This window comes from Agromyces mediolanus, from assembly GCF_044917495.1.
GTDB classification, from domain to species: domain Bacteria; phylum Actinomycetota; class Actinomycetes; order Actinomycetales; family Microbacteriaceae; genus Agromyces; species Agromyces mediolanus_B.
In genome coordinates, this window is sequence record NZ_JAVSSI010000001.1 from 506,760 (window position 1) to 564,430 (window position 57,671).

The 57,671-nt window shown below is 71.6% G+C and carries 48 protein-coding genes and 1 tRNA gene (1 of these 49 only partly in view); 41 read left to right on the forward strand and 8 right to left on the reverse strand.

The window, feature by feature from the left end; genetic code table 11:
- From carB to ROT00_RS02545, 25 genes are all read left to right on the forward strand, one after another.
- Nucleotides 1-977: the 3' end of a carbamoyl-phosphate synthase large subunit gene (gene carB / locus ROT00_RS02425; RefSeq protein WP_404772052.1), read on the forward strand. It extends 2,314 nt beyond the left edge of the window; the window shows 977 of its 3,291 coding nt (coding positions 2,315-3,291); the start codon falls outside the window, past its left edge; its stop codon occupies nucleotides 975-977.
- Nucleotides 978-979: 2 nt separating this feature from the next.
- Nucleotides 980-1,852, forward strand: a complete 873-nt coding sequence (pyrF, locus tag ROT00_RS02430) for an orotidine-5'-phosphate decarboxylase (protein ID WP_404772148.1) — start codon at nucleotides 980-982, stop codon at nucleotides 1,850-1,852.
- Complete coding sequence (gene gmk / locus ROT00_RS02435) at nucleotides 1,845-2,759, forward strand: guanylate kinase (RefSeq protein WP_404772053.1); 915 nt, start codon at nucleotides 1,845-1,847, stop codon at nucleotides 2,757-2,759. Before pyrF ends, gmk begins: the two co-directional genes overlap by 8 nt.
- A gap of 78 nt (nucleotides 2,760-2,837) precedes the next feature.
- On the forward strand, nucleotides 2,838-3,095 hold the full coding sequence (rpoZ, locus tag ROT00_RS02440; RefSeq protein ID WP_189084914.1) for a DNA-directed RNA polymerase subunit omega: 258 nt from the start codon (nucleotides 2,838-2,840) through the stop codon (nucleotides 3,093-3,095).
- Between the two features lie 30 nt (nucleotides 3,096-3,125).
- Nucleotides 3,126-4,370: a bifunctional phosphopantothenoylcysteine decarboxylase/phosphopantothenate--cysteine ligase CoaBC gene (gene coaBC / locus ROT00_RS02445; protein ID WP_404772150.1), complete on the forward strand. Its 1,245-nt coding sequence runs from the start codon at nucleotides 3,126-3,128 to the stop codon at nucleotides 4,368-4,370.
- A 2-nt stretch (nucleotides 4,371-4,372) separates the two neighbouring features.
- Nucleotides 4,373-5,566 (forward strand): methionine adenosyltransferase, encoded by a 1,194-nt coding sequence (gene metK / locus ROT00_RS02450; RefSeq protein WP_404772054.1) that lies wholly within the window; start codon nucleotides 4,373-4,375, stop codon nucleotides 5,564-5,566.
- Between the two features lies 1 nt (nucleotide 5,567).
- Nucleotides 5,568-7,523, forward strand: a complete 1,956-nt coding sequence (locus ROT00_RS02455) for a primosomal protein N' family DNA-binding protein (protein WP_404772055.1) — start codon at nucleotides 5,568-5,570, stop codon at nucleotides 7,521-7,523.
- Nucleotides 7,524-7,643: 120 nt separating this feature from the next.
- Complete coding sequence (gene fmt / locus ROT00_RS02460) at nucleotides 7,644-8,579, forward strand: methionyl-tRNA formyltransferase (RefSeq protein WP_404772057.1); 936 nt, start codon at nucleotides 7,644-7,646, stop codon at nucleotides 8,577-8,579.
- Nucleotides 8,580-8,676: 97 nt separating this feature from the next.
- Entirely contained in the window at nucleotides 8,677-10,047 is a 1,371-nt protein-coding gene (locus ROT00_RS02465) for a transcription antitermination factor NusB (protein ID WP_404772151.1), read from the forward strand.
- Between the two features lie 38 nt (nucleotides 10,048-10,085).
- Nucleotides 10,086-10,754, forward strand: a complete 669-nt coding sequence (gene rpe / locus ROT00_RS02470; protein WP_404772058.1) for a ribulose-phosphate 3-epimerase — start codon at nucleotides 10,086-10,088, stop codon at nucleotides 10,752-10,754.
- Between the two features lie 9 nt (nucleotides 10,755-10,763).
- Complete coding sequence (locus tag ROT00_RS02475; protein ID WP_404772060.1) at nucleotides 10,764-11,027, forward strand: phosphoribosyl-ATP diphosphatase; 264 nt, start codon at nucleotides 10,764-10,766, stop codon at nucleotides 11,025-11,027.
- Between the two features lie 44 nt (nucleotides 11,028-11,071).
- Nucleotides 11,072-11,911: an ATP phosphoribosyltransferase gene (gene hisG / locus ROT00_RS02480; protein WP_404772152.1), complete on the forward strand. Its 840-nt coding sequence runs from the start codon at nucleotides 11,072-11,074 to the stop codon at nucleotides 11,909-11,911.
- Nucleotides 11,912-11,921: 10 nt separating this feature from the next.
- A complete protein-coding gene (hisF, locus tag ROT00_RS02485) occupies nucleotides 11,922-12,683 on the forward strand; it encodes an imidazole glycerol phosphate synthase subunit HisF (protein ID WP_404772061.1) in 762 nt (253 codons plus the stop codon).
- Nucleotides 12,680-13,063, forward strand: a complete 384-nt coding sequence (gene hisI, locus ROT00_RS02490; RefSeq protein WP_404772063.1) for a phosphoribosyl-AMP cyclohydrolase — start codon at nucleotides 12,680-12,682, stop codon at nucleotides 13,061-13,063. Before hisF ends, hisI begins: the two co-directional genes overlap by 4 nt.
- Complete coding sequence (locus ROT00_RS02495) at nucleotides 13,060-14,589, forward strand: anthranilate synthase component I (RefSeq protein ID WP_404772064.1); 1,530 nt, start codon at nucleotides 13,060-13,062, stop codon at nucleotides 14,587-14,589. Before hisI ends, ROT00_RS02495 begins: the two co-directional genes overlap by 4 nt.
- 11 nt (nucleotides 14,590-14,600) lie before the next feature.
- Nucleotides 14,601-15,215 carry a Trp biosynthesis-associated membrane protein gene (locus ROT00_RS02500; RefSeq protein WP_404772065.1) on the forward strand — a complete coding sequence of 205 codons (615 nt, stop codon included), beginning with the start codon at nucleotides 14,601-14,603 and terminating at the stop codon, nucleotides 15,213-15,215.
- 31 nt (nucleotides 15,216-15,246) lie between these two features.
- Nucleotides 15,247-15,477, forward strand: coding sequence for a DUF6704 family protein (locus ROT00_RS02505; protein WP_404772066.1), 231 nt, complete (start codon nucleotides 15,247-15,249; stop codon nucleotides 15,475-15,477).
- A 2-nt stretch (nucleotides 15,478-15,479) separates the two neighbouring features.
- A complete protein-coding gene (gene trpC / locus ROT00_RS02510) occupies nucleotides 15,480-16,250 on the forward strand; it encodes an indole-3-glycerol phosphate synthase TrpC (protein ID WP_404772068.1) in 771 nt (256 codons plus the stop codon).
- 1 nt (nucleotide 16,251) lies between these two features.
- On the forward strand, nucleotides 16,252-17,457 hold the full coding sequence (gene trpB / locus ROT00_RS02515) for a tryptophan synthase subunit beta (protein WP_404772069.1): 1,206 nt from the start codon (nucleotides 16,252-16,254) through the stop codon (nucleotides 17,455-17,457).
- Nucleotides 17,457-18,242, forward strand: a complete 786-nt coding sequence (trpA, locus tag ROT00_RS02520) for a tryptophan synthase subunit alpha (RefSeq protein ID WP_404772070.1) — start codon at nucleotides 17,457-17,459, stop codon at nucleotides 18,240-18,242. The genes trpB and trpA overlap by 1 nt, the downstream gene beginning before the upstream one ends.
- 59 nt (nucleotides 18,243-18,301) lie before the next feature.
- Complete coding sequence (lgt, locus tag ROT00_RS02525) at nucleotides 18,302-19,288, forward strand: prolipoprotein diacylglyceryl transferase (protein ID WP_404772072.1); 987 nt, start codon at nucleotides 18,302-18,304, stop codon at nucleotides 19,286-19,288.
- 109 nt (nucleotides 19,289-19,397) lie between these two features.
- Nucleotides 19,398-23,972 (forward strand): glutamate synthase large subunit, encoded by a 4,575-nt coding sequence (gene gltB, locus ROT00_RS02530; protein ID WP_404772074.1) that lies wholly within the window; start codon nucleotides 19,398-19,400, stop codon nucleotides 23,970-23,972.
- Nucleotides 23,973-24,022: 50 nt separating this feature from the next.
- Complete coding sequence (locus ROT00_RS02535) at nucleotides 24,023-25,480, forward strand: glutamate synthase subunit beta (protein WP_404772075.1); 1,458 nt, start codon at nucleotides 24,023-24,025, stop codon at nucleotides 25,478-25,480.
- A 67-nt stretch (nucleotides 25,481-25,547) separates the two neighbouring features.
- Nucleotides 25,548-26,963: a pyruvate kinase gene (pyk, locus tag ROT00_RS02540; RefSeq protein WP_404772076.1), complete on the forward strand. Its 1,416-nt coding sequence runs from the start codon at nucleotides 25,548-25,550 to the stop codon at nucleotides 26,961-26,963.
- A gap of 101 nt (nucleotides 26,964-27,064) precedes the next feature.
- Nucleotides 27,065-27,532 carry an SRPBCC family protein gene (locus ROT00_RS02545; RefSeq protein WP_404772078.1) on the forward strand — a complete coding sequence of 156 codons (468 nt, stop codon included), beginning with the start codon at nucleotides 27,065-27,067 and terminating at the stop codon, nucleotides 27,530-27,532.
- A 38-nt stretch (nucleotides 27,533-27,570) separates the two neighbouring features.
- Here ROT00_RS02545 and ROT00_RS02550 read toward each other — a convergent pair.
- Nucleotides 27,571-27,656: transfer RNA gene (locus ROT00_RS02550), tRNA-Leu, on the reverse strand.
- A 36-nt stretch (nucleotides 27,657-27,692) separates the two neighbouring features.
- On the opposite strand from ROT00_RS02550, the gene ROT00_RS02555 reads away from it, so the two are divergent.
- From ROT00_RS02555 to rpsA, 4 genes are all read left to right on the forward strand, one after another.
- Complete coding sequence (locus tag ROT00_RS02555; RefSeq protein WP_189084931.1) at nucleotides 27,693-28,298, forward strand: ANTAR domain-containing response regulator; 606 nt, start codon at nucleotides 27,693-27,695, stop codon at nucleotides 28,296-28,298.
- Between the two features lie 153 nt (nucleotides 28,299-28,451).
- Nucleotides 28,452-31,133: a DNA polymerase I gene (polA, locus tag ROT00_RS02560; protein WP_404772080.1), complete on the forward strand. Its 2,682-nt coding sequence runs from the start codon at nucleotides 28,452-28,454 to the stop codon at nucleotides 31,131-31,133.
- A 74-nt stretch (nucleotides 31,134-31,207) separates the two neighbouring features.
- Nucleotides 31,208-32,875, forward strand: a complete 1,668-nt coding sequence (locus tag ROT00_RS02565; protein ID WP_404772082.1) for a DUF885 domain-containing protein — start codon at nucleotides 31,208-31,210, stop codon at nucleotides 32,873-32,875.
- 215 nt (nucleotides 32,876-33,090) lie between these two features.
- Nucleotides 33,091-34,542, forward strand: a complete 1,452-nt coding sequence (gene rpsA / locus ROT00_RS02570; RefSeq protein ID WP_404772083.1) for a 30S ribosomal protein S1 — start codon at nucleotides 33,091-33,093, stop codon at nucleotides 34,540-34,542.
- Here rpsA and ROT00_RS02575 read toward each other — a convergent pair.
- Nucleotides 34,539-35,162 carry a DUF4126 domain-containing protein gene (locus ROT00_RS02575; protein ID WP_404772084.1) on the reverse strand — a complete coding sequence of 208 codons (624 nt, stop codon included), beginning with the start codon at nucleotides 35,160-35,162 and terminating at the stop codon, nucleotides 34,539-34,541. The two genes, rpsA and ROT00_RS02575, sit on opposite strands and share 4 nt — an antisense overlap.
- A gap of 47 nt (nucleotides 35,163-35,209) precedes the next feature.
- Between ROT00_RS02575 and coaE the strand changes: the two genes are divergently transcribed.
- From coaE to ROT00_RS02635, 12 genes are all read left to right on the forward strand, one after another.
- The gene (gene coaE, locus ROT00_RS02580; protein WP_404772085.1) at nucleotides 35,210-35,821 is read left to right on the forward strand and encodes a dephospho-CoA kinase; all 612 of its coding nucleotides are present in this window, start codon (nucleotides 35,210-35,212) and stop codon (nucleotides 35,819-35,821) included.
- A 68-nt stretch (nucleotides 35,822-35,889) separates the two neighbouring features.
- On the forward strand, nucleotides 35,890-37,956 hold the full coding sequence (uvrB, locus tag ROT00_RS02585; protein WP_404772087.1) for an excinuclease ABC subunit UvrB: 2,067 nt from the start codon (nucleotides 35,890-35,892) through the stop codon (nucleotides 37,954-37,956).
- A gap of 102 nt (nucleotides 37,957-38,058) precedes the next feature.
- A complete protein-coding gene (gene uvrA, locus ROT00_RS02590; RefSeq protein ID WP_404772088.1) occupies nucleotides 38,059-40,956 on the forward strand; it encodes an excinuclease ABC subunit UvrA in 2,898 nt (965 codons plus the stop codon).
- A gap of 2 nt (nucleotides 40,957-40,958) precedes the next feature.
- Complete coding sequence (uvrC, locus tag ROT00_RS02595) at nucleotides 40,959-42,956, forward strand: excinuclease ABC subunit UvrC (RefSeq protein ID WP_404772090.1); 1,998 nt, start codon at nucleotides 40,959-40,961, stop codon at nucleotides 42,954-42,956.
- A 35-nt stretch (nucleotides 42,957-42,991) separates the two neighbouring features.
- Nucleotides 42,992-43,867: an RNase adapter RapZ gene (gene rapZ / locus ROT00_RS02600; RefSeq protein WP_404772092.1), complete on the forward strand. Its 876-nt coding sequence runs from the start codon at nucleotides 42,992-42,994 to the stop codon at nucleotides 43,865-43,867.
- A gap of 42 nt (nucleotides 43,868-43,909) precedes the next feature.
- Nucleotides 43,910-44,890: a DNA-binding protein WhiA gene (gene whiA / locus ROT00_RS02605; protein WP_404772093.1), complete on the forward strand. Its 981-nt coding sequence runs from the start codon at nucleotides 43,910-43,912 to the stop codon at nucleotides 44,888-44,890.
- Between the two features lie 103 nt (nucleotides 44,891-44,993).
- On the forward strand, nucleotides 44,994-45,620 hold the full coding sequence (locus ROT00_RS02610; protein ID WP_404772094.1) for a superoxide dismutase: 627 nt from the start codon (nucleotides 44,994-44,996) through the stop codon (nucleotides 45,618-45,620).
- Between the two features lie 99 nt (nucleotides 45,621-45,719).
- Nucleotides 45,720-46,724, forward strand: a complete 1,005-nt coding sequence (gene gap, locus ROT00_RS02615; protein WP_404772096.1) for a type I glyceraldehyde-3-phosphate dehydrogenase — start codon at nucleotides 45,720-45,722, stop codon at nucleotides 46,722-46,724.
- Between the two features lie 34 nt (nucleotides 46,725-46,758).
- Nucleotides 46,759-47,973 (forward strand): phosphoglycerate kinase, encoded by a 1,215-nt coding sequence (locus tag ROT00_RS02620; protein ID WP_404772097.1) that lies wholly within the window; start codon nucleotides 46,759-46,761, stop codon nucleotides 47,971-47,973.
- Nucleotides 47,964-48,752, forward strand: a complete 789-nt coding sequence (gene tpiA, locus ROT00_RS02625) for a triose-phosphate isomerase (RefSeq protein WP_404772099.1) — start codon at nucleotides 47,964-47,966, stop codon at nucleotides 48,750-48,752. Before ROT00_RS02620 ends, tpiA begins: the two co-directional genes overlap by 10 nt.
- 99 nt (nucleotides 48,753-48,851) lie before the next feature.
- Nucleotides 48,852-49,103 (forward strand): preprotein translocase subunit SecG, encoded by a 252-nt coding sequence (gene secG / locus ROT00_RS02630; RefSeq protein WP_189084947.1) that lies wholly within the window; start codon nucleotides 48,852-48,854, stop codon nucleotides 49,101-49,103.
- Nucleotides 49,103-49,468 carry an RNA polymerase-binding protein RbpA gene (locus ROT00_RS02635; RefSeq protein WP_404772101.1) on the forward strand — a complete coding sequence of 122 codons (366 nt, stop codon included), beginning with the start codon at nucleotides 49,103-49,105 and terminating at the stop codon, nucleotides 49,466-49,468. The genes secG and ROT00_RS02635 overlap by 1 nt, the downstream gene beginning before the upstream one ends.
- A gap of 86 nt (nucleotides 49,469-49,554) precedes the next feature.
- Here ROT00_RS02635 and pgl read toward each other — a convergent pair whose 3' ends face one another.
- Genes pgl through tkt form a run of 6 tightly spaced genes read right to left on the reverse strand, consistent with a single transcriptional unit; the run spans nucleotide 49,555 to nucleotide 57,663 of the window.
- Nucleotides 49,555-50,325 (reverse strand): 6-phosphogluconolactonase, encoded by a 771-nt coding sequence (pgl, locus tag ROT00_RS02640; protein ID WP_404772103.1) that lies wholly within the window; start codon nucleotides 50,323-50,325, stop codon nucleotides 49,555-49,557.
- Nucleotides 50,322-51,281, reverse strand: a complete 960-nt coding sequence (locus ROT00_RS02645) for a glucose-6-phosphate dehydrogenase assembly protein OpcA (protein ID WP_404772104.1) — start codon at nucleotides 51,279-51,281, stop codon at nucleotides 50,322-50,324. The genes pgl and ROT00_RS02645 overlap by 4 nt, the downstream gene beginning before the upstream one ends.
- Nucleotides 51,278-52,819, reverse strand: coding sequence for a glucose-6-phosphate dehydrogenase (gene zwf, locus ROT00_RS02650; protein ID WP_404772106.1), 1,542 nt, complete (start codon nucleotides 52,817-52,819; stop codon nucleotides 51,278-51,280). Before zwf ends, ROT00_RS02645 begins: the two co-directional genes overlap by 4 nt.
- A 17-nt stretch (nucleotides 52,820-52,836) precedes the next feature.
- Complete coding sequence (locus tag ROT00_RS02655; protein WP_404772108.1) at nucleotides 52,837-54,441, reverse strand: glucose-6-phosphate isomerase; 1,605 nt, start codon at nucleotides 54,439-54,441, stop codon at nucleotides 52,837-52,839.
- Nucleotides 54,438-55,547 (reverse strand): transaldolase, encoded by a 1,110-nt coding sequence (gene tal / locus ROT00_RS02660; RefSeq protein ID WP_404772110.1) that lies wholly within the window; start codon nucleotides 55,545-55,547, stop codon nucleotides 54,438-54,440. Before tal ends, ROT00_RS02655 begins: the two co-directional genes overlap by 4 nt.
- A 25-nt stretch (nucleotides 55,548-55,572) precedes the next feature.
- Nucleotides 55,573-57,663, reverse strand: coding sequence for a transketolase (gene tkt, locus ROT00_RS02665; RefSeq protein WP_404772111.1), 2,091 nt, complete (start codon nucleotides 57,661-57,663; stop codon nucleotides 55,573-55,575).
- Between the last annotated feature and the right edge of the window lie 8 nt (nucleotides 57,664-57,671).

Below are 57,671 nucleotides of genomic sequence, written 5' to 3' on the forward strand. Positions count from 1 at the left end.
CCGAGCTGTACATCGGCGGCGTCATGGAGCACATCGAGGAGGCCGGCATCCACTCCGGCGACTCGAGCTGCACCCTCCCGCCCGTGACCCTCGGCCGCGCCGAGGTCGACCGGGTGCGCGAGGCGACGCGCGCGATCGCCGAGGGCATCGGGGTGCAGGGCCTGCTGAACGTGCAGTTCGCGATCGGCGCCGGCGTCCTCTACGTGCTCGAGGCGAACCCCCGCGCGAGCCGCACGGTGCCGTTCGTGTCGAAGGCGCTCGGCATCCCGCTCGCGAAGGCGGCGAGCCGGATCATGGTCGGGGCGACCGTCCGCGAGCTCGTCGACGAGGGGATGCTCCCCGCGGACGACGGCTCCCGGGTGCCCCTCGACGCCCCGGTCGCGGTGAAGGAGGCCGTGCTGCCGTTCCACCGCTTCCGCACGCGCGAGGGCGGCATGGTCGATTCGGTGCTCGGCCCGGAGATGCGCTCGACCGGCGAGGTCATGGGCATCGACCGCGACTTCCCGACGGCGTTCGCGAAGAGCCAGCTGGCCGCGTACGGCGGCGTTCCGGCATCCGGCACCGTCTTCGTCTCGGTCTCCGACCGCGACAAGCGCGCCGCGATCCTGCCGGTGCTCCGGCTGCAGCAGCTCGGCTACGAGATCGCCGCCACCGAGGGCACGGCGGAGGTGCTGCGCCGCAACGGCATCCGCGCGAGCGAGGTGCTGAAGTTCCACGACAAGCCCGACGCCGAGGCGACGAGCGTCGTGGAGCTCATCCACCGCGGCGAGGTCGACGTGGTCGTGAACACGCCGAGCGGCCGCTCCGCGCGTGCCGACGGCTACGAGATCCGCGCGGCCGCGGTGGCGGCGGGCATCCCGCTCTTCACGACGATCGCCGAGCTCTCGGCGGCCGTCGCGTCGCTCGACGTGGTCGGCACGGGCTTCGAGGTGACGAGCCTGCAGGAGTACGGCCGCCGCCGGGAGGGTGCCGCGTGAGCGTGACCGTCGCATTCGGGGACCGGCTGGCGGCGGCGTTCGCCGCCTACGGCCGGCTCTGCGTCGGCATCGATCCGCACGCCGAGCTCCTCGAGAGCTGGGGGCTGCCCGACTCGGGCACGGGCGTCCGCGAGTTCGGCCTCCGGGTCGTCGACGCGGCCGCGGGCCAGATCGGCATCGTGAAGCCGCAGGTGTCGTTCTACGAACGGCACGGCGCGGCCGGCTACGCGGCGCTGGAGCGGGTGCTCGCCGAGGCGCGCGACGCTGGGCTGCTCGTGATCGCCGACGCGAAGCGCGGCGACATCGGCTCGACGCTCGCCGGCTACGCGGATGCCTGGCTGCGCCCGGGCTCGCCGCTCGAGGCGGACGCCCTCACGCTGAACCCGTACCAAGGGCTCGCCACGCTCGCGCCGGTGATGGAGCGGGCGGCGGCCGTCGGCAAGGGCGTCTTCGTCCTCGCCGCCACGTCCAACCCGGAGTCGGGGCCCGTGCAGACCGCCGAGCTGCGCCAGTCGAGCCGCGCCGGCCGCACCATCGCCTCCGCGATGGTCGACGGCGTCGACGCCTGGAACCGCGCGCAGCCGGATGCCGCGGGCCGCACCCTCGGCGATGCCGGCGTCGTGATCGGCGCCACCGTCGATCTCCGCGCGGTCGGCATCGACCCGGACGCGTACGGCGAGGCCCCAGGGCTGCCGGTGCTCGCACCGGGCTTCGGGCACCAGGGCGGCGACGCCTCGCAGCTCGGCGATCTGTTCGGGCGGCTCGCCGCCGGCACGATCGTGAACGAGTCGCGATCGGTGCTCGCAGCGGGGCCGGACGAGATCGGCGAGGCGGTCCGACGCCGCGCCGGCGAGGTAGGATCGCTCGGTGCCTGATCGGACCACCCCCACCCCGCCAGAGGTCGACCGAGTCGCCGCCTCCCGCGCCGCGGTCGCCGCGCGCCGAGCGCGTGCGATCGTGAAGCAGGAGGTCGCCGAGGGGCGCCGCAGCCCGCTCGACGTGCTCCGCGTCGCGTTCGACGACCCCGAGGGCGTCGAGGGCCGGCTCCGGGTGACCGAGTTCCTCGGCGCGATCCCGGCGATCGGGCGCACGAAGACCGAGCGCATCATGGAGGAGCTGCAGATCTCGCCCGCGAAGCGCCTCGGCGGGCTCGGCCGGCTGCAGCGCCGCCGGCTCCGCGGCTTCGTCGCCGAGTGGGTCGCCGCGCACGGCGGGACGGGGGACCGGCTCGTCGTGCTCGCCGGCCCGACCGCCGTCGGCAAGGGCACGGTCGCCGGGTACATCCGCGACCACCACCCCGAGGTCAAGCTCTCGGTGTCGGCCACGACGCGCGCGCCGCGACCGGGCGAGATCGACGGCGAGCACTACTTCTTCGTCGACGACGCCGAGTTCGACCGGATGATCGAGACGGGCGAGCTCCTCGAGTGGGCCACCGTGCACAACGCCTCGCGCTACGGCACCCCCCGGGGACCCGTCGAGCGGGCGATCGCCGCCGGCGACAGCGTGCTGCTCGAGATCGACATCCAGGGCGCCCGCGCCGTCCGCCGGGCGATGCCCGAGGCGACGCTCGTCTTCCTGCAGCCGCCGAGCTGGGACGAACTCGTCCGCCGACTCGTCGGCCGCGGCACCGAGGGACCGGCCGAGCAGCAGCGCCGTCTGGAGACGGCGAAGGTCGAACTGGCCTCCGCCGACGAGTTCGATCACCAGGTCGTGAACCACGAGGTCGGCGAGGCCGCCCAAAAGGTCGTAGACTTGATGCGGCCCCGCAAGGGTCGTCATTGAGCTGCCCGCAGTTCGGGCGACCGGGCCACGATCTTTCGCGCACGCACCGTGCGCGTCACCGAAGCGAGGAGTCACTCCATGGCTGAGAAGCTGTCCGGCATCATCGACCCGCCCATCGACGACCTGCTGTCGAAGGTCGACTCGAAGTACCAGCTGGTCATCTTCGCGTCGAAGCGCGCCCGCCAGATCAACGACTACTACGCCGATCTGCACGAGGGAAGCCTCTTCGACAACGTCGGCCCGCTCGTCGACTCGTCGATCGATGACAAGCCGCTCACCGTGGCGATGCACGAGATCAACGAGGACAAGCTGCGCCTCCGTCCCATCAGCGAGTAAGCCGACCGCGTGGCGGGCACGACGAGCCGGCTGAACATCGTCGTCGGCATCACCGGCGGCATCGCCGCGTACAAGGCGGTCGGCGTCGTGCGCCAGCTCGTGCTGGCCGGGCACGACGTCCACGTCGTGCCGACCGAGGCCGCGCTCCGCTTCGTCGGCCGGCCGACGCTCGAGGCGATCTCGCGCAACCCGGTGCACACCGAGCTGTACGAGGGGGTCGCCGAGGTCCGCCATGTCGCCATCGGGCAGGCGGCCGACCTCATCGTGATCGCCCCGGCGACCGCGAACACGATCGCGAAGCTCGCCGCGGGCCTCGCCGACGATCTGCTCGGCAACACGGTGCTCGCCAGTCGCGCGCCGCTCGTCATCGCCCCGGCGATGCACACCGAGATGTGGGAGCATCCGGCGACCCGGGCGAACATCGCCCTGCTGCGGGATCGCGGGGCGACGATCGTCGGCCCGGCCGAGGGGCAGCTGACGGGCGCCGATCGCGGCCCCGGCCGCCTGGAGGAGCCCGAGGCGATCGTCGCGGCGGCCCTGGCCAGGCTCGACGCGGATGGCGGCAGGGGCGATCTCGCCGGTCGTCGCGTCGTCGTCAGCGCCGGCGGCACCCGCGAGCCCCTCGATCCCGTGCGCTTCCTCGGCAACCGCTCGAGCGGCAAGCAGGGGATCGCGATCGCCGAGGCCGCCCGTGCTCGAGGTGCCGAGGTGACGCTCGTCGCCGCGAACCTCGAGGTGCCGCGCCCCGCGGGCTGCGACGTCCGCGAGGTGAGCACCGCGCTCGAACTCCAGCGCGAGCTCGTCGATGCGGCCGCCGGTGCCGATGTGGTCGTGATGGCCGCGGCCGTCGCCGACTACCGGCCGGCCACGGTGAGCGAGCAGAAGATCAAGAAGGACGGCTCCGGCGACGGGCTGACGCTCGAGCTCGTCCGCAACCCCGACATCCTCGCCGGACTCGGCGCGGCGCCGCACGACGGCACGCTCCTCGTCGGCTTCGCCGCGGAGACCGAGCCCGACGAGGAGCGCCTGCTGGAGCTCGGCCGCGGCAAGCGCCGCGCGAAGGGCGCCGACCTCCTCGTCGTCAATCGCGTCGGCTGGAGCGAGGGCTTCGCCTCCGACGAGAACCGGGTCGTCGTCATCGACCGCGATGACGCGATCGTCACACAAGCACACGGAAGCAAGGCGTCGGTGGCGGATGCCATCCTGGACGTGGTTGTCTCGAAGCTGAATCCCGCGGCCAGCGCCGCACGCACTCCAGAAGGAACGACGAGCTGAACATGAGCGCACTCCGCCTCTTCACGTCCGAATCGGTCACCGAGGGGCACCCGGACAAGATCTGCGACCAGATCTCCGACTCCATCCTCGATGCGCTCCTCACCGTCGACCCGAACGCCAGGGTGGCGGTCGAGACGCTCGTCACGACCGGGCTCGTGCACGTCGCGGGGGAGGTCTCGACCTCGGGCTACGTGGAGATCCCCGCGATCGTCCGCGAGCGCGTCACCTCGATCGGCTACGACTCCTCCGAGGTCTGGTTCGACGGCCGCTCGTGCGGCGTCTCCGTCTCGATCGGCGGGCAGTCGCCCGACATCGCCCAGGGCGTCGACCACGCCTTCGAGGCGCGCGAGCACGCGAGCGACGACGAGCTCGACCGGCAGGGCGCCGGCGACCAGGGCATCATGTTCGGCTACGCGGTCCGCGAGACGCCCGAGCTCATGCCCGTGCCGATCTGGCTCGCGCACCGGCTCGCCGAGCGCCTCGCCGACGTGCGGAAGGCGGGGGAGCTCGACTACCTCCGTCCCGACGGCAAGACGCAGGTCACCGTCGGCTACGAGGGGCAGACGCCGCGCACGATCGAGACGGTGGTGCTCTCCACGCAGCACTCGCCGAAGGTCTCGACCGAACAGCTCCGCGCCGAGGTCGAGGAGCTCGTCATCCGCCCGGTGCTCGACACCGTCGAGCTCGCGCGTCCCGAGCTCCGCGTGCTGATCAACCCGACCGGCCGCTTCGAGATCGGCGGTCCGCAGGGCGACGCCGGGCTCACGGGGCGCAAGATCATCATCGACACCTACGGCGGCGCCAGCCGTCACGGCGGCGGCGCGTTCAGCGGGAAGGACCCCTCGAAGGTCGACCGCTCGGCGGCGTACGCCATGCGCTGGGTCGCGAAGAACGCGGTCGCCGCGGGGCTCGCCGACCGGCTGGAGGTCCAGGTCGCCTACGCGATCGGGGCGGCTGCGCCGGTCGGGCTCTACGTCGAGACCTTCGGCACCGCGCAGGTTCCGGAGGAGCGCATCATCGGTGCCATCCGGGAGGTGTTCGACCTCCGGCCGGCCGCCATCATCCGCGACCTCGACCTGCTGCGGCCGATCTACGCCAAGACCGCGACGTACGGACACTTCGGCCGCGAGCTGCCCGAGTTCACCTGGGAGCGGCTCGACCGCGTCGACGCGCTCCGCACGGCCGCCGGGCTCTGAGATGCCCGGCGACCTCGTCGCCAGGGTGCTCGTCGACTCGCCGCTCCCGCAGCTCGACCAGCTCTTCGACTACCGCGTGCCCGACCGGCTGCGCGAGTCGCTGCGCGCCGGCATGCGCGTGCGGGTTCCGCTCCGCACCGGCGGACGCATCGCGGACGCCTGGCTCGTCGAGCTCGCCGACCACAGCGACTTCGGCGGCCGGCTGAGCGAACTCGACGACGTCGTCTCCGAGGCGCCGATGCTCACCCCGGAGGTATGGCGGCTCGCGCGCGCCGCAGCGGATCGCGCGGCGGGCAACGCGAGCGACATCCTGCGGCTCGCCATCCCGAGCCGCTACGTCCGCGCGGAACGGGCGTGGCTCGCCGCCGAGCCCGATTCCGGGCCGCTGCCGGTCGATCCGCCGGCACCGCCCGGCGGTGCCGACGGGCCGCTCGCGGTCGGACTCGCCACGGGGCAGCGGATGGCGCTCGCCGCCGACGCCCGACCGGTGCGGCTGCCCGACGGCACCTGGGTCGGCGCCTGGGCGAGCGAGCTCGCGCTCGCGGCGGCGACCGTGCTCGCGAGCGACCGGAGCGCCATCCTCGTGGTGCCCGACTACCGCGACCAGGAGCAGCTCGAGGCGGCCCTCGCGGCGCTCGTCGATCCCCGTCGCGTGCTCCGGACCGACGCGAGGCAGACCGGGCCGGCGCGCTACCGGGCGTTCCTCGACGCGACCGGCGAGTCGGCTCGCATCCTGCTCGGCAACCGCTCCGCCGTCTACGCGCCGGCCTCCCGGCTCGGACTTATCGCCTTCTGGGACGACGGCGACGCGCTGATGAACGAGCCCCTCGCGCCCGGCGTGCACCCGCGGGACGCCGCACTCATCCGTCAGGAGCAGTCCGGGGCCGCGCTGCTGTTCGCCGGGCACACGCGGAGCGTCGAGGTGCAGCGCCTTGTCGAGCTCGGCTGGGTGGGCGAGGTGGCGCACGCGAAGCCGGTGCGACCGCGCGTCATCGTCACCGACCGTCAGGCGCAGACCGAACCCGGCTCCGCCCGCATCCCGTCCGTGGCGTGGCGGGAGGCGCAGGAGGCCGCAGCGCTCGGCCCGGTGCTCGTGCAGGTGGCGCGGCCCGGCAACGCCCCGCTCCTCGTGTGCGACCGCTGCCGGGAGCCCGCGAAGTGCACGGCGTGCGGCGGGCCGCTCGCGGTGCCCCGCGCGGGCGGCGCCGCCCAGTGCACCCTCTGCGGCACGAGCGCGAACTCTTGGCGCTGCCCGGTCTGCGAGGGAGTGAAGCTCCGCGCCGCCACGGTGGGGGCGAGCCGCACCGCGGAGGAGCTCGGCCGCGCGTTCCCTCGCACGCGGGTGATCCTCTCCGACGGCGAGCGGCCGGTCCTCCGCGTGGGCCCCGAGCCCGCGCTCGTCGTCGCGACTCGCGGAGCCGAGCCGCTCGCCGAGGGCGGCTACCGCGCCGTCCTCCTCCTCGACGGGGAGCGGATGCTGCTGCGGGAGACCCTGCGCGTGGCCGAGGACTGCCTCCGCTGGTGGTCGAACGCGGCCGCCCTCGCCGCTCCCGGCGCCCCGGTCTTCCTCGTCGGCGTCGCCGGGGACCTCGCCTCGGCGCTCGCGACGTGGCGCCAGCCCGAGTGGGCCGCGCGCGAGCTCGCGACGCGACGTGCGCTGCGGTTCCCGCCCGCGGTGCGCGTGGCGAGCGTGACGAGCAGCCGCGACCGGCTCGCGCGAGCGCTCGACGCGGTCACGGAGGCCGTGCCCGGCGTCGACGTGCTGGGGCCCGTCCCGGTCGACGAGGGGCTCGAGCGCGCGCTCGTCCGGTTCGAGTACGCGCAGGGGACCGCCGTCGCACGGACGCTCGAGGCCGAGACGATCCGCGCCGCGACGGAGCGGCGCCGCCCGGTCGCCGGACGGCAGACGAAGCGTCCCGTGCTGCGGGTGCGGTTCGACGATCCCGACGTTCCCTGAGCGGTCGACGGGCGCGAGCGCGGCGCGACGCCGCGGCGGGGCGCTCCCGAAGGCGCCGCACGGTGCGACCCGGGAGCGGGCCGCGATCCGGAAGCGGGCGCGATCCGGAAGAATGGTCGGGTGACCGCTCTCCGCCTCGTCTTCGCCGGCACTCCGGCCGCCGCCGTCCCGAGTCTCCGGCTGCTCGCCGCGTCCCGGCACGAGCTCGTCGGCGTCGTCACCCGGCCCGACGCGCCGCTCGGGCGGAAGCGCGTGCTGACCCCGTCGCCCGTCGCCTCCGCGGCGGCGGAACTCGGGCTGCCGACGATCAAGGCCGCGCGGCTCGATCAGGCGGCGAGCGACGCGATCGCCGCGCTCGAGCCTGAGCTCGGGGTGATCGTCGCCTACGGCGGCCTCGTGCGCGAGCCGCTGCTCAGCACGCCGAGGCTCGGCTGGATCAACCTGCACTTCTCGCTGCTGCCCGCCTGGCGCGGTGCGGCGCCTGTGCAGCACTCGATCATCGCGGGCGACGCGGAGCAGGGCGCGGCGGTGTTCCAGCTCGTGCCGGAGCTCGATGCGGGCGACGTGTTCGCCGAGATCCGTCGCCCCGCCGACCGGCTCGCGACCGCGGGGGAGACGCTCGAACGCTTCGCCGTCGACGGGGCCGAACTCCTCGCTCGCGTCGTCGACGAACTCGCCGAGGGCACGGCGCACGCCGAGCCGCAGCTGGGCTCCCCGAGCTTCGCGCCGAAGCTCTCGATCGAGGACGGGCGGCTCGACTGGGCTCGGCCCGCCGCCGAGGTGCTCGCGCGCTTCCGCGGGGTGACGCCCGAGCCCGGCGCCTGGTCGGAGCTGAACGGCGCGCGCGTGAAGGTGCTCGACGCGCGGCTCGCCGAGGGCGCACCGGCCTCGGGCGAGCTCGCGCCCGGCGTACTCGGCCCGGAGCGCAAACGGCTGCTCGTCGGCGCGGGCGACGCGGCCATCGAGCTCCTCCGCGTGCAGCCGGCGGGGCGCGCGGCGATGCCCGCGGCGGACTGGGGCCGTGGCCTTCCGGCGGGCGCCCGCTTCGCCCGCTGACGCGGAGGATCCGCACGACGCGGCACCGTACAGTTGACGGGTGGTCAGCAAGCAGGAACGCAGGGATGGACGCGGCGGAGCATCGACGGCGCGGCAGGTGCGGGTGTCGCCCGCGCGCATCGTCGCCTACGAGGTGCTCGAAGCGGTCCGCGACGACGAGGCGTACGCGAACCTCCTCCTGCCGAAGCGCATCGAGCGCTCCAAGCTGAGCCAGGCGGATGCCGCGCTCGCGACCGAGCTGACGTACGGCACGCTCCGCATGCAGGGCTACTACGACCGCATCATCGAGCTCGTCGCGGGACGCGAGCGCGCGGCCATCGATCCCGTCGTCCTCGACATCCTCCGGCTCGGCGCGCACCAGCTGCTCGCCACCCGGGTGCCGGTCCACGCGGCGGTGAACGAGCAGGTCGTCCTCGCGAAGCGGCTCGCCCCCGCGGCCAGCGGATTCGTGAACGGCGTGCTGCGCACGATCTCGCGGTCGACGCCCGAGGAGTGGCGGGGCTGGGTGGCCGACGAGACCGCGGGCGGGGAGCTCGAACGGCTCGCGGTGCTGGAGAGCCATCCCGAATGGATCGTCCGCGCCTTCGCCCAGGCGCTCGAGCGCGAGGGGCGCGCGGGCGAGCTCGACGCGCTGCTCGCCGCCGACAACGCGGCCCCGCGGGTGAACCTCGTCGCGCTGCCGGGACTCGGCGACGAAGCGGTCGCAGAGCTCGGCGAGCCGAACCGCTTCTCGCCGATCGGACTCACCGCGGCCGCCCCGTTCGAGCTCGTCGCCGCGCACGAGGGTCGAGTGCGCGTGCAGGACGAGGGCTCGCAGCTCGCCGCGCTCGCGTTGAGCCGCTCCCGGGCGATCGAACCGGGGGAGCGGTGGCTCGATCTCTGCGCGGGACCCGGCGGCAAGACGGCCGTGCTCGCCGCCGAGGCACTCGCGTCGGGCGCTGAACTCGTCGCCAACGAACTGGGCGGGGCGCGGGCCGAACTCGTCCGCAAGGCGATCGCCGGGGTGCCGCTCGAGGTCCGCGTCGAAGTCGGCGACGGGCGCACCGTCGAGGCCGAGGCGCTCGGCGCGCCCGACGGTTTCGACCGGATCCTCCTCGACGCGCCGTGCACCGGCCTCGGCGCGCTCCGCCGCCGACCCGAGGCCCGCTGGCGCAAGCAGCCCGGCGACGTCGGCGAGCTCACCGCGCTCCAGGGCGAGCTCTTCGACCATGCCGTCGCGCTCCTCGCGCCCGGCGGACTCCTCGCGTACGTCACGTGCTCGCCCCACAGTGCCGAGACGCACGGCGTGCTCGCCGCCGCGATGCGCCGCTGGGACGGTGTGCTCGAAGCCGTCGACACCCGTGCCGTCGTGGCATCCGTCGCCCGCGACGAGCTCGACCTCGCGGGCGGCCCGGAGACCGTGCAGCTCTGGCCGCACCGGCACGGCACCGACGCGATGTTCATCGCCCTCGTGCGGCGCATCGGCTGAGTCGCCCGGGCGGTGCGCGGCTCGCTAGGCTTCGAGCCATGACGACGCGCATCAACCCGAGCATCCTCGCCGCCGACTTCGCGAACTTCGAACGGGAACTCGACCGGATCGCGACCGCCGACCTCGTGCACGTCGACATCATGGACAACCACTTCGTGCCGAACCTGACGTTCGGGCTGCCGATGGTGGAGCGACTCCAGCAGGTGAGCCCGATCCCGCTCGACGTGCACCTCATGATCGACGACCCCGACCGTTGGGCGCCCGGCTACGCGGAGGCGGGGGCAGCCAGCGTCACCTTCCACGCCGAAGCGGCGGCCGAGCCGGTGCGCCTCGCCCGGCGGCTCCGCGAGATCGGCGCCCGCGCCGGCATCGCCCTGAAGCCGGGCACCGCCGTCGAGCCGTTCCTCGAGGTGCTCGGCGAGTTCGATCAGGTGCTGGTCATGACCGTCGAGCCGGGCTTCGGCGGGCAGTCGTTCATGCCGGAGACGATGCCGAAGCTGCGGCGCGTCGCCGACGCCGTGCGCACGGCGGGTCTCGACGTCTGGCTGCAGGTCGACGGCGGCATCACGGTCGACACGATCGGGATCGCCGCCGAGGCGGGCGCCGACACCTTCGTCGCGGGGTCAGCGGTGTTCCGCGGGGTGCCGGAGGAGCAGATCGCCGCGCTCCGGGCGGCCGCGTCGTCGCACGGTCACGCGCACCGGTAGCCTAGGAGGGTGAAGACCTTCGACGACCTCTTCGTCGAGCTCAGCGAGAAGGCCAGGACCCGCCCCGAGGGATCCGGCACCGTGCGCGAGCTCGACGCCGGCGTGCACGCCATCGGCAAGAAGATCGTTGAGGAGGCGGCCGAGGTCTGGATGGCTGCCGAGTACCAGAGCGACGAGGAAGCGGCCGAGGAGATCTCGCAGCTGCTCTACCACCTCCAGGTGCTCATGCTGGCCAAGGGCCTCGCGCCGGCCGACGTGTACCGACATCTGTGATCGCGCCCATGCCCGATCCACTCCGTCGACACGAAAGCCAGGACATGCTCCGCATCGCCGTGCCCAACAAGGGCTCGCTCTCCGAGACCGCCGCCCAGATGCTCTGGGAGGCCGGATACACCGGTCGCCGTGACCCTCGCGACCTGCACACCGCCGACCCGCGCAACGGGGTCGAGTTCTTCTACCTCCGCCCGCGCGACATCGCGACCTACGTCGGGTCCGGCGCTCTCGACGTGGGCATCACGGGTCGGGACCTCCTGCTCGACTCCGGCTCCGACGCCGCCGAGATCGCCTCGCTCGGCTTCGGCGACTCGACCTTCCGCTTCGCGGCGCCGGCGGGGGCCTACGACGCGCTCGAGGGGCTCGAGGGCGCCCGCGTGGCGACGAGCTATCCCGGGCTCGTCGGCGACTTCCTCGCCCGCCACGGCGTCACCGCGAAGCTCGTGAAGCTCGACGGAGCGGTGGAGTCCGCGGTCCGGCTCGGGGTCGCCGACGCGGTCGCCGATGTCGTCTCCACCGGCGGCACGCTCCGCAAGGCCGGGCTCGAGATCTTCGGGCCGGTGATCCTCCAGTCCGAGGCCGTGCTCATCGGCTCCGGCGTCGACAAGCCGGGCACCGCCACGCTGCTCCGGCGCCTGCAGGGCGTGCTCGTGGCGCGGCAGTACGTGCTCCTCGACTACGACGTGCCGGTCGCGCACCTCGAGCGCGCGACCGCCGCCGCCCCCGGCTTCGAGTCGCCGACGGTCTCCCCGCTGCACGACCCGGAGTGGGTGGCCGTGCGGGTGATGATCCCGCGCACCGACATGAACCAGGTGATGGACGCGCTCTACGAGATCGGCGCCCGCGCCATCCTCGTGTCCGCGATCCACGCGGCCCGGTTGTGAGGGCGGCGCGATGAGCCTCGCCGTCCGAGTCATCCCGTGCCTCGATGTGGCCGGCGGCCGCGTCGTGAAGGGCGTGAACTTCCAGAACCTGCGCGATGCCGGCGACCCCGTCGAGCTCGCGGCCCGCTACGCCGCCCAGGGCGCGGACGAGCTCACCTTCCTCGACGTCACGGCGACGGTCGACGACCGCTCGACGACGTACGACATGGTGCAGCGCGTCGCCGAGCAGGTGTTCATCCCGCTCACCGTCGGCGGCGGGGTCCGCTCGGCCGAGGACGTCGCGAGGCTCCTCGGGCACGGCGCGGACAAGATCGGCGTGAACAGCGCCGCGATCGCCCGCCCCGAGCTCGTCGCCGAGATCGCCGACCGGTTCGGCGCCCAGGTCGTCGTGCTGTCCCTCGATGTGAAGCGCTCGCCGCGCACGCCGTCCGGTTTCGTCGTCACGACGCACGGCGGTCGCACCGAGACGGAGCTCGACGCCCTCGACTGGGCCCGCCGGGCGATCGAGCTCGGTGCCGGGGAGCTCCTCGTCAACTCGATCGACGCCGACGGCACGAAGGCCGGCTTCGATCTCGAGCTCACCGCGCTCATGCACGAGCTGTCGAGCGTGCCGGTCATCGCCTCGGGCGGTGCCGGGCGGGTGTCCGACTTCGCCCCGGCCATCGCCGCGGGCGCCGACGCCGTGCTCGCCGCCTCGGTGTTCCACACCGGCGAGATCACGATCGACGAAGTGAAGGCGGCGCTCGCCGCCGACGGGAGGACCGTGCGATGACCGCCAGCACGACGGATGCCGCGATCGAGCGGGCCGCCTTCAACGCTGACGGGCTGCTGCCCGCGATCATCCAGCAGTGGGACACCGGCGAGGTGCTCATGCTCGGCTGGATGGACCGCGAGGCGATGCACCGCACCCTCAGCGAGGGCCGGGTGACGTTCTGGTCGCGCTCGCGCCAGGAGTACTGGCGCAAGGGGGACACCTCCGGGCACGCCCAGTACGTGAAGTCCGCCGCGCTCGACTGCGACGCCGACACCCTGCTCGTGCGCGTCGAGCAGATCGGCGCCGCCTGCCACACCGGCACCAGGACCTGCTTCGACGGCGACGCCGTCCCGGTGGTCGTGGGAGACGCGCCGGATGCCTCGGGAGGAGACGCATGACCCGCAGCGCCACGACGACGTTCGACGGCTTCCGCGCGCTCCTCGACGGGCGCCGCGTCGTGCCCGTCGTGCGCGAGCTCTTCGCCGACGGCGAGACGCCGGTCGGCATCTACCGCAAACTCGCCGAGGGTCGTCCCGGCAGCTTCCTGCTCGAGTCGGCGGAGCAGGGCGGCATCTGGTCGCGGTACTCCTTCGTCGGCGTCGCCTCGCACGGCGTGCTCACCGAGCGCGAGGGCCGGGTCGAGTGGCTCGACTACGGGCTCCCGCGCGAGCGCGCGCTCGGCGACGCGGCGGGGCTCGCCCCGCTCGCCGCCCTCGAAGCGCTCTACGAGCGCTGGGCGACGGAGGACGTGCCAGGGGCGCCGCCGCTCACCGGGGGCCTCGTCGGCTTCATCGGCTGGGAGGCCATCCGTCAGATCGAGCGTCTGCCGAACCAGCCGCCCGCCGACTTCGCGGTGCCCTCCCAGGCGTTCGCCTTCGTGTCCGAGCTCGTCGTCATCGACCACCGCACGGGCACCGTGCAGCTCGTCGCCTCCGCGCTGAACGACGGCGTCGACGACGCGGAGGCGCTCTGGGCGGACGCCCAGGCCCGGCTCGACCGGATGCAGGCGGGGCTCGCGCAGCCCGCGGAGGCGCGGCTCGCCCGGGTCGATCTCGCACTCGCCGCGCGCCCGACGCACCGCACGGAGCGCACCGACTTCCTCGCCGCCGTCGAGCGCTCGAAGGAGTACATCCGCGACGGCGACGTGTTCCAGGTCGTCATCTCGCAGCGCTTCGAGCAGGAGGTGACCGCCGATCCGACGGATGTGTACCGCGTGCTCCGAAGCCTCAACCCGAGCCCGTACATGTACCTGCTGCACCTCGAGGACACGGCGGGGGAGCCGTACTGGATCGTCGGCTCCTCGCCCGAGGCGCTCGTGAAGGTCGAGGACGGCCGGGTGTACACGCACCCGATCGCCGGGTCGCGCCCGCGCGGCGCGACGCCGGACGAGGACGCCACGCTCGAAGCCGAGCTCGAGGCCGATCCCAAGGAGCGGGCCGAGCACCTGATGCTCGTCGACCTCGCCCGCAACGACCTCGCGAAGGTGTGCGTCGCGGGCACCGTCGAGGTCACGGAGTTCATGCGCATCGAGCGGTTCAGCCACATCATGCACATCGTCTCCTCGGTCGAGGGCGATCTCGCTCCGGGCCGGAACGCGGTCGACGTGTTCCGGGCGACCTTCCCGGCGGGCACGCTCTCGGGCGCGCCGAAGCCACGCGCGCTGGAGATCATCGACGAGCTCGAACCCGCCCAGCGCGGCGTCTACGGCGGGGTGGTCGGCTACTTCGGCTTCGGCGGCGACGCCGACCTCGCCATCGCGATCCGCACGGCGCTCATCCAGGGCGGCGTCGCCCGGGTGCAGGCGGGCGGCGGCCTGGTCGCCGACTCGGTGCCCGAGTCGGAGTTCCAGGAATCGATCAACAAGGCCGCTGCGCCGCTGAAGGCGGTCGCCGTGGCGAACGCGATGGAACGGGTGCGCGGATGACCCCTGGCCGGATGAAGCTTCTGGCCGTCGTCGGCGCGATCGTCGGCGGCGGACTCGCGATGCTCAGCTGGAGCCAGACCTGGTTCCAGCTCCACCTGGTCGCGGGCGCCGGCGGCGACGGATCCGCGATCGCGGTGAGCGGGCAGCTCGCGTCCCCGGCACTCGCGGCGCTCGGTCTCGCGGCGCTCGCACTCTCGGCCGCGCTCGCCCTCGCCGGTCCTGGGCTTCGCGTCGTTCTCGGCGTCCTCGAGTTCCTGCTCGGCGGCTGCGTCGTCCTCGCCGCGTGGCTGACCGTCGCCGATCCGGTGTCCGCGGTGGCGCCCGCGGTGACGGAGGCGACCGGCGTGGCCGGCTCCGCGCCGACCGCGGCGCTCGTGGCTGGGGTCGACGCGAGCCTCTGGCCGGTCGCCGCGTTCGCCGGCGGCGCCGTGCTCATCGTGTCGGCGGTGCTCGTCTTCGCCACCGGCGCGCGCTGGCCGGCCTCCTCGAGCCGCTACGGCGGCACGCGACTCCGGCAGGACGGCGGCGTCGAGCTCTCGAGCCGCGACCGCGCCGTCGAGGAGTGGGACGAGCTCACCCGCGGCGACGACCCGACCGGCGACGAGCGCGACCCGTCCGACCGGTAGACTTTCCAAGACCCCGCAACGAAGGAGCACCATGACCACTGAGCACGCAGACCCCGGCCACGGACACTCGCCCGCGGCGTGGACGGCCGTCGTGATCATGCTCGTCGCGTTCACCATCGGCACGGTGGCGTTCTTCTTCGAGATGGAGTGGCTCGTCTGGGCCTCGGCGGGCCTGCTCGTCGTCGGCGCACTGGTCGGCTGGGTGCTGGCCAAGGCCGGCTACGGCGTCGGCGGGGCGAAGAGCTCCGTCAGCACGCACTGACCGTGCTCGCCGAGCTGACGGCGAACGCCGCGGCCGACGCCGACGCGCGTCGGGAGACGCGGCCGTACGCCGACGTGGAGCGGGCGGCGCTCGCCCGTCCCGCCGCGCTCGACGCCCTCGCCCTCCTGAGCCCCGGTCCCCGGGTCAAGGTGATCGCCGAGATCAAGCGGTCGAGCCCGTCTCGCGGCGCGCTCGCCTCCATCGCCGACCCGGCGGCGCTCGCACGCGACTACGAGCTGGGCGGTGCGAGCGCGATCAGCGTGCTCACCGAGGGGCGGAAGTTCGGCGGCTCGCTCGCGGACCTCGAGTCGGTCCGCGAGGCGGTCGCGCTGCCCGTGCTGCGCAAGGACTTCCTCTCGACGCCGTACCAGGTGCTCGAGGCGCGCGCGGCCGGCGCCGATCTCGCCCTGCTCATCGTGGCAGCGCTCGACGACCCGACCCTGGCGGAGCTCTACGCGCTGATCACGGAGCTCGGCATGACCGCGCTCGTCGAGGCGCACTCGGCCGAGGAGCTCGACCGGGCGGCCGCGCTCGGCGCGAAGCTCATCGGCGTGAACGCCCGCGATCTCAACACCTTCGAGCTCGACCGCGACCTGTTCGGCCGGCTCGTCGACCGCTTCCCCGACGGCGCGATCCGCGTCGCGGAGTCCGCGGTGCTCTCGCCCGACGACGTGGCGCACTACCGCCGAGCCGGCGCGGACGCCGTGCTCGTCGGCGAGGCCCTCGTCACGAGCGACCCCGTGGCAACCCTCTCTGCATTCCTGGCGGTGTGACATGGCGCTTCGAGACGCCCGCGGCCCCTACTTCGGCGACTTCGGCGGGCGTTTCGTGCCCGAATCCCTGGTCGCCGCCCTCGACGAGCTGTCGGAGGCCTACGAGCTCGCGAAGCTCGACCCGGCCTTCCACGAGGAGCTCGCCGAGCTCGGCCGGAGCTACACCGGCCGGCCCTCGATCATCACCGAGGTGCCGCGTTTCGCGGAGCACGCGGGCGGCGCCCGGGTCATCCTGAAGCGCGAGGACCTGAACCACACGGGGTCCCACAAGATCAACAACGTGCTCGGTCAGGCGCTCCTCACGAAGCGCATCGGCAAGCCGCGCGTGATCGCCGAGACCGGCGCGGGGCAGCACGGCGTCGCGACCGCGACCGCTGCGGCGCTGTTCGGTCTCGAGTGCACGATCTACATGGGCGAGGTCGACACCGAGCGTCAGGCGCTGAACGTCGCGCGCATGCGGCTGCTCGGCGCCGAGGTCGTCGCGGTGAAGACCGGCTCGCGCACTCTGAAGGACGCGATCAACGACGCCATGCGCGACTGGGTGACGAACGTCGAGACGACGAACTACGTGTTCGGCACGGTCGCCGGACCGCACCCGTTCCCCGAGATGGTGCGGGACTTCCAGAAGATCATCGGCGAGGAGGCCCGCGCGCAGGTGCTCGAGCTCACCGGCTCGCTGCCCACCGCGGTCGCCGCCTGCGTCGGCGGCGGGTCCAACGCGATCGGCATCTTCCACGCCTTCCTCGACGACACCGACGTGCGCCTCCTCGGCTTCGAGGCCGGCGGCGAGGGCGCGGAGACGCCGCGGCACGCCGCGACGATCACCAAGGGGCGCCCGGGCGTGCTGCACGGCGCACGGAGCTACCTCCTGCAGGACGAGGACGGCCAGACGATCGAGTCGCACTCGATCTCCGCCGGACTCGACTACCCGGGCGTCGGGCCCGAGCACTCCTGGCTCGCGGCGCTCGGCCGCGCCGAGTACCGTCCGGTGACGGATGCGGCGGCCATGGAGGCGCTGCGCCTGCTGACCCGCACGGAGGGCATCATCCCGGCGATCGAGTCCGCGCACGCCCTCGCGGGCGCGCTCGAACTCGGGCGCGAGCTCGGCCCCGAGGCCACCATCCTGGTGAACCTCTCGGGCCGGGGCGACAAGGACATGGACACGGCCGCGGCGTACTTCGGCCTCTACGACGGGGAGCAGGCGTGATGCGGACGGTCGGCGAGGTCATCGCCCGGCGCAATGCCGAGGCGGGAGGCGCCCTCATCGGCTACCTGCCGGTGGGCTTCCCGACGCTCGACGAGAGCGTCGAGGCCGCGGTCGCGCTCGTGGAGAACGGCGTCGACGTGCTCGAGCTCGGGCTGCCCTACTCCGACCCCGTGATGGACGGCCCCGTCATCCAGGCGGCGACCCAGCAGGCGCTGCAGAACGGCTTCCGCATCGCGGACGGCTTCGAGGCGGTGCGCCGTATCACCCAGCGCACGGATGCCCCGGTGCTGATCATGACCTACTGGAACCCGGTCGTGCAGTACGGCGTCGACCGCTTCGCCGACGAGCTCGCCGCCGCCGGGGGAGCCGGGCTGATCACGCCCGACCTGATCCCCGACGAGGGCGCCGATTGGCTCGCCGCGACCGAGCGCACCGGGCTCGACCGGGTGTTCCTCGCCGCGCCGACCTCGACCGACGCGCGGCTCGCGAAGACCGTCGAGGCGAGCCGCGGCTTCGTGTACGCGGTCTCGACGATGGGCATCACGGGAGCGCGATCCGACGTCGACCGCGCGGCTCGCACGCTCGTGTCGCGTCTGCACGAGGCGGGCGCCGAGGCGGCGTGCGTGGGGGTCGGCATCTCGACCGCCGCCCAGGTGCGCGAGGTCCTCGAGTACGCCGAGGGCGCGATCGTCGGTTCGGCGCTCGTCGCGGCCGTCGCCGAGGGCGGGTCCGCGGCCGCCGGTCGCCTCGCGGCCGAACTCGCGCGCGGCACGCGCGCGGAGTGAAGTACGCTCGTGTGGGCCGCCCTGGCGGCCGCACCACCTGACGAAAGGCAGTCGACGGCGTGATCGCACCGTTCAGCATCCCGAGCCCGGACTACTCGTGGCAGGTCCTCGAGCTCAACCTGTTCGGCTGGCAGCTCAACATCCACACCTACGCGCTGTGGATCCTGCTCGGCATCATCCTCGCGGTCATCATCACCTCGCGCCGGCTCACGAAGCGCGGCGCCGAGCCGGGGATCGTGCTCGACATCGCGCTCTGGGCGGTGCCGCTCGGCATCATCGGCGCGCGGTTCTACCACGTCTTCACTCACCCGAACGACTACTTCGCGGGCCAGGAGTGGTGGAAGATCTTCGCCATCTGGGAGGGCGGCAACGCCATCTACGGCGCGCTCATCGGCGGCGCCGTCGGCGTGCTGATCGCGTGCCGCATCACGGGACTGCGCTTCCTCTCCTTCGCCGACGCCCTCGCGCCGGGCCTCCTCGTCGCGCAGGCCGTGGGCCGCCTCGGCAACTGGTTCAACCACGAGCTCTTCGGCTCGCCGACGGACCTGCCCTGGGGCCTCGAGATCGAGTACACGAACCCCGCCTGGCCGCAGGGCCTGCCGGAGGGCACGCTGTTCCACCCGACGTTCCTCTACGAGATCATCTGGAACCTCGCGGGCGTCGCCGTCATCCTGCTGCTCGAGCGCAAGGGCGGGCTCCGCTGGGGCAAGGCCTTCGGCATCTACCTGATCTGGTACGGCCTCGGACGCTCCTTCCTCGAGTCGATCCGCGTCGATCCGAGCGAGATGCTGTTCGGCATCCGGTCGAACGTCTGGGCCTCCTTCGCCGCGGTCCTGATCGGCATCATCCTGATCATCGTGCAGTCGCGGCGGCACACCGGACTCGAGCCGAGCGTCTTCGCTCCGGGGCGTGAATGGAAGCGGCCCGATGCTGTTGTAGACTCTGACGAAATCGAGTCCGAATCGGACTCGCTCGACGACGGCGTCGAGTCCGAGAACGCCCCTGAGTCGGCCGCCACAAGCCCAGGCCGCTCGTCCTCCGTCTAGGAGTCAGTCCCCGTTCTCCCGCAGCGGCGCCGCACCTCGTGCCGTGCAGATCCCTTGCGAAGGGCCGACGGCGTCCCCTCCTTTTCCGCTTGCTGAGAGGACGGTTCCCGTGTCGCTCACCCCTCCCTTCTCACGGTTCGGCACCGTGCCGGCCGCACAGGGCCTGTACGACCCGGCCGCCGAGAAAGACGCCTGCGGGCTCGCGATGGTCGCGACGCTCCGGGGCACCGCCGGGCACGACATCATCACCGCGGCGCTCGACGCGCTGCGCCACCTGGAGCACCGCGGGGCCGTCGGGTCCGACGCCGGCACCGGTGACGGCGCGGGCATCATCACGCAGATCCCCGACGAGTTCCTGCGCGCGGTGACCGAGTTCCCGCTGCCCGCCGCGGGGGAGTACGCGGTCGGCAACGCCTTCCTCCCCGTCGACCCGACGGGACGCAGCCGGGTCAAGCAGTCGCTCGCCCGGCTCGCGGCCGAGGAGGGCCTCACGGTGCTCGGCTGGCGCGAGGTGCCCGTCCGCCCGGAGCAGCTGGGCACGCTCGCCCGGCAGGCGATGCCGGCCGTGCAGCAGCTCTACGTGAGCGCGACGAGGTCCGAGGGGGTGCCCGTCGTCTCGGGCATCGCGCTCGACCGGCTCACCTTCCGGCTCCGGAAGCGGGCCGAGCGCGAGCTGGAGCTCTACTTCGCCTCGCTCTCGAGCCGCACCATGGTCTACAAGGGCATGGTCACGACCCTCCAGCTCGAGCCGTTCTACCCCGACCTCTCCGACGAGCGCTTCGCCTCGAAGCTCGCGCTCGTGCACTCGCGCTACTCGACGAACACGTTCCCGTCGTGGCCGCTCGCGCAGCCCTTCCGGATGATCGCGCACAACGGCGAGATCAACACGATCCAGGGCAACCGCAACTGGATGCGGGCGCGCCAGTCGCAGCTCGAGTCGGAGCTGCTCGGCGAGCTCGACCCGATCCTCCCGATCGTGACGCCGGGAGCGAGCGACTCCGCCTCGTTCGACGAGGTCGTCGAGCTCCTGACCCTCTCGGGCCGCAGCCTCCCGCACGCGGTCATGATGATGGTGCCGGAGGCGTGGGAGAACCAGGCCGGCATGGATGCCGAGCGCCGCGCGTTCTACGAGTACCACTCGATGCTCATGGAGCCGTGGGACGGCCCCGCCGCGATCGTGTTCACCGACGGCTCCCTCGTCGGTGCGACGCTCGACCGCAACGGGCTGCGCCCGGGCCGGTACCTCGTCACGGACGACGGCCTCGTGGTGCTTGCGAGCGAGATCGGCGTGCTCGACATCGAGCCCTCGCGGATCGTCCGGAAGGGGCGGCTGCAGCCGGGCCGGATGTTCCTCGTCGACACGGAGGCCGGACGGCTCATCGAGGACGACGAGATCAAGCGGGAGCTCGCGGCGGCGTCGCCGTGGGGCGACTGGCTCGAGGAGAGCCGCATCCGCCTCGCCGACCTGCCCGAGCGCGAGCACATCGTGCACCCGCCGGCCTCGGTGAACCGCCGCCAGCGCACCTTCGGGTACACGGAGGAAGAGGTCAAGATCCTGCTCGCGCCGATGGCGCGCACCGGGCAGGAGCCCCTCGGGGCGATGGGCTCCGACACGCCGATCGCGGTGCTCGCGAAGCGCCCGCGCCTCCTCTTCGACTACTTCACGCAGCAGTTCGCGCAGGTGACGAACCCGCCGCTCGACTCGATCCGCGAAGCGGTCGTGACCTCGCTCGGCACGGGCCTCGGTCCCGAGCGGAACCTGCTGAGCGCCGGTCCCGAGCACGCCAGGCAGGTGTCGCTCGACTTCCCGGTGATCGACAACGACGAGCTCGCGAAGATTGTGCACATCGACCCGATGCCGGGCTCCCGCACGACCGTGACGATCCGCGGCACGTACCGCTTCGACGAGGGCCCCGACGCGCTGCGCGACCGGCTGGCCGCGATCTGCCGCGAGGTCGACGAGGCGATCGTCGAAGGCGCGTCCTTCATCGTGCTCAGCGACCGCGACTCCAACAAGGACCTCGCGCCCATCCCGTCGCTGCTGATGCTGTCGACCGTGCACCACCACCTCATCCGCGCGGAGACGCGGATGCAGGTCGGGCTCATCGTCGAGGCCGGCGACGTGCGCGAGGTGCACCACGTCGCGCTCCTCGTCGGCTACGGCGCCTCCGCGGTGAACCCGTACCTCGCCATGGAGACCTGCGAGGACCTCGTGCGCTCCGGCGTCATCACCGGGGTGTCCCCGGAAGATGCCGTGCACAACGTGATCAAGGCGCTCGGCAAGGGCGTGCTGAAGATCATGTCGAAGATGGGCATCTCGACCATCGCCTCGTACGCGGGGGCGCAGGCCTTCGAGGCGATCGGCCTCTCGCAGGAGTTCATCGACGAGTACTTCACCGGCACCACGTCGAAGCTCGGCGGCGTCGGCATCGAGGTGATCGCCGCGGAGAACCTGACCCGGCACACCGAGGCCTACCCGGAGGACGTCGCCGTCCGCGCGCACGAACGGCTCGCGACCGGCGGCGAGTACCAGTGGCGCCGCGACGGCTCGCCGCACCTCTTCAACCCCGAGACCGTCTTCCGACTCCAGCACTCGACGCGCAACCGCCGCTACGACGTGTTCCGCGAGTACACCGACCTCGTCGACTCGCAGGCGGAAGACCTCATGACGCTGCGCGGGCTGTTCGCGCTCCGCACGGGGGTGCGCCCGCCGGTGCCGCTCGACGAGGTCGAACCAGTGTCCTCGATCGTGAAGCGCTTCTCCACCGGCGCGATGAGCTACGGCTCGATCTCCAAGGAGGCGCACGAGACGCTCGCGATCGCGATGAACCGCCTCGGCGCGAAGTCGAACACGGGCGAGGGCGGCGAGGACCTCGACCGGCTGCTCGACCCCGAGCGCCGCAGCGCGATCAAGCAGGTCGCCTCCGGCCGCTTCGGCGTGACGAGCATGTACCTCACGCACGCCGACGACATCCAGATCAAGCTCGCCCAGGGCGCGAAGCCCGGCGAGGGCGGCCAGCTCCCGCCGACCAAGGTCTACCCGTGGGTCGCACGGACGAGGCACGCCACCGCCGGCGTCGGGCTCATCTCCCCGCCGCCGCACCACGACATCTACTCGATCGAAGACCTGAAGCAGCTGATCTTCGATCTGAAGCGCGCGAACCCGAAGGCCCGCGTGCACGTGAAGCTCGTGAGCCAGTCGGGCATCGGCGCGGTGGCGGCCGGCACGGCGAAGGCCCTCGCCGACGTCATCCTCGTGTCCGGCCATGACGGGGGCACGGGCGCCAGCCCGCTGAACTCGTTGAAGCACGCCGGGACGCCGTGGGAGCTCGGCCTGGCCGAGACGCAGCAGACGCTCATGCTGAACGGTATGCGCGACCGCGTCGTGGTGCAGGTGGACGGCCAGCTGAAGACCGGTCGCGACGTGATCATCGGCGCCCTCCTCGGCGCCGAGGAGTTCGGCTTCGCGACGGCGCCGCTCGTCGTCGAGGGCTGCATCATGATGCGCGTGTGCCACCTCGACACCTGCCCGGTGGGCGTCGCGACGCAGAACCCGGAGCTGCGCAAGCGCTTCACTGGCAAGCCGGAGTTCGTCGTGAACTTCTTCGAGTTCATCGCGGAGGAGGTGCGGGAGCACCTCGCGGCGCTCGGCTTCCGCTCGATCGACGAGATCATCGGCCGGCGCGAGCTGCTCGACGTCGACCGCGCCGTGTCGCACTGGAAGACCTCCGGCCTCGACCTCACGCCCGTGCTCATCGGCCCGGACTTCGCCGACGCGGAGCCGCGCAAGCACGGCCGCGAGCAGGACCACGAGCTCGACGAGCACTTCGACAACGAGCTCATCTCCCGCGCCGCCCAAGTGCTCGAGCACGGCGGCCACGTCGAGATCGAGCTGCCGATCAAGAACACGGAGCGCGCCGTGGGCACGATGCTCGGGCACGAGGTGACCCTCAGGCACGGGGCCAACGGACTCCCGGAGGGCGCGATCGAGATCACCCTCGCCGGCTCCGCGGGCCAGTCGCTCGGCGCGTTCCTGCCGGCCGGCATCACCCTCCGCCTCGAGGGCGATTCCAACGACTACGTCGGCAAGGGGCTCTCCGGCGGGCGCATCGTCGTACGGCCGGCCCCGTCGGCCACCTTCGCGGCCGAACGCAACGTGATCGCCGGCAACGTGATCGGCTACGGCGCGACGCAGGGGAGCATGTTCATCCGCGGCATCGTGGGCGAGCGCTTCCTCGTGCGCAACTCCGGGGCGACGGCCGTCGTCGAGGGCGTGGGCGATCACGCGCTCGAGTACATGACCGGCGGGCTCGCGCTGATCCTCGGCGACACCGGGCGCAACCTCGGCGCCGGCATGTCCGGCGGCACGGCCTACGTGCTCGGGCTCGACGAGGCCCTGGTGAACCGCGAGTCGCTCGCGAGCGGCGAACTCGAGCTGCTCGAGCTCGGGGCCGCCGATCGCGAGATCGTCCGCGACCTGCTGGAGCAGCACGTCGCGGAGACCGGATCCGCGGTCGCGGCATCCCTCCTCGCCGACGGCGAGGCGGCGTTCGACCGGTTCACGAAGGTGCTCCCGCGCGACTACGCCGCGGTGCTCCGCACCCGGCAGAGCGCCGTCGACGAGGGACTCGACCCCGACGGCGACGTCGTCTGGACGCGGATCCTGGAGGCGACCGGTGCCTGAGACGACGAACACGATTCCCGGCGGCAACACGAGCGGCATGGAGGTGACGGGTGGCTGACCCGAAGGGCTTTCTGAAGGTCACCGAGCGGGAGCTGCCCAAGCGGCGCCCCGTCCCGGTGCGGATCATGGACTGGAAAGAGGTCTACGAGCCGGGCGACTCCGCTCAGCTCAAGCGCCAGGCCGGTCGATGCATGGACTGCGGCGTGCCGTTCTGCCACCAGGGATGCCCCCTCGGCAACCTGATCCCCGAGTGGAACGACCTCACCTGGCGCGGCGAGGGCCGCGCGGCGATCGAGCGGCTCCACGCGACGAACAACTTCCCCGAGTTCACGGGTCGGCTCTGCCCGGCGCCGTGCGAGTCGGCGTGCGTGCTCGGCATCAACCAGCCGGCGGTCACGATCAAGCAGGTCGAGGTCTCGATCATCGACGAGGCGTTCGGCAACGGCTGGGTCCAGCCGCAGCCGCCGGGACGGCTCACCGGCAAGACCGTCGCCGTCGTGGGGTCCGGGCCCGCCGGCCTCGCGGCCGCGCAGCAGCTCACCCGGGCGGGCCACACCGTGGCCGTCTTCGAGCGCGACGACCGCATCGGCGGCCTGCTCCGCTACGGCATCCCCGACTTCAAGATGGAGAAGCGCCACCTCGATCAGCGCCTCGCGCAGATGACCGCGGAGGGCACCCGGTTCCGCGCGGGCGTCGACATCGGCACCGACATCGCCTGGGACGAGCTCCGTTCGCGCTACGACGCCGTGGTGGTCGCCACCGGTGCAATGGTGCCGCGCGACCTGCCGATCCCCGGGCGCGACCTGCCGGGCGTGCACTTCGCGATGGAGTACCTCGTGCAGGGCAACCGAGCCGCGGCCGGCGATCCGGTGTTCGACCAGATCAGCGCCGAGGGCAAGCACGTCGTCGTCCTCGGCGGCGGCGACACCGGCGCCGACTGCATCGGCACCGCCCACCGGCAGGGCGCGCTCAGCGTCACGAACCTCGCGATCGGCCGCCAGCCGGGCGAGGTGCGCTCGACCGGGCAGCCGTGGCCGATGCACCCGACGCTCTTCGAGATGCAGAGCGCGCACGAGGAGGGCGGCACGCGCGAGTACCTCGTGTCCACCGTCGAGTTCCTCTCGAACGACGCCGGCGAGCTCCGCGCGGTGCGCGTCGCCGAGACCGAGTTCCTCGACGGCCGCCGGGTGCCGAAGGCGGGCACCGAGCGGGAGATCCCCGCCGACCTCGTCCTGCTCGCGCTCGGCTTCACCGGACCCGAGACCGAGACGATCCAGCCGCAGCTCGAGCTCGGCGTGACCGACCGCGGCGCTCTCCTCCGCGACGCGCAGTACGCGACCGAGCAGCCGGGCGTCTTCGTCGCCGGCGACGCCGGCCGCGGACAGTCGCTCATCGTGTGGGCGATCGCCGAGGGCCGGGCGGCGGCGGCGGCCGTCGACCGGTACCTTGAAGGAGAGACGAGATTGCCGAGCCCGATCCCTGCGACGGCTCGCGCCTTCTCCGTCTGAGCGTCGGCGGCGCGAGCCGCCGGCACCGCACCGCGTTCGCGCGGAACACCTGGGAGCACATACGAATATGAGACGAGCGAAGATCGTCGCCACCCTCGGGCCGGCGACATCGAGCTATGAACAGATCCGAGCGATCATCGATGCGGGCGTCGATGTCGCCCGCATGAACCTGAGCCACGGCACCTACGACGTGCACGAGGCGGTCTACCAGAACGTCCGCAAGGCGGCGAACGACTCCGGTCGCGCCGTGGCGGTCCTGGTCGACCTGCAGGGCCCGAAGATCCGGCTCGGCAAGTTCGAGGGCGGCCCCTACGAGCTCGCCGAGGGCGACATCTTCAAGATCACGACGGAGGACGTCGTGGGCACGAAGGAGCTCGTCGGCACGACGTTCAAGGGCCTGCCGCAGGACGTCGCCCCGGGCGACTTCCTCCTGATCGACGACGGCAAGGTCCGCGTGCAGGTCGTCGAGACCGACGGCGTGGTCGTGACCACCAAGGTCATCGTCGCCGGCCCCGTGTCGAACAACAAGGGCATCAACCTGCCCGGCGTCGCCGTGAACGTGCCGGCGCTGTCCGAGAAGGACGAGGCCGACCTGCGCTGGGGCCTCGAGCTCGGCGCCGACCTCATCGCCCTCTCCTTCGTCCGGAACGCGGACGACATCACGCGGGTGCACGAGATCATGGACGAGGTGGGACGCCGCGTCCCCGTCATCGCGAAGATCGAGAAGCCGCAGGCCGTCGACCACCTCGAGGGCATCATCGAGGCGTTCGACGCGATCATGGTCGCCCGTGGCGACCTCGGTGTCGAGCTCCCGCTCGAGGCCGTGCCGATCGTGCAGAAGCGGGCGGTCGAGATCGCCCGCCGGCTCGCGAAGCCCGTCATCGTCGCCACGCAGATGCTCGAGTCGATGATCCACAGCCCGGTCCCGACGCGCGCCGAGACGAGCGACGTCGCGAACGCCGTCCTCGACGGCGCCGACGCGGTCATGCTGTCCGGCGAGACGAGCGTCGGCGAGTACCCGGTGATCACGGTCCAGACGATGGCCCGGATCGTCGAGTCGACGGAGAAGCACGGCCTCGAGCGCGTGCCTCCGCTCGGCACGAAGCCGCGCACCCAGTCGGGTGCGATCACGGCCGCCGCGGTCGAGGTCGCCGACTTCGTCGACGCGAAGTACCTCTGCGTCTTCACCGAGTCGGGCGACTCCGCCCGTCGGATGGCGCGCCTGCGCAGCGACATCCCGATCCTCGCGTTCACGCCGGATCAGGCGATCCGCCGCCGCATGGCGCTCTACTGGGGCGTCGACACCTTCGTGGTCGAGCGCGTCACCCACACCGACCAGATGGTCGAGCAGGTCGACGACGCGCTCGCGAAGTCGGGACGCGCCGAAGAGGGGGAGACGGTCGTGATCGTCTCCGGGTCCCCTCCCGGCATCCCCGGCACGACGAACGACGTGCGCGTGCACAAGGTCGGCGAGGTCCTCTAGTCCTCGCAGACGTCGCGGCGGCCCGGTCCATCGGATCGGGCCGCCGTTCGCGTTCCCGGCCGCGCTCGCTGCTGCGTCGCGGGGCGTGCGAGCATGATGGGATGACCGTCGAGTTCGAGCGCATCACGCGAATCGCGGCAACGCCGCGGGCAGCCTTCGACGCGTCGTGCGACATCGAGCTCCATCTCGACTCCATGCGATCGAGCGGCGAGCGCGCCGTCGCCGGCGTCACATCTGGGCGGATCGGCCCGGGGGAGCAGGTGACCTGGAGTGCACGGCACTTCGGCGTCCGCTTCCGGATGACGAGCCGCATCACCGCGTACGATCGCCCGCACCGCTTCGTCGACGAGCAGCTGCGCGGTCCCTTCGCGGTCTTCCGCCACGAGCATCGCTTCGAACCGGCGGACGGCGGCACCGTGATGCGCGACCACGTGCGGTTCCGGGCGCCGTTCGGGCCCCTCGGCCGACTCGTCGAGCCCGTGCTCCGGCGTCATCTCGTGCAGCTCATTGATCAGCGCAATCAGTACGTCGCCACCGCCGCCGAGCGGGCCGCCGGAGATCGCGCCTGAGCCGCGCGACGCGCCCGGGCGGGCGGTGGATCCGAAGATGGTGCCGGTGGTGGGGGTCGAACCCACACGCCCTTTCGGGCAAAGCATTTTGAGTGCTCCGCGTCTGCCATTCCGCCACACCGGCCAGAGGCCTCGCTCAGAATACCGTAGGCTTTCTGGCGTGACTGACACCGAATCAACCCAGCCTGCACCGCGTCGCGTGGTCGTGGCCGAAGACGAGTCGCTCATCCGTCTCGACATCGTCGAGATCCTGCGGGACAACGGCTACGAGGTCGTCGGCGAGGCGGGTGACGGCGAGACCGCCGTCCAGCTCGCGACCGAGCTGCGACCCGACCTGGTCATCATGGACGTGAAGATGCCGCAGCTGGACGGCATCTCGGCCGCCGAGCGGCTCTCGAAGGGGCACATCGCCCCGGTCGTGCTGCTGACCGCGTTCAGCCAGAAGGAGCTCGTCGAGCGCGCCAGCGAGGCCGGTGCCCTCGCCTACGTCGTGAAGCCGTTCACCCCGAACGACCTGCTGCCCGCGATCGAGATCGCCCTCGCCCGGCACGCGCAGATCATCGCGCTCGAGGCCGAGGTCGGCGACCTTGTCGAGCGCTTCGAGACCCGCAAGCTCGTCGACCGCGCGAAGGGCCTCCTGAACGAGAAGATGGGTCTCACCGAGCCGGAGGCGTTCCGCTGGATCCAGAAGGCGTCCATGGACCGTCGACTCACCATGCGCGACGTCTCCCAGGCGATCATCGAGCAGCTCTCCGCGAAGAAGTGACGCGGGCGCGCGCGGCCGGGTGCCGTGCGCGACGCGCGATCCAGGATGCCCCGACGGCCCCGTGCCGGCGGGGCATCCGTCGTCTCCCGGCATCCGCGCACCCCTCCTCGGCCGCGGGCGTCGGGTGTCGGCGGGCGCTTGTAGGCTGTCCGAGTGACGGACGCAGCAAAGCCCACCCTCCTCGTCGTAGACGGCCACTCGCTGGCCTTCCGAGCCTTCTACGCCCTGCCGGTCGACAGCTTCCAGACCCGTGACGGGCAGCACACGAACGCCATCCACGGCTTCCTCTCGATGCTCCTGCTGCTGCTGCAGAACGAGAAGCCCACGCACCTCGCCGTCGCCTTCGACAAGTCGCGCGTCTCGTTCCGCACGCGCGAGTACGAGGAGTACAAGGGCAACCGCGGTGAGACGCCGGTCGAGTTCAAGGGGCAGGTGCCGATCCTGCAGGAGGCGCTGAAGGCCCTCAGCATCACCACCCTCGAGAAGGACGACTTCGAGGCCGACGACATCCTCGCGACGCTCGCCGCGCGCGGGCAGGCCGAGGGGTACCGGGTGCTCCTCGTCTCGGGCGACCGCGACACCATCCAGCTCGTGAACGACGACGTCACGCTGCTGTACCCCAACACCCAGGGCGTGTCGCAGCTGAAGCGCTACGACCCCGAGGCGGTCGTCGAGCGCTACGGCGTGCCGCCCCACCAGTACCCCGAGATCGCCGCGCTCGTCGGGGAGACGAGCGACAACCTGCCCGGCATCACGAAGGTCGGCGAGAAGACCGCGGTCAAGTGGCTGAAGCTCTACGGCGACCTGCAGGGCATCCTCGACCACATCGACGAGATCAAGGGCGTCGTCGGCGACAACCTGCGTCGCGAGCGTGAGAACGCCATCCGCAACCGCAAGCTGAACCGCCTCGTCACCGACGTCGAGCTCGAGCTGGAGCTCGCCGACCTCGAGGCGCGGCCGATCGACGAGGACGCCGTGCACGAGCTCTTCGGGCGGCTCGAGTTCAAGACGCTGCTCGACCGGGTGATGAAGATCGCCCGCGGCGAGACGAACGGCGGCGCGTCGCGCGCGGCGGTCGCGCCGGTCGAGCGCGAGGCCGCCGCGCAGGCGCCGGCCTCGACGAGGCCGACCGGCGACGAGCTCGCCGCCTGGCTCGAGCGCGCGCAGCAGACCGCGCCCGCCGGGCTCGGGCTCCACGTCGAGACAGCGGGCGGCGAGGTGGCAACCATCGGCATCGCTACGGCGGAGTCGTCCATCGAGCTGCCGTGGCAGGCCGGCCGGGCCGAGTTCGGCCCCTTCGAGGCGTGGCTCGCGAGTGACGCGCCCAAGATCATGACCGATGCGAAGGGGCAGCTGAAGGCACTGCTCCGCGGCGGGCTCGCGGTCGGCGGGCTCGTGCTCGACCCGCTGCTGGCGGCTTGGCTCGTCCGGCCGAACCTCACCGAGAAGAACCTCGTCGAGCTCGTCGACCGCTACCTCGGCGAGACGGTGCCGGTGGGCGACCCCTCGCAGCTGGTGCCCGAGGAGGGCAGCGACTCCGGCGCGCCCGAGTTCGCCTGGTACACGGTGCGGCTCGCACCGCTGGTCCTCGCCGCCCTCGACGAGGGGCCCCGACGCGTGCTCGCCGAGATCGAGATGCCGCTCGTGCCCGTGCTCGCCGCCATGGAGCTCCGCGGCGTCGCGGTCGACCACGAGGCGCTCGCCGCGCTGTCGGCGGAGCTGGGGGAGCGCGCCGCCGGACTCGCCGCGGCGGCGTACGCCGAGATCGGCCGCGAGGTGAACCTCGGCTCGCCGAAGCAGCTCCAGGAGGTGCTGTTCGATCAGCTCGGCATGCCGAAGACGCGCGCCACGAAGACCGGGTACACGACCGACGCCGGCGCGCTCGCCGATCTGCAGGAGTCGAACCCGCATCCGTTCCTCGGGCTGCTCCTCGAGCACCGCGACGCCACGAAGCTGCGGCAGATCGTCGAGTCGCTCGACAAGTCCATCGCGGCCGACGCGCGCATCCACACCACGTACGGCCAGATCGGGGCGGCGACCGGCCGCATGTCGTCGAACGACCCGAACCTGCAGAACATCCCGATCCGCACGGAGGACGGCCGGCGCATCCGCGTCGCGTTCCAGCACGGCGCCGAGTACTCCGAGCTGCTCACCGCCGACTACTCGCAGATCGAGATGCGCATCATGGCGCACCTCTCCGGCGACCCCGGGCTCATCGAGGCGTTCAACGCGGGCGAAGACCTGCACCGCTTCGTCGGCGCGCGCATCTTCTCGGTCGACCCGGCCGACGTGACGCCGCTCATGCGCACCAAGGTGAAGGCCATGTCGTACGGCCTCGCGTACGGCCTCAGCGCCTTCGGCCTGTCGAAGCAGCTGCGCATCGATCGGGCCGAGGCGACGCAGCTCATGAAGGACTACTTCGAGCGGTTCGGCGCCGTGCGCGACTACCTGCGCGGCGTCGTGGAGCAGGCGAAGATCGACGGCTACACCGAGACGATCTTCGGCCGCCGCCGCCCGTTCCCCGACCTGAACAGCCCGAACCGCGTGCTGCGCGAGAATGCCGAGCGCGCGGCGCTGAACTCGCCGATCCAGGGGTCCGCGGCAGACATCATCAAGGTCGCGATGACGGGCATCGAACGCGACGCCCGCGAGCGCGGACTCGCCTCGCGCATGCTGCTGCAGGTGCACGACGAGCTCATCTTCGAGGTCGCCGCGGGGGAGAGCGAGGAGCTCGAGGGCATCGTCCGCGACCGGATGGCGAACGCGGCCGACCTCCTGGTTCCGCTCGATGTGCAGGTCGGCCGCGGGGCGAACTGGGACGACGCGGCGCACTAGGCGGCGCGATCCCGGGGTCGCGGGTCCCGCGTCGCGGGCTGCGCCCGCGCGCGCCCGCGGGCTAGGCTCGGCGCATGGCAGAACGCGCGCAGACCGAGATCGATCGCATCGCGGAGGGCTGGGTCGACACGCTCGTCGACCTCGACCCGACCGTCGGCACCTACATCGGACGCACCGATGCCGACGACCGGCTGCCCGACTACTCGCCGGCGGGCCACGAGCGGGGGAGCGAGGCGACCCGCGCCGCCCTGGCCGCGCTGCGGGCGGCTCCGGTCGCAGACGAGGTCGATCGGGTGACCCGCGACGATCTCGGCAGCGAGCTGGAACTCGCCCTCGAACGGGATGCGGCCGAACTCCACCTCCGCGACCTCAATGTCATCGCGAGTCCCGCGCAGGAGATCCGCGAGGTCTTCGATCTGATGCCCACCGCGTCGGTCGACGACTGGTCGCGCATCGCCACCCGCCTCGCCGCCGTGCCCGAAGCGATCGCGGGGTACGCGGAAACGCTTCGCGAGGGAATCCGCCGCGGTGTCGTGCCCGCCGAGCGCCAGGTCCGCGAGGTCGCCGCGCAGTCCCGCCGCACCGCGGCGAGCGACGGCTTCTTCGCCGACTTCGCCTCCGCGGCGAACGCCGGAGGGGCCGCGCTTCCGGCTGCGCTGCAGCAGGACCTCGAGCGCGCCGCCGGGGCCGCTGCCTCCGCGTACCGCGGGCTCGCCGAGTTCCTGGAGGGTGAGCTCGCGCCCGCCGCGGGACAGACCGACGGGGTCGGCCGGGAGATCTACGCCCTCCAGTCGCGCCAGTTCCTCGGAGCGGTGGTCGATCTCGACGAGACGTACGAGTGGGGCATCGAGGAGCTCGCGCGCATGGTCGCGGAGCAGGAGGCCATCGCCCGCGAGATCGTGCCGGGCGGCGGCGTGCGCGAGGCGATCGCCGCGCTCGAGGCCGACCCGGCGCGGAAGCTCATCGGCACCGAGGCCCTGCAGCGCTGGATGCAGGAGACGAGCGACCGCGCGGTCGCCGAGCTCGGGGCGACCCAGTTCGACATCCCGGAGGAGATCCGCACGCTGGAGTGCATGATCGCCCCGACCCAGGAGGGCGGCATCTACTACACCGGCCCGACGGACGACTTCTCCCGGCCGGGTCGCATGTGGTGGTCGGTGCCGGAGGGCGTGACCGAGTTCGACACCTGGCGGGAGCTCACGACGGTCTATCACGAGGGCGTCCCCGGCCACCACCTGCAGATCGGCCAGGCGGTCGTGAACCGGGGCACGCTGAACCTCTGGCGCCGGCAGCTCGCGGGCACCTCCGGCCACGCCGAGGGTTGGGCGCTCTACGCGGAGCGGCTGATGGAGGAGCTCGGCTACCTCGACGATCCGGCCGATCGGCTCGGCATGCTCGACGGCCAGCGGATGCGGGCCGCGCGCGTCGTGCTGGACATCGGCGTGCACCTCGGCAAGCAGCGCCCAGACGGACAGGGCGTGTGGACCGGCGACTACGCGTTCGAGTTCATGGGCGAGAACGTCGCGATGAACGACGGCTTCGTCACGTTCGAGGTGAACCGGTACCTGGGCTGGCCGGGCCAGGCGCCCTCCTACAAGGTCGGTCAGCGGATCTGGGAGCAGCTCCGCGACGAGCTCCGGCGCCGCGAGGGCGCCGAGTTCGACATCCGCCGCTTCCACAGCCGCGCCCTCGCGCTCGGCGGCGTCGGTCTCGACACGCTGCGTTCCACGCTGCTCGGCTGAGCGGATCGCCCGGGGTGGGTCGCTGTCGGCGGCGACTCACCCCGTCCGGTGCGGCCGCTCCGGGGTCCCGGCGGCCGGCGTTGCCCTGCTCATCCGAAATCCGTTAGGATAGAGCGTCACTCGTGTGACATTCCTGTCCGCATGCCCATCGCGGAACCCACATACGCTCTACCTTCGCGACGGGCCCGATATTGTCCATTCGGAGCATCTACTTCATGACAACCGCAACGACCAAGGCGCCCAAGCAGGTCGCGATCAACGACATCGGATCTGCTGACGATTTCCTCGCCGCGGTCGAGAAGACCCTGAAGTTCTTCAACGACGGCGACCTCATCGAGGGTACCGTCGTGAAGATCGACCGCGACGAGGTCCTCCTCGACGTCGGCTACAAGACCGAGGGCGTCATCCCCTCGCGCGAACTTTCCATCAAGCACGACGTCGACCCCACCGAGGTCGTCGAGGTCGGCGACACCGTCGAGGCGCTCGTTCTCCAGAAGGAGGACAAGGAAGGTCGCCTCATCCTGTCGAAGAAGCGTGCGCAGTACGAGCGCGCCTGGGGCGACGTGGAGAAGATCAAGGAGTCCGACGGCGTGGTGACCGGTTCGGTCATCGAGGTCGTCAAGGGCGGCCTGATCGTCGACATCGGCCTCCGCGGCTTCCTCCCGGCGTCGCTCATCGAGCTCCGTCGCGTCCGCGACCTCACGCCGTACCTCGGCCAGGAGCTCGAGGCGAAGATCCTCGAGCTCGACAAGAACCGCAACAACGTGGTCCTGTCGCGCCGTGCGCTGCTCGAGCAGACCCAGTCGGAGTCGCGCTCGACCTTCCTCGCCAACCTGCACCCGGGCCAGATCCGCAAGGGCGTCATCTCCTCGATCGTCAACTTCGGTGCGTTCGTCGACCTCGGCGGCGTGGACGGCCTCGTGCACGTCTCCGAGCTGTCGTGGAAGCACATCGAGCACGCCAGCGAGGTCGTCGAGGTCGGCCAGGAGGTCACCGTCGAGGTGCTCTCCGTCGAGCTCGACCGCGAGCGCGTCTCGCTCTCGCTCAAGGCGACGCAGGAAGACCCGTGGCAGGTCTTCGCCCGCACGCACGCGATCGGTCAGGTCGCACCGGGCAAGGTCACGAAGCTGGTCCCGTTCGGTGCGTTCGTCCGCGTCGCCGACGGCATCGAGGGCCTCGTGCACATCTCGGAGCTGTCGGGCAAGCACGTCGAGCTGGCCGAGCAGGTCGTCTCGGTGGGCGAAGAGGTCTTCGTCAAGGTCATCGACATCGACCTCGAGCGTCGCCGCATCTCGCTCTCGCTGAAGCAGGCGAACGAGGGCGTCGACCCCGAGGGCACCGAGTTCGACCCGGCGCTCTACGGCATGCTCACCGAGTACGACGAGCAGGGCAACTACAAGTTCCCGGAGGGCTTCGACCCCGAGACGAACGAGTGGAAGGAAGGCTTCGAGACCCAGCGCGAGAAGTGGGAGCAGGACTACGCTGCCGCCCAGGCTCGCTGGGAGGCGCACAAGAAGCAGGTTGCTGCTTCGCTCGCCGCTCAGGCCGCCGACGACTCGTTCTCGGCCGGTGGCGCGTCCTACTCGAGCGACACCGCCGGCGCGGGCACCCTCGCCGACGACGCCTCGCTCGCGGCGCTCCGCGAGAAGCTCTCGAGCAACAACTAGTCGCTCACGCGATCACCGGAAGGCCGGTCCCCTCGGGGACCGGCCTTTCGCCGTCTCCGGCGGCGGACGAGCCAGATCGCCGCAGCGACGACCGCCGCGATCGCGAGGAGCACGAGGATCGGGGCCAGGATGGCGGCCACGACGATGAGTACGCTGCCGGCATCCTCGGCGGTGCTCGCGATGGGCGCCGCGACGCCCGCCGTCGCCGCGTTCAGGATCGGCCGGGCGCCCGCCTTCAGCAGGTGCACGGCGAGCGCGAGCACGACGCCCACGGCGATCGGGACCCACTGTGCGGACGCGAAGAACTCCGCCGGATCGGTGACGGCGGTCGTCGTCGCGCCGAGCCCCGAGCCGAAGGCGATCCCGCCGGAGGTGGGGCGGACGACGGTCTGCACGACGTCGTTCACGGTGTCGAGCCCGGGCACCTTGTCGGCCAGGAACTCGACGACGAGGAGCACGACGAGGATGAGGAGCACCCACTCGTTCGCGAGCCAGGCCCACGCCGGCGGGAGCTCCACGAGACCCGTGAACCGGTCGAGCGCACCGAGCAGCACGAGCGGGATCCACGCGTTCAGCCCGGCCGCGAGGGCCAGCCCCGTCGCCGTGAGCAGTTCGAGCATCCCGTCTCCCTCCCGCGGCACGAGTCTTGCACGGCTAGAGTGAGGCTGTGTACCTGATCGGCCTGACCGGCGGCATCGCGTCCGGCAAGTCCACCGTCGCGCGGCGGCTCTATGAGCACGGCGCCGTGCACCTCGACGCCGACCAGCTCGCGAGGAAGGTCGTCGAACCCGGCACGCCGGCGCTCGCGGCGATCGTCGAGACCTTCGGAGCCGAGGTGCTGCGCCCCGACGGCTCCCTCGACCGCGAGCGGCTGGGGCGCATCGTCTTCGGCGACGACGCGGCGCGGGCGAAGCTGAACGCGATCGTCCACCCCGCGGTGCGGGAGCTGTCCGGTCGGCTCATCGCGAAGGCCGAGGCCGAGAACCCCGACGCCGTGGTGGTGTACGACGTCCCGCTCCTCGTCGAGGCGAACGTGGACCACCCCTTCGACCTCGTCGTTGTCACGGACGCGCCGAAGCGCACGCAGGTGAAGCGGCTCGTCGAACAGCGCGGCCTCGATCCGCTGCAGGCCGAGGCGCGCGTCGACGCGCAGATCGACCGCGAGTCCCGGTTGAAGGTCGCCGACGTCGTGATCGACACCGACGGCTCGCTCGGTCACACGATGAGCCAGGCCGACGCGCTCTGGGCGCGGGTCGCCGCGGAGCGCGCGTCCCGCTGAGGTACGCCCTCGGCGAAGGGATGCCCCGTTCCGGCCGAGGTGTCGGTGGCCGAACCTAGACTTGACGCATGGAATCCACGCGCTCCGTGCGCCCGTTCGAGGTCGTCAGCGAGTATGAGCCGAGCGGCGATCAGCCGCAGGCGATCGCCGAGCTCGCCGCCCGCATCAACGCCGGTGAGACCGACGTGGTGCTGCTCGGCGCGACCGGCACGGGCAAGTCCGCGACCACGGCGTGGCTCATCGAGCAGGTGCAGCGGCCGACCCTCGTCCTCGCGCACAACAAGACCCTGGCCGCCCAGCTGGCAAACGAGTTCCGCGAGCTGATGCCGCACAACGCCGTCGAGTACTTCGTCTCCTACTACGACTACTACCAGCCCGAGGCGTACGTGCCGCAGACCGACACCTTCATCGAGAAGGACTCGTCGATCAACGCGGAGGTCGAACGGCTCCGCCACTCGACGACGAACTCGCTGCTGTCCAGGCGCGACGTCGTCGTGGTGTCCACGGTCTCGTGCATCTACGGCCTCGGCACGCCGGAGGAGTACCTGAACGCAATGATGCCGCTGCAGGTCGGCCAGCGCGTCGACCGCGACTGGCTGATCCGCAAGTTCGTCTCGATGCAGTACCAGCGCAACGACGTCGACTTCTCGCGCGGCAACTTCCGGGTCCGGGGCGACACCATCGAGATCATCCCGGTCTACGAGGAGCACGCGATCCGCATCGAGATGTTCGGCGACGAGATCGAGGCGCTGTACAGCCTGCATCCGCTCACTGGTCAGGTCATCGAGAAGCTCGACGCGGTGCCGGTCTTCCCGGGCTCGCACTACGTCGCGTCGACCGACGTGATGCAGCGCGCGATCGGCACGATCCGCGACGAGCTCGACGAGCGGCTCGCCGAGCTCGAGCGCGAGGGCAAGCTGCTCGAGGCGCAGCGGCTCCGCATGCGCACCACCTTCGACCTCGAGATGATGGAGCAGATCGGCTTCTGCTCGGGCATCGAGAACTACTCCCGCCACATCGACGCGCGTGCGGCGGGGGAGCCGCCGCACTGCCTCCTCGACTACTTCCCCGACGACTTCCTCGTGGTGATCGACGAATCGCACGTCACGGTGCCGCAGATCGGCGCCATGTACGAGGGCGACTCCTCTCGCAAGCGCACGCTCGTCGAGCACGGCTTCCGACTCCCGAGCGCGCTCGACAACCGCCCGCTGAAGTGGGACGAGTTCAAGCACCGCATCGGCCAGTCCGTCTACCTCTCGGCGACGCCCGGCCGCTACGAGCTCGGCATCGCCGACGGCGTGGTCGAGCAGATCATCCGTCCGACGGGCCTGATCGACCCGGAGATCGTGGTGAAGCCCTCGAAGGGGCAGATCGACGATCTGCTCGAGGAGATCCGGGTGCGCGCCGAACGCGACGAGCGGGTGCTCGTGACGACGCTCACGAAGAAGATGGCCGAGGAGCTCACCGACTTCCTCACGGAGGCCGGAGTCCGGGTGCGCTACCTGCACTCCGACGTCGACACGCTGCGTCGTGTCGAGCTGCTCACCGAGCTCCGCGCGGGCGTCTACGACGTGCTCGTCGGCATCAACCTGCTCCGCGAGGGGCTCGACCTGCCGGAGGTCTCGCTCGTCGCCATCCTCGATGCCGACAAGGAGGGGTTCCTGCGGTCCTCGACCTCGCTCATCCAGACGATCGGCCGCGCGGCGCGCAACGTGTCGGGCCAGGTGCACATGTACGCCGACGTCATGACCGACTCGATGACGAACGCCATCGAGGAGACCAACCGGCGCCGGGAGAAGCAGGTCGAGTACAACCGCGTGAACGGCATCGACCCGCAGCCCCTGCGCAAGCGGATCGCCGACATCACCCAGGTGCTCGCGCGGGAGGAGGCCGACACCGCCGAGCTGCTCGCCGGACGCGACGCGAAGAAGACCTCGCCCGTGCCGAAGCTGCGGCGCGAGGGCATCGCGGCCGAGGGCGCGAACGATCTCGAGTCGCTCATCCGCGACCTCAACGGTCAGATGCTCGAGGCGGCAGGCGAGCTGAAGTTCGAGCTCGCGGCGCGGCTGCGCGACGAGGTCTCCGAGCTGAAGCGCGAGCTCCGGCAGATGGAGAAGGCGGGGCACCTCGGCTGATCGCCCCGCCGACCGGCGCCGCGCGCCCGTATTCGAACATCTGTTCGCCCACAGCGGAGCGTCCGGGGGAGGAGTGTCGGTGGTCGTCCCTAGACTCGTAGGGTGCCAGTTTCACGTCTCGATGCCCACTCCCGACTGAGTGTCCGCGGTGCCCGCGTGCACAACCTCCGCGACGTCGACGTCGAGATCCCGCGCGATGCGATGGTGGTCTTCACCGGGCTCTCGGGCTCCGGCAAGTCGTCGCTCGCCTTCGACACGATCTTCGCCGAGGGTCAGCGGCGCTACGTCGAGTCGCTCTCCGCGTACGCGCGCCAGTTCCTCGGGCAGGTCGACCGGCCCGACGTCGACTTCATCGAGGGGCTGAGCCCCGCGGTCTCCATCGACCAGAAGTCGACGAACCGCAACCCGCGCTCGACGGTCGGCACGATCACCGAGATCTACGATTACATGCGCCTCCTGTGGGCGCGCATCGGCGTCCCGCACTGCCCGGTCTGCGGCGAGCCCATCCAGCGCCAGACGGTGCAGCAGATCGCCGATCAGCTCATGGAACTCGCCGACGGCACCCGCTTCCAGGTCCTGAGCCCCGTCGTCTCCAAGAAGAAGGGCGAGTTCGTCGACCTGTTCCGGGAGCTCGCCGCGCAGGGCTTCTCCCGGGCCGTCGTCGACGGCGAGGTCATCCGCCTCGACGAGCCGCCGAAGCTGAAGAAGCAGGTGAAGCACGACATCTCGGTCGTGGTCGACCGTCTCGTCGCCTCCGCCGACATCCTCGGCCGACTCACCGACTCGCTCGAGACCGCGCTCCGACTCACCGACGGCCTCGTGCAGATCAACTACGTCGACGAGGAGGGGCCCGACGCCTGGCAGACCTTCTCCGAGAAGCTCTCCTGCCCGAACCAGCACCCGATCCAGCTCACCGAGATCGAGCCGCGCACCTTCTCCTTCAACGCGCCATTCGGCGCCTGCCCCGAGTGCTCCGGCCTCGGCACGCGCATGTCGGTCGACGAGGAGCTGCTGCTCGGCGACCCCGCGCTGTCGATCGCGGAGGGGGTCATCCTGCCGTGGACCTCCCAGGGCAAGAGCCTCTACAACTACTACGAGAAGCTCCTCACCGGTCTGGCCCGCGACCTCGACTTCTCCCTCGACACCCCGTGGGAGGAGCTCGCGCCCGAGGCCCGCGCGGCGGTGCTCCGCGGCGACAACTTCGAGGTCAAGGTCCGGTGGCGCAACCGCTACGGCCGTGAGATGAGCTACACCTCCGGCTTCGAGGGGGTCGTCCCGTACATCGAGCGGCAGTACGTGCAGGCCGAGACCGATGTGCAGCGCGCCCGCTGGGCCGAGTACCTCCGCGAGGTGCCCTGCCCCGTCTGCGACGGCAACCGGCTGAAGCCCGAGGTGCTCGCGGTGCTCATCCACGACCGCAGCATCGCCGAGGTGTGCCGGTTGAGCCTGACCGACGCGCGCGCCTTCATGGACAAGCTCGAGCTCACCGATCGCGAGCAGGCGATCGCGGCGCAGGTGCTCCGCGAGATCAAGCTGCGCCTCGACTTCCTCATCCGAGTCGGGCTCAGTTACCTCGACCTCGCGCGCGCAGCCGGCACGCTGTCGGGCGGCGAGGCGCAGCGCATCCGGCTCGCGACGCAGATCGGCTCCGGCCTCACTGGCGTGCTCTACGTCCTCGACGAGCCGAGCATCGGGCTGCACCAGCGCGACAACCGCCGGCTCATCGACACCCTCGTCGCGCTGCGCGACCTCGGCAACACGCTCATCGTCGTCGAGCACGACGAAGACACGATCCGCACGGCCGACTGGATCGTCGACATCGGCCCCGGCGCCGGCGTGAACGGCGGCACCGTCGTGCACTCCGGCAGCTACGACGACCTGGTCGCCAACACCCGATCGCTCACCGGCGACTACCTGTCCGGCCGCAAGGAGATCGCCGTCCCCGAGTCGCGCCGCGCGATCGACCCCGAGCGCATGATCACGGTCGAGGGGGCCGCGGCGAACAACCTCCGCAACGTCGATGTGAGCTTCCCGCTCGGCACGCTCACCGCGGTGACGGGGGTGAGCGGCTCCGGCAAGTCCTCGCTCGTCAACGACATCCTCTACCGGGTCCTGGCGAACCGGCTGAACGGGGCGCGCAAGGTGCCGGGCAAGCACCGTCGGGTGAGCGGCCTCGAGCACCTCGACAAGGTCGTCCACGTCGACCAGGCGCCGATCGGGCGCACCCCGCGATCGAACCCCGCGACCTACACCGGCGTGTTCGACCGCATCCGCACGCTGTTCTCCGAGACGGTCGAGGCGAAGGCCCGCGGCTACCTGCCCGGCCGGTTCAGCTTCAACGTCAAGGGCGGCCGCTGCGAGGCGTGCTCCGGCGACGGCACCATCAAGATCGAGATGAACTTCCTGCCCGACGTCTACGTCGCGTGCGAGGTCTGCGGGGGCAAGCGGTACAACCGCGAGACGCTGCAGGTGCACTACAAGGGCAAGAACATCTCCGAGGTGCTCGACATGCCGATCAGCGAGGCTGCGGAGTTCTTCGAGCCGATCTCGGCCATCCACCGATACCTGAAGACCCTCGTCGACGTCGGCCTCGGCTACGTCAAGCTCGGGCAGAGCGCGACGACGCTCTCCGGCGGCGAGGCGCAGCGCGTGAAGCTCGCGACCGAGCTCCAGCGCCGCTCCAACGGGCGCAGCGTCTACGTGCTCGACGAGCCGACGACCGGCCTCCACTTCGAAGACGTGCGCAAGCTGCTGAAGGTGCTCGGCAAGCTCGTCGACAAGGGCAACTCGGTGATCGTCATCGAGCACTCGCTCGACGTCATCAAGTCCGCCGACTGGATCATCGACCTCGGCCCCGAGGGCGGCTCCGGCGGCGGGCAGATCGTCGCCACGGGCACGCCGGAGCAGGTGGCGGAGAACGACGACAGCCACACCGGATACTTCCTCCGGGAGATCTTCGACGCCCAGGCGCACGCCGCCACGGAGCGGGTCGCCGGCTAGCGATGGCCAGCACCGTCCCGTACCGGCCGAAGGCCGGGGAGATCCCGACCTCGCCGGGGGTGTACCGCTTCCGCGACGCCGAGCGGCGGGTGCTCTACGTCGGCAAGGCGAAGAACCTCCGGGCGCGGCTGTCGAACTACTTCGCCCCGCTGCACACGCTGCACGAGCGCACCCGGCGGATGGTGACGACCGCGGCCTCCGTGGAGTGGACCGTCGTCCGCAGCGACGTCGAGGCGCTCCAGCTCGAGATCACCTGGATCAACGAGTGGAAGCCGCCGTTCAACGTGCGCTTCAAGGACGACAAGTCGTATCCGTACCTCGTCGTCACCCTCGCCGACGAGGCGCCGCGGGCGATGGTCTCGCGCAAGCGGGGTATCCCCGGCGCCAGGTACTTCGGCCCGTATCCGAAGGTGTGGGCGGTGAGCGAGACCCTCGAGATCCTCACGAAGCTCTTCCCGATCCGCACCTGCAAGGACAGCGATTACCGCCGGGCGATGGCGAGCGGGAAGCCCTGCTTCGCCGGCCAGATCGGCCGGTGCTTCGGGCCGTGCTCGGGCAAGGTGACGATCGAGGAGCACCGCCGCAACGTCGACCGCTTCGTCGCCTTCATGCAGAACCAGGACACCGCGATCCTCGGCGACCTCGAGCGCGAGATGCGCGAGGCGGCGGCCGCGCAAGACTATGAGACCGCGGCTCGCCGACGCGATCAGCTCCAGGCGGCCCGCGAGTTCTTCGAGAAGAGTGCGATGGTGCTCGGCGAGAAGGTCGACCTCGACGTGTTCGGCATCGATCACGACGAACTGCAGGCGGCCGTGCAGATGTTCGCCGTGCGCGGCGGGCGGGTGCGCGGCGTCCGCTCGTGGACGGTCGACAAGGAGCTCGACGTGCCGCTCGGCGAACTCGTCGACGTCGTGCTGCAGAACGCCTACGCCGACGAGCTCCGGCCCCCGGGCGAGGTGGTCGTGCCGGTGCTTCCCGACGACGCCGAGGCGGTCGAGGCGTGGCTCGGCGAGCACGCGGGCCGCAAGGTGCGGCTGCGTGCGGCGCAGCGCGGCGACAAGGCGGCGCTCCTCGCGACGGCCGAGCAGAACGCGAAGCAGAACCTGATGCTCTACAAGACCCGGCGGAGCGCGGACTTCACGACGCGGTCGCGTGCGCTGGAGGACATCCAGGAGGCGCTCGGCATGGCGGATGCCCCGCTGCGCATCGAGTGCTACGACGTCTCCCATCTGAGCGGCACGAACATCGTGGCGTCGATGGTCGTGTTCGAGGACGGCCTGCCGCGCAAGGACGAGTACCGGCGCTTCACGATCCCGAACTCGAGCGACGACACCGACTCGATCCATCAGGTGCTCACTCGGCGGCTCGCGTACCTCCGCGACCCCGATCGCGCCGAGGAGTCGGCGAGCGGGGCGACGGGGGAGCAAGGGCTCATCGTCGCCGGCCCGCCGGCGAGCGATCCCTCCGCCGACCCGGAGGCTCCCGGAGCCTCCGCGGACGCCGAGCCGGAGGCGCCCGTCGTCGAGTCGACGCGACGGAAGAAGTTCGCCTACCCGCCGAACCTCCTCGTGGTCGACGGCGGCCAGCCCCAGGTCGCGGCGGCCGCGCGGGCGCTCCGCGAGTCGGGGGTGCAGGGCATCTTCCTCTGCGGCATCGCCAAGCGTCTGGAGGAGATCTGGACGCCCGAGTCCGACTACCCGGTGATCCTGCCGCGCAACAGCGATGCGCTGTTCCTGTTCCAGCGCATCCGCGATGAGGCGCACCGCTTCGCGATCACCCACCAGCGCCAGCGCCGCAAGCGCGACATCAGCACGGTGCTCGCGGAGATCCCGGGCCTCGGCCCGGCCCGCGTCAAGGAGCTCCTGCGGCACTTCGGCTCCGTGGCCCGGCTGAAGGGAGCCTCGCCGGAGGAGATCGCTGAGGTGAAGGGCATCGGGCCGGTGCTCGCGGAGACGGTGCACGGGCATCTGCAGAGCGTCGGCGCCCCGGCGTCCCGGTAGGCTGGAGCTTCAGAAACGAAGGGGGCGGCCGGCTGATGGCAGACGAGACGGAGCACCAGGAGATGCTCATCGTCACCGGGATGAGCGGAGCCGGGCGGTCCACCGCCGCGAACGCGCTCGAAGACCTCGGCTGGTACGTCGTCGACAACCTTCCGCCGCAGATGCTGCGCCCCCTCGTGGAGCTCGTCGAGCGCGCCGGCAACTCGCTGCCCCGCATCGCCGCGGTCGTGGACATCCGCGGCCGCGACTTCTTCTCGGAGCTGCAGGAGATCATCCAGGCGCTCCGCACCGGGGTGAACGTGCGGGTCATGTTCCTCGACGCGACCGACGCCGCTCTGGTCCGCCGATTCGAGGCGGTGCGCCGGCCGCACCCGCTCCAGGGCGACGGCACCATCCTCGACGGCATCGGCGCCGAGCGCGCCAGGGTCGCGGCGATCCGCGAGTCGAGCGACTTCGTCGTCGACACCTCGGACCTGAACATCCACCAGCTCGCGACGCTGGTGACCGACACCTTCGCCGAGGCCGACCGGGCGGGCCTGCGCGTGACGGTCCTCAGCTTCGGGTTCAAGTACGGCATCCCGACCGATGCCGACCACGTCGCCGACGCCCGCTTCCTGCCGAACCCGTTCTGGGAGCCCGAGCTCCGGGCCCTGACGGGGGAGGACGAGCGGGTCTCCGGCTACGTGCTCGGGCAGCCCGGGGCGATGGAGTTCATCGACGCCTACGCGGCGGCGCTCGCGCCCGTCATGGCCGGGTACCAGCGCGAGAACAAGCGGCACGCGACGGTCGCGATCGGATGCACCGGCGGCAAGCACCGCTCGGTGGCGATCGTCCGCGAGATCGCGAGGCGACTCGGGCAACTGCCAGGGGTCGCCGTCAGTATCAAAGATCGCGACCTCGGGCGAGAATGACCCTCGAGGACGCGACGGCAACAACGGAAGATTGGGAACCACGTGGCATTGACGGCTGATGTGAAGGAAGAGCTGGCACGCGTCGAAGTCGCGAAGACGGGCGTGAGGGCCGCGGAGCTCGCCACGGTGCTGCGGTTCGCCGGCGGACTGCACATCATCTCCGGACGCATCGCGATCGAGGCCGAGCTCGACTCGCCGACGCTCGTGCGCCGGGTCACCCGCGACCTCGCGGAGCTCTACGGCGTCCGTCCCGACGTCTCGGTGTCGGCGGCCGGCGGCGTGCGCCGGGGCAACCAGTACCTCGTCCGCGTCCTCGACGGCGGCGAGACCCTGGCCCGGCAGACCGGGCTGCTCGACGCACGCCGTCGACCCGTGCGCGGCCTGCCGAACCGACTGACGACGGGCTCGCGCGACGAGGTCGCGGCGGTGTGGCGCGGCGCGTTCCTCGCGAGCGGCAGCCTCACCGACCCGGGCCGCTCAGCGGCGCTGGAGATCACCTGCCCCGGGAACGAGACCGCGATGGCGCTCGTCGGTGCGGCCGGTCGGCTCGGCATCGCCGCGAAGGCCCGCGAGGTGCGCGGCGTGCACCGCGTCGTCGTCCGTGACGGCGAGGCGATCAGCGCCATGCTGCAGGCCATGGGCGCGACCGGCACCGTCCGCAACTGGGAGGAGCTGCGCCAGCGCCGGGAGGTGCGGGCCACGGCGAACCGCCTCGTGAACTTCGATGACGCGAACCTCCGCCGCTCCGCGCAGGCGGCGGTCGCCGCGTGCGCGCGCGTGGAGCGTGCGATGGAGCTCCTCGGCGACGACATCCCCGACCACCTGAAGTACGCGGGCGACCTCCGCCTCGCGCACCGGGACGCGAGCCTCGACGAGCTCGGCCACCACGCCGACCCGCCCATGACGAAGGACGCGGTCGCCGGACGCATCCGCCGGCTGCTCGCGATGGCCGACAAGCGCGCGGCCGACCTCGGCGTGCCCGGCACCGAGGCGAGCCTGCCCGCCGATCTCGACGAGGTGTGACGTCAAGGCCCGGTTCCGGCCGGGCCTTCGGGCATAGACTCGGAGAGGCCGCGGTTGGACCAGGCAGAGGCCCGGACGACCCGGCATCTGACAAGGAGAAGCAATGGCTGACTACACCCTCCCCGATCTTCCGTACGACTACGCGGCGCTCGAGCCGGCGATCAGCGGTCGCATCATGGAGCTGCACCACTCGAAGCACCACCAGGCGTACGTGACCGGCGCGAACACCGCCCTCGCGCAGCTCGCCGAGGCGCGCGAGACGGGCAACCTCGCCAACGTGAACAAGCTCGAGAAGGACCTCGCGTTCAACCTCGGCGGTCACGTCAACCACTCGATCTTCTGGACCAACCTCTCCCCGGAGGGCGGCGACAAGCCGACCGGCGAGCTCGCGGCCGCGATCGACGACCACTTCGGCTCCTTCGACGGCTTCCAGGCGCACTTCACCGCGACCGCGCTCGGCGTCCAGGGCTCGGGCTGGGCGGTGCTCGCGTGGGACTCGATCGGTCAGCGCCTGATCATCGTGCAGTTCTTCGACCAGCAGGGCAACCTGCCGGCCGGCATCGTGCCGCTCCTCATGCTCGACGTGTGGGAGCACGCGTACTACCTCGACTACCAGAACGTGCGCGCCGACTACGTCAAGGCGTTCTGGACGATCGTCGACTGGCAGAACGTGCAGCAGCGCTGGCAGGCGGCCACCGAGAAGACCGCGGGCCTGCTGCTACTGTCGTAGCGGATGGGTGTCCCCGGACCGTGTCCGGGGACACCGCCGTCCGAGCCTCATCCTTCCCACACGGCGCGTTCGCGCCCAGTCCAATCAGGAGACCTTCCCGTGTCCGTCAAGATCGGCATCAATGGATTCGGCCGCATCGGCCGCAACTTCTTCCGCGCAGCGCTCGCCCAGGGCGCAGACCTCGAGATCGTCGCGGTCAACGACCTCACCGACAACAAGACCCTCGCCCACCTGCTGAAGTACGACTCGATCACGGGACGCCTCGACGCGACCGTCGAGTACGACGACGAGAACCTCATCGTCAACGGCACGAAGATCAAGGCGTTCGCGGAGCGCGACCCCGCGAACCTGCCCTGGGGCGAGCTCGGCGTCGACATCGTGATCGAGTCGACCGGCTTCTTCACGAAGGCGGCCGACGCCCGCAAGCACCTCGAGGCCGGCGCGAAGAAGGTGCTCATCTCGGCGCCCGCGACCGACGAGGACGCGACCTTCGTGATCGGCGTCAACGAGCAGGACTACAACCCCGAGACGCACCACATCATCTCGAACGCGTCCTGCACGACGAACTGCCTCGCGCCCCTCGCGAAGGTCTTCAACGACGCCTTCGGCATCGAGCGCGGCCTCATGACCACGGTGCACGCCTACACCGCCGACCAGAACCTGCAGGACGGCCCCCACAAGGACCTCCGCCGCGCCCGCGCAGCCGCGATCAACATCGTGCCGACCTCCACGGGCGCCGCGAAGGCGATCGGTCTCGTGCTGCCCGAGCTCGTCGGCAAGCTCGACGGCTTCGCGCTCCGCGTGCCGGTGCCCACCGGCTCGATCACCGACCTCACGGTCACCTCCTCGCGCCCGGTCACGGTCGACGAGGTGAAGGCCGCGTACAAGGCCGCCGCCGAGGGCCCGATGAAGGGCATCCTGAAGTACACCGAGGACGAGATCGTCTCGAGCGACATCGTCTCCGACCCGCACTCGTCGATCTTCGACGCCGGCCTCGTGCGCGTCATCGGCGACCAGGTCAAGCTCTCGAGCTGGTACGACAACGAGTGGGGTTACTCCAACCGCCTCGTCGACCTCGCCGAGTACGTCGGCGAGCGTCTCTGATCCGGCCACGCGCCGGCGACCGAAACGGAGCACAGTGACTCTGCGAACCATCGATTCCCTCGGTGAGCTCGCCGGCAAGCGCGTCGTCGTCCGATGCGACCTCAACGTCCCCCTGGACGGCGAGACCATCACGGACGACGGCCGCGTGCGGGCCTCGCTGCCGACGCTGAACGCCCTGCTCGCGCAGGGCGCCCGCGTCGTCGTCATCTCCCATCTCGGCAGGCCGAAGGGCGAGCCGGAGGCGAAGTACAGCCTCCGGCCCGTCGCGGCCCGCCTCGGCGAGCTCCTCGACGCGCCCGTCGGTTTCGCGGCCGACACGGTGGGCGAGGATGCCGCGGCGAAGGTCGCGGCCCTCGGCGACGGCGAGGTGCTCGTGCTCGAGAACCTCCGCTTCAACCCGGGGGAGACCGCGAAGGACGACGCCGAGCGGCGCGCCTTCGCCGAGCAGCTCGCGGCGTTCGCCGACGTCGTCGTCTCCGACGGCTTCGGCGTCGTGCACCGCAAGCAGGCGAGCGTGTACGAGCTCGAGCAGTTGCGGCCGAGCGCCGCCGGCCTGCTGATCGCGGCCGAGCTCGAAGTGCTCGACCGCTTGACCGAGACGCCCGAGCGACCCTACACGGTGGTGCTCGGCGGCTCGAAGGTCTCCGACAAGCTCGGCGTCATCGCCCACCTGCTCCCGCGCGTCGACACCCTGCTCGTCGGCGGCGGCATGCTGTTCACGTTCCTCGCCGCCCAGGGCCACCAGGTCGCATCGAGCCTGCTCGAGGCCGACCAGCTCGACACGGTCCGCGGCTATCTCGCCGAGGCCCGGGAGCGCGGCGTCGAGCTCGTCCTCCCGAGCGACGTCGTCGTGGCGTCCGCGTTCTCGGCCGAGGCCGAGCACGTGGTGACCGCGGCCGACGCCATCGAGGAGACGCCGTTCGGCGCCTCGGGGCTCGGCCTCGACATCGGCCCGGCGACGGCCGCCGACTTCGCAGCGCGCATCCGCGCCTCGAAGACGGTGTTCTGGAACGGCCCGATGGGCGTGTTCGAGCTCGCCCCGTTCGCGGCGGGCACCCGTGCGGTCGCCGAGGCCCTCACCGAGGTCGACGGCCTGAGCGTCGTCGGCGGCGGCGACTCGGCCGCCGCGGTCAGGCAGCTGGGCTTCGACGACGCCCAGTTCGGTCACATCTCCACGGGCGGGGGCGCGAGCCTCGAGTTCCTGGAAGGCAAGCAGCTCCCCGGACTGGAGGTCCTCGGATGGCAGTGAAGCGCACCCCGTTCATCGCGGGCAACTGGAAGATGAACCTCGATCACCTGCAGGCGATCGCGTTCGTCCAGAAGCTCGCCTGGAGCCTCGCCGACGCGAAGCACGACTACGCGGACGCCGAGGTGGCGGTGTTCCCGCCGTTCACCGACCTCCGCTCGGTGCAGACGCTCGTCACGGCCGATTCCCTGCCGATCGCGTACGGCGCGCAGGATCTGTCGAAGCACGACTCGGGTGCGTACACGGGCGAGGTGTCCGGCGCGTTCCTGAAGCAGCTCGACTGCGGCTACGTCATCATCGGCCACTCGGAGCGGCGCACGCTGCACGGCGAGACCGATGAGGACGTGAACGCGAAGGTCGTCGCGGCGCACCGCCACGGGCTCGTCCCGGTGCTGTGCGTCGGCGAGACCGCGGAAGACCTCGAGACCCACGGTGCGAGCGCCGTGCCGGTCGCGCAGCTCCGTCGCGCGCTCGAGGGCGTGGATGCCTCGAAGGGCCTCGTCGTCGCCTACGAGCCGGTCTGGGCGATCGGCTCGGGCCAGGCCGCGACGCCTGCCCAGGCCGAGCAGGTCGCGGCCGCACTCCGCGGGGTGCTGGCCGAGCTCGCCGGCGACGAGGTCGCCCAGGCCACCCGCATCCTCTACGGCGGATCCGTGAAGGCCGCGAACATCGCCGCCTTCCTCCGCGAGCCGAACGTCGACGGCGCGCTCGTCGGCGGCGCGAGCCTCGACATCGACGAGTTCTCCGCGATCGTCCGCTTCAAGAAGCACGTCGGCGCCTGATCGGGTGCGGCCCGGGGCGCCGACGCGCTCCCGGGCCGCCGCCCGGCTATACTCGATTGTCGGCACCGACCAGTCCGTCGTGCCCGGAAAGGTTTCACCGTGGAGATTCTCCAGGTCGTCCTGCAGGTCCTGCTCGGCCTCACGAGCCTGCTGCTGACCCTGCTCATCCTGCTGCACAAGGGCCGCGGCGGCGGGCTCTCCGACATGTTCGGCGGCGGTGTGACCTCCAACCTCGGCGCCTCGGGCGTCGCGGAGCGCAACCTGAACCGGATCACGATCATCCTGGGCCTCGTCTGGGTCACCTGCATCGTGGTGCTCGGGCTCATCACCAAGTTCGAGGCGGGCATCTGATGGTCTCCGGAAACAGCGCCATCCGCGGCTCGCGCGTCGGTGCCGGCCCCATGGGCGAGCAGGACCGCGGCTTCCACGCCGACCGCGTCGCCGTGAGCTACTGGGACGCCCAGGGCAACGAGACGATCCGCTACTTCGCGGCGAACCTCCCCGACGAGGAGATCCCCGAGACGATCGACAGCCCCTCGACGGGGCTCCCGGCCGGTCGTGACAAGGCGAACCCGCCGTCGCTGTCGAAGAGCGAGCCCTACAAGACCCACCTCGCCTATGTGAAGGAGCGCCGCACCGAGGAAGAGGCGGCCGCCCTCCTCGAGGAGGCGCTGCAGCAGCTGCGCGCGCGTCGCGGCACGCGCACCGCGGACTAGCTCCGAGTCGCCTCGCAGACGAACCAAACGGCGGGCGGATCCTTCGGGATCCGCCCGCCGTTTCGTCTGCGCGGGAACGCCGTCGCTCAGTACTCCGGGGCGATGAGCTGCTCGGGGACCTCCGCCGCGGCGTCGCGGTCGACGAAGAACACCGTGCGCTTCCGGCCCTTGATGCCCGCGACCGGCACCTCGTCGCGGCTCGCACCGGCCAGCGCGAGCCCGAGCGCCGAGGCCTTGTCCGCGCCGGCGAGCACGAACCAGACGCGCTGCGAGGAGTTCAGCACCGGGCGGGTGAGGCTCAGTCGCTCGGGCGGCGGCTTCGGGGAGTTGCGCACGGCGATGACGGTGCGGTCGGTCACGCGGATGCCGGAGCGGTGCGGGAACAGCGAGGCGATGTGCCCGTCCGGCCCGACGCCGAGGAACGTGATGTCGAAGATGGGGTAGGGCTGACCGTCGACGCCGTGGGCCGCGAGCTCGGCGGCGTACACCTCGGCGGCGACGTCGAGCTCGAGGCCGGCGTCGGAGGCCGGGAACGGGTGCAGGTTGCCGGCCGGCAGCTCGAGCACGTCGAGCAGCGCATCGAACGACTGCGTGTCGTTGCGCTCGGCGTCGCGCTCGGGCACCCAGCGCTCGTCGCCCCACCAGAAGTGCACCCGAGACCAGTCGATGCTCGTGCGCGCGGGCGAGGCGGCCACCGCCTCCAGCACGGCCCCGCCCATCGAACCGCCCGTGAGCACGATATGCGCGACCGCCTGCTCGTCGAGGATGTCGAGCAGCTTCGTCATGAAGCGCGCCGCCACCGCGGCCGCGAGCGCGGGCTTGTCCGGGTGCACGAGCACCCGTCGGTCGTTGGTCATCCTCGTCCACCTTCCGTTCCATCGGCGAGCAGGGGCAGGCCGACGGTGATCACCTCGCCGTAGAGTTCGTCGGGGTCGAGCCGGCGCAGCTCGTCCGCGAGGCAGTCGCGGAGGCTGCGGCGGGGGAGCGCGACGTCGTGCACCGGCTGCCCGGGCTGACGCAGGGTCGCGACGCCGGGGATGTCGCGGATCAGCTCGATGTTGCCGCTCGCGCGCTCGAGCTCGACGCCGTGGATGCCGTGCAGCTCGCTCTCCGGCCCCGCGAGTGCGCAGCTCGTCTCCGCCTGCAGCTGCAGCTTCAGCCAGGCGGCGAGGAGCGTCGTGGAGGGGGAGTCGAGCGCGCCGGAGACGTGCACGCGCGTCACCGGCTCGTACGGCGGCTGGTCCAGGACGGCCGCCAGCTGGGCGCGCCAGAGCGTCAGCCTCGTCCACGCGAAGTCCGCGTCGCCCGGGCGGTAGCTGCGCTCGAGCGCGGAGAGCGCCGCCTGGGGGTCGGGCTGCGCCGAGGCATCCGTGATGCGCCGGTGCGCGATGCGGCCGAGCGGCGCGAGCGCCGGGACTTCGGGAGCCGCGCCCGGCCACCAGGTGACGACCGGGGCGTCCGGCAGGAGGAGCGCCATGACGAGGCTCTCCTCGTCGCTCGCGACCTCGCCGTACGCGCGGAGCACGATGACCTCGCTCGCGCCGGCGTCGCCGCCGACGCGGATCTCGGCATCCAGCCGGGGCGCCACGCCGGCGCCGTCGGCGCCGGGCTCCGAGGCGACCACGATGACGCGCATCGGGTGCTCGCGCGAGGCGTCGTTCGCCGCCTCGATCGCTTCCTCCTCGCGACCGGCCTGGGTCGCGATGATGAGGGTCAGCACGCGACCGAGGGCGACGACGCCGCCCTCCTCGCGGATCTTCACGAGCGCCTTGGAGACCTGGCTGGTCGTGGTGTCGGGCAGATCGACGATCATGGGCGCCTCCAACTGCGTCCGTCGCGGGCGAGCAGCTCGTCGGCCGAGCTTGGGCCCCAGGAACCGGGTCGGTACTGCTCGGGACGACCCTGACTCGCCCAGAAGTGCTCGATCGGGTCGAGGATCTTCCAGGAGAGCTCGACCTCCTCCTGACGGGGGAAGAGCGGCGGGTCGCCGAGCAGCACGTCGAGGATGAGCCGCTCGTACGCCTCCGGGCTCGCCTCGGTGAAGGCGTGGCCGTAGCCGAAGTCCATCGTCACGTCGCGCACCTGCATGCCGGCGCCGGGCACCTTCGAGCCGAAGCGGATCGTCACGCCCTCGTCGGGCTGCACCCGGATCACGAGCGCGTTCTGGCCGAGCTCCGAGGTCTGGCTGTCGGCGAACACCTGCTGCGGCGCGCGCTTGAACACCACGGCGATCTCGGTGACCCGGCGGCCGAGCCGCTTGCCGGCGCGCAGGTAGAACGGCACCCCCGCCCAGCGGCGGGTGCCGATGGTGAGCTTCATGGCCGCATAGGTCTCGGTCGTCGACTCGGGGTTCATGCCGTCTTCCTCGAGGAAGCCGACGACCTGTTCGCCGCCCTGCCAGCCGCCCGCGTACTGGCCGCGCGCGGTGCCGGTCGCGAGATCCTCCGGAAGCCGGATCGCCGCGAGGATCTTCTCCTTCTCGGCGCGGAGGTCGGCCGCCTCGAAGGAGATCGGCTCCTCCATCGCCGTGAGGGCGAGGAGCTGCAGCAGGTGGTTCTGGATGACGTCGCGCGCCGCCCCGATGCCGTCGTAGTACCCCGCGCGTCCGCCCACGCCGATGTCCTCGGCCATGGTGATCTGCACGTGGTCGACGTAGTTGGCGTTCCAGATGGGCTCGTACAGCTGGTTCGCGAAGCGCAGCGCCAGGATGTTCTGCACCGTCTCCTTGCCCAGGTAGTGGTCGATCCGGAAGACCGAGTCGGGCGGGAAGACGGAGGCGACGACGTCGTTCAGCTCGCGCGCCGTCTGCAGGTCGCTGCCGAAGGGCTTCTCGATGACCACCCGGCGCCACTGGCCCTCGCGCTGCTCGGTGAGGCCCGAGCGCTTCAACTGCTCGGTCACGAGCGGGAAGGACTTCGGCGGGATCGAGAGGTAGAACGCGTGGTTGCCCATCGTCCCGCGCTCACGGTCGAGGTCCTCGACCGTGGCGCGGAGACGGTCGAACGCATCGTCGTCGTCGAAGGTGCCGGTGACGAAGCGGATGCCCCGGGCCAACTGCTGCCAGACGTCCTCGCGGAACTCCGTGCGGGCGTACTGCTTCACCGAGTCGTGGACGACCTGGGCGAAGTCCTCGTTCTCCCAGTCCCGCCGGGCGAAGCCGACCAGCGCGAAGCCCGGGGGCAGGAGCCCCCGGTTCGCGAGGTCGTACACCGCGGGCATCAGCTTCTTGCGGGACAGGTCGCCCGTCACGCCGAAGATGATGAGGCTCGACGGGCCGGCGATGCGATTCAGCCGGTAGTCCTTCGGAGAACGCAGCGGGTTGTGGCCCGCCTCGATGAGTGCCGGTTGCACTGCGGTGGCTCCTGCCGTCAGTCGATCGCGGCGACGAGGGACGCGAGGTTCGCCGCGGGGTCGGTCAGCGTGAGCGTCAGCACCGGCCGGCCGTGCTCGGCGAGCACGCTCGCGTCGCCGGAGGCCTGCGCGGCGATGAGCTCGCCGAAGGTGAACGGCCGCTCCGGGATCGCGAGATCCTCAGCGGGCCGCTGCGTGAGCTGGAGGAACACGCCGACCGCCGGGCCGCCCTTGTGGAACTGCCCGGTCGAGTGCAGGAAGCGCGGGCCCCAGCCGAAGGTGACCGGGCGACCGGCGCGGGCGGCCAGGAGCTCGCGCAGCTGCGCGATCTCGGGGTGGGCGACGCGATCGACGTACGCCTGGACCGAGAGGTAGCCGTCGGCCGGGAGCTCTTCGAGGAGCACCTCGATCGCCGAGGCGAGGTCGCTCGCCGCACCGATGACCTCGGGCGTGCCGCGCACCTCGATGCCCTCGGCGACGAACGCCGCCGGGGCGGGCTCGGGCCGGGCGTCGAGGAGCCCGCGGGCCGCGATCTTCGCGGACTCCACGTCGGGCTGGTCGAAGGGGTTGATCCCGAGCAGCCGGCCGGCGACCGCGGTGGCGTACTCCCAGACGAGGAGCTGGGCGCCGAGGGTGCCGCTCACGCGGATCTCGTCGCTCGCGTCGTCGTGGAAGAGCGCGGTCCCCGCGTCGTCGACGAGCCGCACGAGCTGCAGATCGGCGAGCCCGGCGGAGAGCTCCGGCGCGTCGGGCTCGAGGACGACGGGAAGCAGTCCCGTCCCCTCCTTGCCGGTCGACTCGGCGATGAGCTGCTCCGCCCAGTCGGCGAAGCCGACGATGTGCGTGCCGTCGGCGACGATCGCCAGCTTGTCGCGGAGCGGCTGCGTCGCGGCGATCGCGGCGCCGAGCACCAGGCCCGGGTTCTCCTCGGTGTCCACGGCGAGCGGGAGCTCCACGGACTCGGCCTCGTCGAGGATCTCGGCGATGTCGACCCCGGCGAGGCCGGAGGGGACGAGCCCGAAGGCGGTGAGCGCCGAGTAGCGGCCGCCGACGTTCGGGTCGGCGTTGAAGACGCGGTACCCCGCGGCGCGCGCCGACTCGTCGAGCGGCGAGCCCGGGTCGGTCACGACGACGATGCGGCCGGCCGGGTCGATGCCCGCGTCGCGGAACGCCTGCTCGTAGATGCGGCGCTGGCTGTCGGTCTCGACCGTCGAGCCCGACTTCGAGGACACGACGAGCGCGCTCGAGGCGAGCCGGTCGGCGAGCGCGGCGCGGACCTGGCCGGGCTCCGTGGAGTCGAGCACGGTGAGGGGCACGCCCGCGGTGCGGGTGATGACCTCGGGCGCGAGCGAGGAGCCGCCCATGCCCGCGAGGACGATGTGGTCGACGCCGGCCTCGCGCAGCTCGTCGCGGAGCGCGAGGATCTCGGGGACGAGCGGGCGGGAGATCGCGACGGCCTCGGTCCAGCCGAGGCGCTTCGCCGACTCCGACTCGGCCTCGGGGCCCCAGAGCTCGGGGTCCTGCGCCGTGATGCCGCTCGCGACCCGGTCGGCGACGAGCTGGGGGACGACGCGGCGCACGGCGTCGGCCGCGGCGCCGCTCACGGAGATACGGAAGCTCATCGTGCCGCCCCCAGCGCCGCCCCGACGGACTCGAGCAGCTCGTCCCACGAGACGATGAACTTCTCGACGCCCTCGCGCTCGAGGAGCGCGGTGACGTCGTCGTAGTCGACGCCGACCTTCGCGAGCGCGTCGAGGACGGCGCCGGCCTCCGCGTAGGCACCGGTCACGGTGTCGCCGGTGACCACGCCGTGGTCGAACGTCGCCTCGAGGGTCTTCTCGGGCATGGTGTTCACGACGCCGTCGGCCACGAGCTCCGTGACGTAGAGCGTGTCGGGCAGGGCCGGGTCCTTGACGCCGGTCGAGGCCCAGAGCGGACGCTGGCGGTTCGCGCCGGCGGCGAGCAGCGCCGCGGCGCGCTCGCTCGCGAAGGTCTCCTCGTAGAGCTCGTAGGCGAGGCGCGCGTTCGCGACGCCCGCCTTGCTCTTCAGGGCGAGCGCCTCGTCGGTGCCGATCGCCACGAGCCGCTTGTCGATCTCGGTGTCGACGCGCGAGACGAAGAACGAGGCGACCGAGTGGATCGTCGAGAGGTCGTGCCCGGCGGCCTTCGCCTGCTCCAGGCCGGCGAGGTACGCGGCCATGACCTCGCGGTACCGGTCGAGGCTGAAGATGAGGGTGACGTTGACGCTGATGCCGGCGCCGATCGTCTCGCGGATGGCGTCGAGACCCTCGACGGTCGCGGGGATCTTGATCATGGCGTTCGGGCGGTCGACGCGCTCCCAGAGGGTCTTCGCCTCGGCGACGGTGCCGGCGGTGTCGTGGGCGAGGCCGGGAGCGACCTCGATCGACACGCGGCCGTCGAAGCCGCCCGAGCGGTCGTACACCTCGCGGAAGACGTCGGCGGCGGCGCGGACGTCGTCGGTGGTGATCTCGAACACGGCGCGGTCGACGTCGGCGCCCGCGGCGGCCAGCGAGGCGACCTGCTCCGCGTAGCGCTCGCCCTTCGAGAGCGCGCCCGCGAAGATCGTCGGGTTGGTGGTGACGCCGACGACGTCGCGCTCGGCGATGAGCCGGGCGAGGTCGCCCGTCTCGATGCGCTCGCGCGAGAGGTCGTCGAGCCAGATGCTGACGCCGGCCTCGGAGAGCGCGGCGGTGGGAGTGATGCTCATGGGTTCGTTGCTCCTTCGTGCCCGCTCAGGCGGCGAGCGATTCCTTGGCGGCGGCGACGACGGCGTCCGTCGTGATGCCGAACTCGCGGAACAGGGTCTTGTAGTCGGCGGAGGCGCCGAAGTGCTCGATCGACACGGACCGGCCGCGGTCGCCGAGGTAGCGCTGCCAGCTGAGCGACAGCCCGGCCTCGACGGAGACGCGAGCGGTGACGGCTGCCGGCAGCACCTGCTCGCGGTACGCGGCGTCCTGCTCCTCGAACCACTCGAGGCTCGGGGCGGACACGACGCGCGCGGAGATGCCCTCCGCGGCGAGCTGCTCGCGCGCCGCGACGGCGAGCTGCACCTCGGAGCCCGTGGCGATCAGGATGACATCGGGCGTGCCCGAGGCGGCCTCGGCGAGCACGTAGGCGCCCTTCGAGACGTTCGCCGCGCTCGCGAGCACGGCGCCGGATGCCGCGCCGTCGCCGCGCTCGAACACCGGGATGTTCTGGCGGGTCAGCGCGATGCCGGCGGGACCGCCGCGGCGCTTCAGGATCTCGAGCCAGGCGTAGGACACCTCGTTCGCGTCGGCCGGGCGGACCACGTCGAGGCCCGGGATGGCGCGGAGGGTCGCGAGCTGTTCGATCGGCTGGTGCGTCGGGCCGTCCTCGCCGAGGGCGACCGAGTCGTGGGTCCAGACGAAGATCGACGGGACCTGCATCAGCGCGGCGAGCCGCACGGCGGGCCGCATGTAGTCGCTGAAGATGAGGAAGGTGCCGCCGAAGGCGCGCGTCGGCCCGTGCAGGACGATGCCGTTCAGGATGGCGCCCATGGCGTGCTCGCGGATGCCGAAGTGCAGGACCCGACCGTACGGGTTGCCCGCCCACTCGTGCGTCGAGTGCTCGGTGGGGACGAACGATCCACCGCCGTTGATCGTCGTGAGGTTCGACTCGGCGAGGTCGGCCGAGCCGCCCCAGAGCTCGGGGAGTTCGGCCGCGAGCGCGTTGATGACTTTGCCGGATGCGGCGCGGGTCGACACCTCGGTGCCCGCCTCGAACACCGGCAGGGCCTGCTCGAGGCCCTCGGGCAGCTCGCCGGCCTCGAGGCGGTCGAGGAGCGCCTTGCGCTCGGGGTTCGCCGCGGCCCAGGCATCGAACAACGCCTGCCACTCGCGGTGGAGCGCCGCCCCGCGCTCGCGGGCGCCGCGGGTGCGCTCGATGACGTCCTCGGCGACGACGAAGCTCTGCTCGGGGTCGAAGCCGAGCACCTCCTTCGTCGCGGCGAGCTCGGCCGCGCCGAGCGCGGAGCCGTGGATCTTGCCGGAGTTCTGCTTGCCGGGGGAGGGCCAGCCGATGATCGTCTTCAGGATGATGATCGACGGCTTCGCCTGCTCGCCCTTCGCCGCCTCGATGGCGGCGTGCAGCTCGGCGACGTCCTCGACGTACTCGCCCGTCTTCTTCCAGTCGACGGTCTGCACGTGCCAGCCGTAGGACTCGTAGCGCTTCGCCACGTCCTCCGTGAAGGCGATGTTCGTGTCGTCCTCGATCGAGATCTGGTTCGAGTCGTAGATGACGACGAGGTTGCCGAGCTGCTGGTGGCCGGCGAGGGAGGATGCCTCGCTCGTCACGCCCTCCTGCAGGTCGCCGTCGCCGGCGACGACGTACACGAAGTGGTCGAAGGGGCTCTCGCCCGCGGCCGCCTCGGGGTCGAAGAGGCCGCGCTCGTAGCGGGCCGCGTAGGCGAAGCCGACGGCGGAGGCGAGGCCCTGGCCGAGCGGACCGGTCGTGATCTCCACGCCGGCGGTGTGGCCGTACTCCGGGTGGCCCGGGGTCTTCGAACCCCAGGTGCGGAGGGCCTTCAGGTCGTCGAGCTCGAGGCCGGAGCCCTCGAGGTAGAGCTGCACGTACTGCGTGAGCGAGGAGTGGCCTGCGGAGAGGATGAAGCGGTCGCGCCCCAGCCAGTCGAGGTCGGACGGGTCGCGTCGCATCACCTTCTGGAAGAGGAGGTAGGCCGCCGGGGCGAGGCTCATCGCCGTGCCCGGGTGTCCGTTGCCGACCTTCTCCACGGCGTCGGCTGCGAGCACGCGAGCCGTGTCGACCGCGCGATCGTCGAGGGAGTCCCATTGCAGAGTTGCCACGAGGTTGC

Excerpts from the sequence above, each read along its gene's own strand:
- rpoZ (WP_189084914.1), top strand. The coding sequence starts at position 2,838 with ATGGCTGAGAAGCTGTCCGGCATCATCGACCCGCCCATCGACGACCTG.
- metK (WP_404772054.1), top strand. The coding sequence starts at position 4,373 with ATGAGCGCACTCCGCCTCTTCACGTCCGAATCGGTCACCGAGGGGCAC.
- ROT00_RS02455 (WP_404772055.1), top strand. The coding sequence starts at position 5,568 with ATGCCCGGCGACCTCGTCGCCAGGGTGCTCGTCGACTCGCCGCTCCCG.
- rpe (WP_404772058.1), top strand. The coding sequence starts at position 10,086 with ATGACGACGCGCATCAACCCGAGCATCCTCGCCGCCGACTTCGCGAAC.
- hisG (WP_404772152.1), top strand. The coding sequence starts at position 11,072 with ATGCTCCGCATCGCCGTGCCCAACAAGGGCTCGCTCTCCGAGACCGCC.
- hisF (WP_404772061.1), top strand. The coding sequence starts at position 11,922 with ATGAGCCTCGCCGTCCGAGTCATCCCGTGCCTCGATGTGGCCGGCGGC.
- hisI (WP_404772063.1), top strand. The coding sequence starts at position 12,680 with ATGACCGCCAGCACGACGGATGCCGCGATCGAGCGGGCCGCCTTCAAC.
- ROT00_RS02495 (WP_404772064.1), top strand. The coding sequence starts at position 13,060 with ATGACCCGCAGCGCCACGACGACGTTCGACGGCTTCCGCGCGCTCCTC.
- ROT00_RS02500 (WP_404772065.1), top strand. The coding sequence starts at position 14,601 with ATGAAGCTTCTGGCCGTCGTCGGCGCGATCGTCGGCGGCGGACTCGCG.
- ROT00_RS02505 (WP_404772066.1), top strand. The coding sequence starts at position 15,247 with ATGACCACTGAGCACGCAGACCCCGGCCACGGACACTCGCCCGCGGCG.
- trpB (WP_404772069.1), top strand. The coding sequence starts at position 16,252 with ATGGCGCTTCGAGACGCCCGCGGCCCCTACTTCGGCGACTTCGGCGGG.
- trpA (WP_404772070.1), top strand. The coding sequence starts at position 17,457 with ATGCGGACGGTCGGCGAGGTCATCGCCCGGCGCAATGCCGAGGCGGGA.
- pyk (WP_404772076.1), top strand. The coding sequence starts at position 25,548 with ATGAGACGAGCGAAGATCGTCGCCACCCTCGGGCCGGCGACATCGAGC.
- ROT00_RS02545 (WP_404772078.1), top strand. The coding sequence starts at position 27,065 with ATGACCGTCGAGTTCGAGCGCATCACGCGAATCGCGGCAACGCCGCGG.
- ROT00_RS02565 (WP_404772082.1), top strand. The coding sequence starts at position 31,208 with ATGGCAGAACGCGCGCAGACCGAGATCGATCGCATCGCGGAGGGCTGG.
- rpsA (WP_404772083.1), top strand. The coding sequence starts at position 33,091 with ATGACAACCGCAACGACCAAGGCGCCCAAGCAGGTCGCGATCAACGAC.
- ROT00_RS02575 (WP_404772084.1), bottom strand. The coding sequence starts at position 35,162 with ATGCTCGAACTGCTCACGGCGACGGGGCTGGCCCTCGCGGCCGGGCTG.
- uvrB (WP_404772087.1), top strand. The coding sequence starts at position 35,890 with ATGGAATCCACGCGCTCCGTGCGCCCGTTCGAGGTCGTCAGCGAGTAT.
- uvrC (WP_404772090.1), top strand. The coding sequence starts at position 40,959 with ATGGCCAGCACCGTCCCGTACCGGCCGAAGGCCGGGGAGATCCCGACC.
- rapZ (WP_404772092.1), top strand. The coding sequence starts at position 42,992 with ATGGCAGACGAGACGGAGCACCAGGAGATGCTCATCGTCACCGGGATG.
- ROT00_RS02610 (WP_404772094.1), top strand. The coding sequence starts at position 44,994 with ATGGCTGACTACACCCTCCCCGATCTTCCGTACGACTACGCGGCGCTC.
- tpiA (WP_404772099.1), top strand. The coding sequence starts at position 47,964 with ATGGCAGTGAAGCGCACCCCGTTCATCGCGGGCAACTGGAAGATGAAC.
- ROT00_RS02635 (WP_404772101.1), top strand. The coding sequence starts at position 49,103 with ATGGTCTCCGGAAACAGCGCCATCCGCGGCTCGCGCGTCGGTGCCGGC.
- pgl (WP_404772103.1), bottom strand. The coding sequence starts at position 50,325 with ATGACCAACGACCGACGGGTGCTCGTGCACCCGGACAAGCCCGCGCTC.
- ROT00_RS02645 (WP_404772104.1), bottom strand. The coding sequence starts at position 51,281 with ATGATCGTCGATCTGCCCGACACCACGACCAGCCAGGTCTCCAAGGCG.
- ROT00_RS02655 (WP_404772108.1), bottom strand. The coding sequence starts at position 54,441 with ATGAGCTTCCGTATCTCCGTGAGCGGCGCCGCGGCCGACGCCGTGCGC.
- tal (WP_404772110.1), bottom strand. The coding sequence starts at position 55,547 with ATGAGCATCACTCCCACCGCCGCGCTCTCCGAGGCCGGCGTCAGCATC.